Raw genomic sequence first — 57,211 nt, 5'->3', positions numbered from 1 at the left:
GCCGGCGCTGTCGCGCTGGAAGATGGTCGACAATCTGCGCCGGTCGCTGACGCCGATCTTCTGGGTGATGGCCGCGATCGCCGGCTGGACGCTGCTGCCCTTCACCCAGGCCGCGCAATGGCAGGCGCTGCTGATCCTCACACTTTTCATGGCGCCCACATTCGACATCGTCCACGCCATCCTGCCGAAAAGCGGCGACCAGACGCCGCGCGGTCATTTCTCGGCGCTGGCGCGCGACGTCGTCTTCGGCACCGCCCTGGTGGCTCTGAAGATCGTGCTGATGGCGCATCTGGCCTGGATGATGGGCGATGCCATCATTCGCACGCTCTACCGCCTGTTCGTCAGCCGGAAGAACCTGCTCGAATGGCGCACTGCCTCGCAGGCTCACAAGATCGGCGACAACGATCTCGGCTCCTATTACGGCATGATGTACGGTGCAGTGATCGTCGGCGCCGTCGGCCTCGCCATCCCTGTTGTGGCCGATTCCACCGGAGCTTTCGTCGCCTTCTTCTTCGCGCTGTTCTGGATCGGCTCGCCGGCCTTCGCCTACTTTATCAGCCGCTCGGCCGAAACCGAGGACCGTTTGCGCATATCGGCGGCGGACATCCATGTGCTGCGCACGATTGCGCGGCGCACATGGCATTATTTCGAGACCTTCGTGACGGCCGAGCATCACAATCTGCCGCCCGACAATTTCCAGGAAAGCCCGGCGCCTGTCGTGGCCCCCCGCACCTCGCCGACCAATATCGGCGTCTATCTCCTGTCAGTTGTTTCGGCGCGCGATTTCGGCTGGATCAGCCTGTCCGACGCCACCACCCGCATCGACGCGACGATGTCGACTATCGAGAGCATGCCGCGTGAGCGCGGCCATCTCTTCAACTGGTATGACACGACGACCCTGAAGCCACTCTATCCGCTGTACATTTCCGCCGTCGATAGCGGCAATCTCGCCGGCCATCTGGTGGCGGTGGCGGCAGCCTGTGCCGAATGGGCGGAAGCGCCTGCAGTCCACCTTCAGGGCGACTTCGAGGGTATCCTCGATACGGTGACGATTCTCGACGAAAGCCTGGCGGAGTTGCCTGACGACCGCCGTCAGTTGCGGCCGTTGCGCCAGCGACTTGCCGATCGCCTCGATGGCATGCGACGCGCGGTCGAATCGATCAAGGCACAGCCCGAGATGGCGTCGATCCGCACCATCAACCTGGCCGTTCTGGCCGGCGAGATCCGCAAGCTCGCCATCGCCATCCATACTGAGGCCGCATCGACGCAGAGCGACACCATCGCCGACTGGTCGGCGAGACTGGAAGCCACCTGCGAAGCGCATGTCCATGACGCGCATAGCGACGACACTGCCGTCGAGGCGCTGCGGGCCAAGCTTCTGTCGTTGCGCGAGCGTACGCGCCGCTTTGCCTTCGAGATGGATTTCTCCTTCCTCATGCGCAAGGAACGCAAGCTTCTGTCGATCGGCTACCGGGTCGAGGAGCATCAGCTCGACGAAAGCTGCTACGACCTGCTGGCTTCCGAGGCGCGGCTGACCAGCCTGTTCGCCATAGCCAAGGGCGATCTGCCGACGGAGCACTGGTTCCACCTCGGCCGGCCGATCGTCGAGATCGGGTTCAAGGGCGCGCTGATGTCCTGGTCCGGCTCGATGTTCGAGTATTTGATGCCGCCGCTGGTGATGAAGGAGCCGCAAGGCAGCATCCTCAACCAGACCAGCAAGCTCATCATCAAGCGCCAGATCCAGTACGGCCGCTCGAAGGACGTGCCCTGGGGGATTTCGGAAGCGGCCTACAACGCCCGCGATCGCGAATTGACCTACCAGTACACCAACTTCGGCGTGCCCGGGCTGGGCCTGAAGCGAGGTCTCGGCCAGAACACGGTGATTGCCCCTTATGCGACCGTGCTGGCGGCGCAGTTCACCCCGCGTGAATCGGTGCAGAACCTGGCCAGGCTGCGGCGGCTCGGCGCCCTTGGCCGGCACGGCTTCTACGATGCGGTCGATTTCACGCCGCAACGCGTGCCGGAGGGCACCGACCATGTCGTCGTGCTGAACTACATGGCCCACCATTCCGGCATGTCGATCGCCGCCGTCGCCGACGCCATCTTCGAAGGACGCCTGCGCGACCGCTTCCACAGCGATCCGGTGATCGAGTCGGCCGAGTTGCTGCTGCAGGAAAGAGCGCCGCGCGACATCCCGACCGCCACCGTCAGGACCGAGGCCGACGAACGGTCGAAGGACGAAACGGAAGCCGAGAGCCCCGATACGCGCATCGTGCTCAACCCGCTCAAGGCGCTGCGTTCGACCAGCGTCATGTCCAATGGCCGCTACTCGGTCATGGTTACCGCGACCGGCTCCGGCTATAGTCGCTGGGGCGAGCTTGCCGTCACGCGCTGGCAGCCGGACCCGACCGAGGATCGGCTTGGCTCCTACATCTTCCTGCGCGACTCCGGCACCGGCGACTGGTGGTCGGCCACCGCCGAGCCGAAGCGTGCCACCCACGAAGAGGTGCGGACGCTGTTCTCCGACGACAAGGCGAGCTTCGTCAAGTCAGTGGGATCACTGCGTTCGGAGGTCGAATGCATCGTCATTTCGGAAGGAAATGGCGAAGGCCGGCGGGTGACGCTCTACAATGACGGCCCGGTCGACCGGCATATCGAAGTGACCTCGTTCGCTGAACTGGTGCTGGGCTCCGAAGCATCCGACAACGCGCATCCGGCGTTCTCGAAAATGTTCGTGGAAACCGAAATCGCTGCGAATAACGCAGCGATCTTCGCCACCAGACGTAAGCGGGAAACGGACGAGCCTGATGTCGCCATGGTGCATTTCGTCACCGACCCGTCTGGGTCGACGCGCGACGCCGAGGCCGAAACCGACCGGCGCGCCTTCATAGGCCGCGGCCGCACCATTACCGAGGCCGCCGCATTCGATCCCGGCGCCAAGCTTGGCGGCCATTCCGGCTTCACGCTGGATCCGGTCGCGGCACTTCGCCGACAGGTGCGCGTGCCGGCCAACAAGAAGATAGCGCTGACCTTCTGGACTGCCGTCGGCGCCAACCGTGCCGAACTCGAAGAAGCCATTGCGCGGCTTGATCATCCGGAAGCCTTCGCGCGCCAGGCGATGCTCGCCTGGACCCGCTCACAGGTGCAGACCCGGCATCTCGGTCTCAGCCTTGCCGATGCCGCCAATGTGCAGAATCTGGCGCGCTACCTGATCTATCCGGATCCGTTCCTGCGGCTTCCGGCCGAATCGATCGCTTCCGGGCTCGGTAGGCAATCGGGCCTATGGCCGACCAGCATATCCGGCGACTTTCCGATTTTCCTGGTCAGGATCGGCGATGTCGCCGATCTCGAAATCGTTGCCCAGGCGCTCCGCTTCCAGGAATACATGCGCGCCCGAGGCATGATGATCGACTTTGTCGTCATCAACGAGCAGGCTTCGTCCTACGTGCAGGACCTGCAACGGGCGGTCGAGACGCTGTGCGAAAACAGCCGCCTGCGCGGCAAGGAGCTAGGACCCCGCCAGCACATCTTCGCGGTGCGCCGCGACCTCATGGACGAGGCGACCTACAAGACGCTGCTGGCCACTGCTCGCGTCGTTCTGCACACGCGCAACGGCACTATCTTCGATCAGATCGAGCGCGCCGAGGCCGCTGCGCTGCAAGCGCGGGACGCCTTGCAGCCGGCGGGTGCAGCAGCGCTTCGTGAACCGTCTCCGCCGGCGCCACAGACGTGGGCCCAAGCCTCGTTCGACGGCAGTGCCGACGGCAGCGGGCTCAACCAGTGGAACGGTTTTGGCGGTTTCGAGGGCGACGGACGCCACTATGTCGTGCGCCTTGCTGGCCGCCGCATGACGCCGCAGCCCTGGATCAACGTCGTCTCCAACGCCTCGTTCGGTTTCCACGTTTCGGCTGAAGGCGCTGCCTTCACCTGGAGCCGAAACAGCCGCGACTATCAACTGACGCCGTGGGCGAACGACCCGGTCACCAACCGGCCAGGCGAGGGCATCTATATCTACGACCATGCCAGCGGCCGGGCGTTCTCGCCGCTGGCCGCCGTCGTCCGCGATCCCGCCATGACCTACGAAACATGGCACGGGCAGGGGTTTTCGACCTTCCGTTCGAAGCGCGGGCCGCTGTCGATGGACCTTACCCATGTGGTGGATTCCGTCGATCCGGTGAAAATCTCCAGGTTGCGCATCCAGAATTCCGGCTCGGCGCCGGCGCGACTGCGCGTCTATGCCTATGCGGAATGGGTTCTTGGCAGCCATCGTTCGCGCACGGCGGCGACCATCGTTCCGTCCAGGGATGCCGCGACGGGCGCGTTGCTGGCGCAAAATCCCTACGGGCTCGATTTCAGCGAGCGGGTCGCCTTCCTGGCCGCCGACGGCGCGGCACACTCGGTGACGGCCGACCGCGGCGAGTTCATTGGCCGCCACGGCACCAGCGAACTCCCGCAAGCCGTGCTCAGCGGCGCAAGCCTGTCGGGCCGCGTCGAGGCGGGCGACGATCCTTGTGCGGCAATTGCACGCGACGTCGAGATCCCTGCCGGCGGCGACGTGACGCTGCTCTGGCTGCTCGGCGATGCAGCCTCTGCCGAGGAAGCCAGCGCGCTGGTACGGCACCACTGCAGCAAGGATTTCGATCAGCGGCTGACTGACAATGAACGCACCTGGCGAGGGTTTCTCGACACCATCCAGGTCGAGACGCCGGACAGGGCGCTCAACGCGATGGTCAACCACTGGCTGCCCTATCAGAGCCTTGCCTGCCGCATCCGCGCCCGCTCGGCGTTTTACCAGGCGAGCGGCGCCTTTGGCTTCCGCGACCAGTTGCAGGACACGCTGGCCCTGCTTCTCCATGATCCGAAACTGGCGCGCGACCAGATCCTCAACGCGGCGCGGCGGCAATTCCCCGAAGGCGACGTGCAGCATTGGTGGCTGCCGCGAACCGAGGCAGGCGTCCGCACCATGATTTCCGACGACGTGGTCTGGCTCGCCCACGCCACGGCACACTACTTGCTGGTGACCGGCGATACCGCGATCCTCAGGGAACAACTGCCCTTCATCGAAGGGCCGCCGCTGGAAGAAGGCGAGCACGACGCCTTTTTCACCCCGGAGATATCGAAGAAGTCCGCTTCACTCTACGATCATTGCGCGCGCGCACTTGACCTTGCCATCAAGCGCAGCAGCCCCGCCGGACTGCCGCTGATCCTCGGCGGTGACTGGAACGACGGCATGAACCGTGTCGGCGAGCAGGGCAAGGGCGAGAGCGTCTGGCTGGGTTGGTTCCTGCTGAAGACGCTGGGCGACTTTGCAGCTGTCGCCAAGGCAGAAGGCGACGCCAAGCGCGCGCAAGCCTGGACAAAACATGCGGGCGTGCTGAAGCGGGCGCTGGAAAGTACGGCCTGGGACGGTGAATGGTATCGTCGCGGCAGCTTCGACGACGGCACGCCGCTGGGGTCGCGCAGTTCGCAGGAATGCAAGATCGACTCGATTGCCCAGTCGTGGAGCGTGCTGTCGGGCGAGGGCGATCCGGCGCGATCGACGACGGCGATGCAGCAGGCGATGAAAATGCTCGTCGACGACGAGCTCAACATCGTAAAGCTTTTCACCCCTCCCTTTTCCAGGACGGAACAGAACCCAGGCTACATCAAGAGCTACCCGCCGGGTGTCCGTGAAAACGGCGGCCAGTACACCCACGCAGCGACATGGTTCGTCATTGCGCTCGCCGAAATGGGGCGCGTCGACGACGCCTACCGCTGCTTCTCGATGCTCAACCCGGTCAACCATGCGCTCGACGAGGCCGCTGCCGAGCACTACCGCGTCGAGCCTTACGTCGTCGCGGCGGACGTCTACGCCGGGCAAGGCAAGGGCGGCCGCGGCGGCTGGACCTGGTATACCGGCTCGGCCGGCTGGCTTTATCGCGCGGCGGTCGAAGGCATCCTCGGCATCGAGCGCAGGGGCGAGCGCATCCAGTTCAGGCCGAAACTGCCCAGCCATTGGGATGGCTATGCGGCAACGCTCAAGGTGCTGGGGGCCGAGCTCAGGGTTCAGGTTGTCCGCGACAAGAAGGCCAAAGCCGTCTCGCTCGAGGTAAATGGTAAAAAGACGAAGGCTTCGTCTTTCGAACCGAAAGCCGGCGACAAGGCCGATCTGGTCGTCAGGATACCGGCGTAGCTTCAAGGATTTGGAGCGTCTTTGTACATCTTGAGGATGTGCGTTATTTAAAGTTGCTCGAGCAATTCTATTGCGCATGAGATATCCCAAAAGCCGATGCAGGCTTTTGGGATTCGTACATGCCAAGTTGCTGATTAAAATTTCGGCAGTGCTTCCGGCCTGCCACGATTTTGCCGCAAGGCTGACATTTTACCTTTCTTCTCAAACCGTTAGGTGATCACGACAGATTTCGCAGCGTCGCCATCTTTTGTTCGCGAATTGGGAACTGAAGGGGTACGAGGGCATTGTTTCGCGACACGTCAACGAGTACGAGTCAGAAATGATGCAGTGCACAATAACAATTTGCCGGAGTAGCTGAAGTGTCCCTTCTGCAAATCTACTGGAGAGCGCTCGGTTATCTCGCTGCCGACAGAAAACGCGTCGCGTTTATCTGTGGGGCGAATGTCGCGCTTGCGATTATCGCCATCCTTGAGCCGATCATGTTCGGACGGGTGATCGATGCCATTTCGGATAGCGGCTCGGTCTTTTCGACGCTCGGACTATGGGCCGGTATCGGCGTCTTCAACGTCATCGCCTTCGTTCTGGTGGCGCGCGGCGCGGACCGTTTTGCCCATGCGCGGCGCAGCGAGGTTCTTTGCCAATCATTCGAGCGCGTGATCACCATGCCGCTTGCCTGGCATCATCAGCGCGGCACCTCCAATTCCCTGCATACGCTGCTGCGCGCGGTCGAGACCTTGTTCAGCCTCTGGCTCGAGTTCATGAGGCAGCATTTGTCCACGGTTGTCGCGCTGGTTCTGCTGGTGCCGACGGCGCTCAGCATGGACATTCGCATGTCGATGGTCCTGCTGGCGCTGGGCGCGCTCTACGTCGGAATTGGCCGGCTGGTGATGAGTCGCACCAGGGTAGGCCAGGCGTCCGTGGAGCGGCATTTTCACCAGGTGTTCGCGCATGTGAGCGACTCGGTCAGCAATGTCGCCGTGCTGCAGAGCTACAATCGCATCGGCCACGAGACCGACGCCTTGAAGCGCTATGTCAAGAATCTGCTTGATGCCCAGTATCCGGTGCTCGACTGGTGGGCGTTGGCCAACGCCCTGCACCGTCTGTCGTCGACCATTTCGATGATGGTCGTGCTGTTGATCGGCTCCTATCTGGTCATGCATGGCCAATTGCGTATCGGTGACGTCATCGCGTTTACCGGCTTTGCCACGCTGCTGATCGCCCGGCTCGACCAGATGTCAGCCTTCGCCAACCAGATTTCGGAAGCCAGGGCCAAGCTCGAGGAATTTTATCGCCTTGAGGACTCCGCGGCTGAGGCCGCCGAGCCGGACGGGTTGCGTGACCTGGTCAACGTCACTGGTCATGTGCGTTTCGAAAACGTCAACTTCGAATTCGCCAATTCGGGGCAGGGCGTGAACGACGTGTCGTTCGAGGTCCATGCCGGCCAGACCGTGGCCATCGTCGGCCCGACGGGCGCAGGCAAGACCACGCTGATCAATCTCCTGCAGCGGGTCTTTTCGCCGTCCAGCGGCCGTATCCTGATCGATGGCATCGATACCCGCACGGTGACCCGCAAGTCGCTGCGCCACTCGATCGCCACCGTGTTCCAGGATGCGGGCCTGCTCAACCGCTCGATCGAGGACAATATCCGCGTCGGGCGCGCCGAGGCGACCTATGATGAGGTCCATGCCGCCGCGAACGCCGCTGCCGCGCAGGATTTCATCCTGTCGAAGAGCAACGGCTACGATACGGTCGTCGGCGAACGCGGTGGACAGCTTTCGGGCGGCGAGCGCCAGCGTATCGCAATCGCGCGCGCCGTGCTGAAGGATTCACCCATCCTGGTGCTCGACGAAGCGACCAGCGCGCTTGACGTCGAGACGGAAGACCGCGTCAAGGAAGCGATCGACGAATTGCGGCGCGGCCGCACCACCTTCATCATCGCACACCGCCTGACCACGGTTCGCGATGCCGATCTGGTCGTCTTCATGGACAAGGGCAAGGTGGTCGAAATGGGTGGCTTTGCAGAATTGTCGATGCGCAATGGCCGCTTCGCCAGCCTGCTGCGCGCCGGCGGCCTGCTCAACGACGAGGAAGTCCGCCGCCTCAGCCGCACCATCACGGACGCGGCCGCCTGAGTTCTTGCCTTCTCCCCTTGTGGGAGAACGTGTCGCCGAAGGCGACGGATGAGGGGTGCTCCAGCTTGGCGCCGGCCTCGCTCCGGCCAGCACCCCTCATCCGACCGAGCTTCGCTCGGCTACCTTCTCCCACAGGGGGAGAAGGCAAGACCCCGCCTGCGACACGGTGCTGTAGTTGCCCCAAGCCTGTCACCGGTTTATGTAAAGCTGCATGAGTGACATGACTTCGCGCCTCAGCGGCTGGATGGATTTCGCCAACCCGACGCGGTTTGTCGGGTTGGCCGACAAGGTGGTGCCGTGGCTGGCAACCATCGCCACACTCCTCCTGGCCGCCGGGCTCTACATGAGCTTCACGGCGCCGGAGGATTTCCAGCAAGGCATCACCGTACGTATCATGTACATCCATGTGCCCTTCGCCTGGCTGGCCATGATGTGTTTCACGCTGATGGCGGTTTCCGCGTTGGGCACTCTGGTGTGGCGCCATCCGCTGGCCGATGTCGCGCTCAAATCGGCGGCACCCATCGGCGCCGTCTTTACAGCGCTCGCGCTGATCACCGGTTCGATCTGGGGCAAGCCGATGTGGGGCACCTGGTGGGTGTGGGATGCGCGGCTGACCTCGGTGTTCGTGCTGTTCCTGATGTATCTCGGCATCATTGCGCTGACGCGGGCCCTCGATGATGCCGCGCGCGCCGCCTGGGCCGCTGCAGTCATCACCCTGGTTGGATTCATCAACATCCCGATCATCAAATTCTCCGTCGACTGGTGGAACACGCTGCATCAGCCGGCTTCGGTGATCCGGCTCGGTGGGCCGACCATCGATCCCAGCCTGTTGCGGCCGTTGCTGGTGATGGCTCTGGGCTTTACCGTGCTGTTCTTCGCGCTGCATCTGATGGCGATGCGCACGGAAATCCTGCGTCGCCGGGTCATTGCCATGCGCCGCGTCGCGGCACGGCAGGCCGAACGGCAATCAGCCTGACTCCCTTCAGCTTTGCCCCCTCGCAGGCTCAGGGGGTCAAAGCTCGAAAGCCAAGCAATTGGCTTTCCGTCCGCTCCGCGGACCGCTTCTCACCCCATGCGGCCGCGCGCCGCCACCGGCAGCGTCTCCAGCACCCGTTCTCCGGCGATCAAGTGAACTTCGTCGAACAGATTGGTGACGACGCAGCAATGGTCGGGCACGATGCGCACGCGCTCGCCGATACGCAGCCTGGCGTCGCCGGAAAGCGTGACGTTGCCGTGCTCCTCGCTGAGGCTGGTGACGGTGGCGCCCGGAATACCCAGCAATTCGCCGAAATCGGGCAGCCCCAGCGTGTCGCTGGACAAGGCCTTGCTGCCGGCATCAAGGATGGCCCGTGTCGGCGTCGGATGGCTGACCACCGTCGACAGCACCGTCAGCGCGCAATCGTCGAGGCTTCCGACGCCCTTGGCGACCTGGTAGCGGTCGAGGTAGATGTAGGTGCCGGGGCGGTACTCGGTGACGACGGAAGCCTCGCCTGCGCGCCACATATCCGGCGTGCCGCCGCTGGAGATGCGTTGGCAGGCAAGGCCGGACGCGGCGAGCGCCTGGCGCGCATCGGCGAGCCACGCCTCAGCCTCGGCAGCGCGGCCTGCCGCGGGATAGGTCATCAGCCCGCCGAAGGCGAGCCCCCTGGCCTTGTCGATCTCTCTGGCCAATGCGACCGCCTGGCCGGCCGACTGAACGCCGCAGCGGCCCATGCCGGTATCGCACTCCACCAGTACCTGTAGCGGCTGGCCTGGATCGGTGAATGTGGCGGCGAGACCCGCAAGCGTTTCCATGCTGTCTGACGTCACCGACAGCGTCACGCGGTCGTGCAGCGCCTTGAGGCGCTCCAGCTTGGCCCTGCCCAGAATGTTGTAAGGCAGAAAAATGTCGGTGAGCCCAGCATCGGCCATCACCTCGGCTTCACCGATCTTTTGGCAGGTGATACCGACCGCACCCGCTGCGATCTGCTTCTTTGCCCAGTAAGGCAGTTTGTGGGTCTTGATGTGCGGCCTGAGCTTCAGCCCGTGGTGATCGGCGTGGGCCTGCGCCCGCGCGATGTTGGCTTCGGCGCGGTCGACATCGATCAGGATCGCCGGTGTATCGAGGTCGTCTATGCTCAGCATGGATTTTCACCCTGGGATTTGCCTGGACTTATGGCCTTGATCGGCCCGGATGTCATGAGGCCAGCACGCGGTTTACGTCGACACCGGATCGGTGTTCGGCTATTCGGTTTGGAGATCGCCCAAGCCAATGGGAAGGAACCACAACCATGAAACGCTCCGCTATCAACGAAATCATCCGCGACGCCGATGCCTTCATCCGTTCGTTCGGCTACATCATGCCGCCCTTCGCCTATTGGACCCCGGAACAGATGAAGGCGCGCCGGCAGGATTCGTCGGCCATCTTCTCCTCGCGGCTCGGCTGGGACATCACCGATTACGGCCAGGGCAAGTTCGACGAGCTCGGCCTCTTCCTGTTCACCGTTCGCAACGGTCGCTACGAGGACATGAAGATGGGCATGGGCATGCTCTATGCCGAGAAGATCATGATCTCGCGCAAGGATCAGCTGTCGCCGATGCATCGCCATAACATCAAGGCCGAGGACATCATCAACCGCGGCGGCGGCAAGCTGGTGCTGGAGCTGTTCATGCACGATCGCGATGGCGGCATCGATCCGAAGGCGGAAGTATCGGTGCCGGTCGACGGGACTATCCACCGGCTGCCGGCGGGTGGGCTCTTGAAGCTCGATCCGGGCGAGAGCGTGACGCTGCTGCCGGGCGTCTGGCACGCCTTCTGGGCCGAGGGCAAGGACGTGCTGATCGGCGAGGTTTCGACCGTCAACGACGATCTCACCGACAATGTCTTCCGCGAGCCGATCGGCCGCTTCGCGGACATCGACGAGGACGTCGCGCCGCTGCACCTCCTGGTGTCGGACTACGAGAAGTGGATGGGGTAAGACGGCCTTTCGTTCCTAACGCTGATGCTTGTCTTCCTTTCGCTTGCCCAGCAGCAGCTTTCGCTCGAGATGGGCTCGCAGGTCGCCGTAGTACGCGGTCAGGAACGGGCGGGCATCATGCGCCTGCGGCGTTGAGCCGATCTTGCGTCCGATCGTCCCAGCCACCGCCCGCAGCGCGAAATAGTCGTCGCGGCGCAGCACCTCCTCCAGCTTGTGCAGTTCGGCGATGCCATAGGCATCGAGCTGGGCGTGGCTGAACTGAAAAGTCCTGGCGACCGGATCTTTTCGTGCCGACAGATCCTCCATCAGCGTGCGCTTAGGCGCCTCGACGACCCAGGTTCCCGCCAGGAGGTCGCCAATCCGCAACCGGTCGCGATTGAAGAGCGGGAACAAGGCGAACAGCAGCGCCCATATCAGTCCGAAGACTGTCGTCAGCGTATCGGCGACGCCCATTCCACTCCGTCCGGCGATAATCGACAGCGGCAGAAAGACTTCGATCTCGCGCATCAGATTGCGGGCGATGACCTGATCGACCGACAGGCCGGCTCCGTTGCGTGATGCCACCCTGATGCCGATGATCCGCTTGCCGGGCGTGGACGCACGCCGGCCCGCCTCGAAGGCGATGAAGTAGACGTTTCGCAGAAAAAAGATCACGATGATCCAGACGATGAAAAGCGGCTGCAATTTATCGGTGCCGAAACCTGTTACTCCGAACAGCGCAACTATCGTGACCGCGATTGCAGCCGTGGCGATAAACACGACATCGAGCAGGAAAGCGGCAGCGCGGGTGCCGGCGTCGGCCAGCTTTATCTGGAGATCGACACCTTCAGGCGTGATCAGCGAGCGCATCGTCGCCAGCGCAGCGCGCCTAGCGGTCGCCATTGCGCACCACCTGGAACAGGTAGAAGTAGCCGATCCACAGTGCGAGCATGCCGCTGCCAATGGCATAGCGGGTGACGTCGCTGGTGATCGTCTGCCTGCCGATGCCCTCGAGCAGTCCGGCAAACAGCAGCATGACCGAAACGCCGACCATCGCGGTCGCTGCGATGCGTCCGGCATGGGCGGCTGCCGTCATGCGGGTCAACTCGCCGGGAAAGGCGATGCGCGTGCCGATCCGCATGCCGGCAGCGCCGGCCAGTGCGATGGCGAACAATTCGGTGGTGCCGTGAATGGCCAGCCAGCCGCCAAGCTCCATGCCAAGCCCCTTTGCCCAATAGACCTGGAACAGCGCACCCAGCATGCAGCCGTTGAACAGCATCAGCAGCACCGTCGGCACGGCGAAAGCAAATCCAAGCGCGAAGGCGAGGATTGCGACCTGGACGTTATGGGTGAAAAGATAAGCGGCAAAGCCTGAGAGAAAGCCATTGTCGCCATCATAAAGCATGCTGCGCAGTATCTCGGCCGAAGCGTCGGGACCGCGGCCGGCAGCCAGGCCTGACGGGATGATCGCGTCGAACCAGCCCTTGTCGGACGCTACCAGCCAGGCGCCGGCGCCGATGCCGACAATCATCAGCGCCACCGACACCAGCGTCTCGCGCCACAAATCGCGGATGGTACCCGGCCAGTCGTGCAGGAAAAAATCGGCGATGCGCTGGCGCAGCCCGCGGCGTGCCCCGTAGAGATAAAAATAACCCCGCAGCGACAGGGATTCGAGATAGGCGATCAGTGCGCTGTCGAGGGATGTCGCTCTCGCCACCGAAAGCGAAGATAATGCCGACCGGTAGAGCAGCGGCAGCGACAGCAGCTCTTCTTCCGACAGTGTTCGCGGCGCGCGTTTCTCGACGCGGGCGAGTAGCGCCTCGAACGCCTTCCAGTCGGCCTCGCGCTCCCGACGGAAGCTGGCCAGCGACTGGCGTACGGCATCACCGCGTCCAGCATCGCCGGGAACTGGCGCAGTCACAACAAATCCTCGCGCTTGAACTGCAGGTAGCGCTCGACCAGCGCCGGCCCCAGCCTGTGATGGTCGGCTTCGATCACATGCGCGCCGAGCAGCCGCAACCGGCCGATGACGACCTGCCTTTCGCGCAAAAGCCCGCCGGCGACGACGGCGCGGGCGACATCCTCGCCTGATGAAGGCGGCATGTCGGCCAAGCTCTCCAATTCGACATCTCTGATCATCATGAACAACACCAGATGCCGCTCGGTGAGCCGGCCGACGGTACGCAGCATCAATTCCGCGCTGATCGGATCGACGAAGTCGGTGAAGATGATCACCAGAGAGCGCCGGTCGAGCCGTGCCGCAAGCGTGGTCAGCGCCAGGGTGAAATTGGTCTCCTCGTTGGAATAGTCGATCTCAACCGCCCGCTTCTGGATCATTGCAAAGCTGGCCGAGCCGCGCACCGCGCCGCTGGCGACGCGCGGCCGCGCATCGAAGCTGAACAGGCTGACCATGTCGCCGCCCTTGAGCGCAATGAACGCCGACAGCAAGGCGGCAGCCACCGCCCGGTCCACCTTCGGGAGGCCGTCGACCGGCTCGCACATCAGGCGTCCGCTGTCGATGGCCAGCACGATGTTGTTGTTCTCCTCGATACGGAACTCGCGCGCCAGAAGCCTGCCGTGGCGGGCGCTGCGCTTCCAGTCGATCATCCGCCGGCCCATGCCGGGCTGATAATCCTTGAGCGCCTCGAATTCCCGGCCGTGGCCGGCCCGGCGCTGCGCATGCCCGTCGGGCAGGGCGTTGCGCTGCAGCAGCGTGATCGCCTGGTCGCGGGCGCTGCGGACGTCGGGCAACACTGCCACCTTGCTTTCCATCGGCAGGACGACCTGGTTCCAGACCAATCCGAACGGCCCGCGCCAGCGCAGCCACAGACGATCGAAGCTGGCGATGCCGCGCCGCAGCGCCTGGAACCGCAGGTCGAGAGATCCGCCATCTCCGGTGGCAGCCAGGGGACCGCCGGTACCGCCGATCGGCGCCAGGCGCGCATCATGACCGACGCGCGCCTCCAGGGTTGGCATCCGGCCTGAAAAACGGGCGGCGACGTGGACGGTGAACTGGCCGCCGACGCCGACCTGCGGCGGCGCGTGGAGGCTGGCGGCCAGCGATTTCCGCCCGCGTCCCGCCGCGGTGTCCACCGCCAGGAAGGCCAGCAGCAGGCAGATCCACAGCAATCCGAGATACCACAGCGACGGCAGCGCCAGCGCGACCAGGAAGGCCGGCACCGCGCCCGCCGCTGCCGCCCACACCGCTCGGCCGCTGGGATAGATCAACGCGGCGCTTCCGTCTGGTCGACCAGGTCGGAGACGATCTGCTCGACCAGCCGGCCATCGATCTGCGCGGCCGGCGACAGGATGACGCGATGGCGCAGCGCCGGCACCGCCAGCGCCTTGACGTCGTCTGGGATCACATAGGCGCGCCCGTCGAGCGCTGCCCGCGCCCGCGCCGCCCTGGCCAGCATGGCGCCCGCGCGTGGACTGGCGCCAACCTCCAAATCGGCGGTGTCGCGTGTGGCGCGCACCAGCGCCGCGATGTAGCCGACGACGTCGTCGACGAGGGTGACGGAGCCGACGGTTTCGAGTGCCTTCTCCAGCGTCTTGCGATCCGTCTGGGCCTTGATGCCGTATTGCGCGATGTCGTGCGAGGCGGAGCCGCCGCCGTGATGGATGATGATGGCCCGTTCCTCCTCGGGACCGGGATAGCTGACCCGATGCTTGAACAGGAAGCGGTCGAGCTGTGCTTCGGGCAGGGGATAGACACCCTGATGCTCGATCGGGTTCTGGGTCGCGACCACCATGAAGTTGCGGCCCAGCGAATGCGTGGTGCCGTCGAAAGTGACCGCATGCTCCTGCATCGCCTCCAGAAGTGCTGCCTGTGTCTTTGGCGGCGTGCGGTTGATCTCGTCGGCAAGCAAAAGATCGCAGAAGATCGGACCGCGCGTCAGCGTGAACTGTCCAGTCTGGAAATTGTAGATGTTCGATCCGACGATATCGCCAGGCATCAGGTCCGGCGTGAACTGGATGCGCCCGTAGGCGACACCCAGAGCCTGCGCGAAGCAGCGAGCGGTCATTGTCTTGGCCGTGCCCGGAGGGCCTTCCAGCAGGATATGCCCGCCGGCGAACAGGGCGGTCAGCATCAGGTCGACCGTGTCGTGCTGTCCGGTGATCGCCTTGGCCACTTCTTCCCTGATCCGTGTCGCCAGGGCCTTCACATCACCGACGTTCACCGAGCCTCCTTGCCGTCCAATCGTGCAGCCGCTCGGCTGCCTCGTGCATTTGTGTCAGGTTTTTCGCCTCGCCGGCGGCTTGCGCCCGCGCGGTGAATCCGCTGACTTCGTCCTTATCGCGAGAATCGAGCCAGCGGTCGAGCGCTTCGCCTTGCAGCCCCTGCGGCGCTCCCAGCAGTGCGCCGGCGCGCACCCGCATCAAGGCCGCGTAACGGCCTCCCAGTTCCTCGAGCCGCCCGGCGCGCCGCAACAGCATGGCCGTCGTATCCACCAGCGCACGCTTGCCGAAGGCAATGGCGCGCTGCTCGGCGCGCGGCGGGCCGAAACGGCCGAGGCCGCGCAGGAAAGCCAGCGCCGCCGCGGCCAGGATCGTCAGCGTCAGCGCCAGAAACGGCGGTTCGACCAGGAGCTTGGCAAGGTCGTATTTTCGCCCCGCGCCATGCAGCGTGAGATCGAACATGACCTGGCCCTTCTCGGGTTGCAGCAATGCAATCAGGTCGAGCGCGGCTGCCGCCTTGTCGGGATTCCCAATCGCGGCGTTGTTGATCAGGTCGGGGTCAGTCAGGACATAAAAGGGCTTGCCGTCCACTTCGGTGAGCACAGCCTTGTTGTTGCCGGCTGCTATGATTGGATGCTCGTCCGCCACCCACTGCAATTCATCGGGGGCGGCAACAAGCTGGCCCTCGATGTCGAGTTGCTGCACCGTGCTTTGGCCGACGCCGATCTTTGCATTGGCGATCCGGCCGAGCCATTGGTTCACCACGGGATCGGGCAATCGCCCGAATTTCATCTTCCAACCTTCGTGCTCTTCCAGCGGCAGGGTTTGCCATTTCGGCAGCACGAAGAGGGTATTCAGGTCCTGCCGAAGTTCGAGGATGTGGTCGAGCGCGGCGGGATCGCTCTCTGGCGAAATGGTGACGATCAGCAGCATGTCGGTGCCGAGATCCTGATCGGTCCGCGCCATGGCTGGCGTCTCGCCGGTGAGCCGCAACCATTCCGCCAGGCCGGCATAGCCGACGCCGCTTTTCGACAGCGGCGTGGCGCTGCCATTGCCGGGTTGCCGGAAGTCGGGCGCATAGGTGGACAGCAGGAAGAAACCCGCTGCCGCAAGCAGGCTGGCGAAAATGCCCCAAAACAGCGTTCTTCGATTGAACGGTTCCTGTGCCGCTGGTTCGACCCTCGCAGCGCTCATATCCAGGCATCCCGGAAGACGAACCGCTCATAGGCGCCGCGTGCTTGCCGCCAGCCTTCGGCGCCGACCGGCCGGCGCGCGAACAATGCGGCTTCAACGATGCGTGCGATCTCGGCAAACGCCGCGCGGGCCTTGGCGGGAACCGAAGCAGCAGCGGCGATGTCGCGCGCCGTGAGCGACGGGCGCAAAAAATCCGGCAGCCGGCCGGCAATATCGGCGACACTGCGGCGAAGCAGGAGATGAACCGCTTCGTCATAGTCGCCTCGCGCGGCCAGCGCGTCGGCTTCCGACAGCAGGATCTGCGCGGCGCCGGCGTCGGGACGCCATGCTTCCTCCGCGTCGGTTTCGCGCCGTGCGCGCTGCCAAGGCAGGCGCCAGGCGATACCTTTCATCTCGAGGAAGACCAGGAGCAGGATAATCGCGACACCTGATAGCACCGCGCCCCAGAACAGATAGATCATATAGGGACCGAGCGACGACAACAGGTCCAGCAGCGGCTTCAGCCAGTCAGGCGGCTGAGGCGATACATAGGCCGGCAGGTCGAACTGGATCGACTTATCCGAGATCAACTGCTCATGCGCTCTTGCCAGCCATTCGGCTTCCGCTGTGCCTGGCTGTGCCACTGCCAACTGTCCCCTGCAACCTGTGGTCCCCAGTCGACACTGGCAATGCACAACGGCAATTGCAAGTGGGCTAGACGTCGATCTCCAATGTTGGCACATTTGATGCGGGGATCACCAGCCGATATGCGGTGATTAAGCGGGGGACGCATCATGGTTTCAACGACATTGGAACGGCCGGACAAGTTTCGCATCGGCAGGGTTTTCAACGACAGCTTTGCTGTCATCAGCCGCAATATCGGTCTGTACCTTGGACTCGCGCTGCTGTTCTCAGGTCTGCCGGCGACAGTTCTCCGACTCTGGACCGAATCGACCTTGAGCGGGACTGCACTGGGCGACCCGACCGCGGTGGCCGATCCTAGTATGATGTTTTGGAATTCTTCCGTCGGCATTGCCGCCGGATTAGTATCCTTTATCCTGTCGCTGCTGCTCCAGTCGGCACTCGTGCGGGCGACGATCGAGGATTTGAACGGCAAACGGCCGTCCTTTGGCGACTGCATCCAGATAGCCATCCGCTATTTGCTCCCAACCCTGGGGATCGGCCTGCTCGTAGTGCTGGGGGCGGGCCTTGCTTCATTAGCTCTGCTGGTCCCCGGAATCATATTGTGGCTTGGTTGGTCGGTGGCTATTCCAGTTCTGATACAGGAGCGCCTAGGTGTGCTCGGCAGCATGTCGCGCAGCCGCGTCCTGACCAAGGGCAGCCGCTGGGCGCTATTTGGTCTTTTCCTTATCCTTATGATCATCACGATGGTCATTCAGTCGGTGATGGCGGCTATCGTTCTCCTGCTAGACGGAATTGTCGCCGATGTGGCGGCAACCATGCTGTCGACCGTGGTTTCTATGGTGCTGTCGGTAGCCACGGCGGTCAGCTATGTCGAACTGCGTCAGGTCCAGGAAGGCACCAGCGTCGACGAACTGGCGGAAATCTTCTCATAGCGGCAAGGCCGCGTTCATCGCATCAGGATCCGCCTGGACTGGACGGGTTACATCATGTCTTCAACGACAACGGAACGACCGGACAAGTTTCGCATCGGCAGGGTTTTCAACGACAGCTTGCCGTCATCGGCCGTAACGCCGTTCAGGCGTCACTGGTGCGCGCCACCATCGAGGACCTGAACGGCAAGCAGCCTTCGTTCGGTGACTGCATCGCGAGAGCAGTCTCCTTCCTCCTGCCGACGTTCGCCATTGCCCTGTTGGTTGGTTTAGGCGTGGGCCTCGGTTTTATCCTGCTGATTGTGCCTGGCATCATGTTGGCGCTCCGTTGGTCGGTCGCGGTGCCGGCACTGGTGCAAGAGCGGCTCGGCGTATTCGGCTCGATGGGCCGCAGCCACGATCTGACCAAGGGAAGCCGCTGGGCGCTGTTCGGCCTGTTCATTATCCTGATCATTATCGCCATTGCCATCGAGTTGGCGCTCGGCACTGCAACCGCGCTGTTTGGAGGGGGGATAGTGGGTGCGGTGGTGGATGCATTGGTGACGAGTGTAACGTCTATGGTGATGTCGATCGCCACCGCAGTCAGCTATGTCGAGCTGCGGCAGGTTAGGGAAGGCACCAGCGTCGACGAACTGGCGGAGATCTTCTCCTGACGCGAGAGGTCGCCTACCACATCATGAACGAACCGATCCGCGTCGGAGACCTTGCCGGCGCTCACGTCGGCGATTGCCTGATCGACGATGGCCGCGCCCTCTCTCCCGGATGTCCACAACGATTACCCGGTGCTGCTGTCGGAAATGACCCCGACGAGCCGAGCGACCTGTTCGGGATGCTGCTCAGGGCGGCATCGGCGAAGACTGCGCAGCCGGCGTTGTAGTGCCGGCGGGTAGCATTCCCGGCGGCAGGGGTGACAGCAGCAGACAAATCCCGTATACTCACATAAAGATGTCTTTATGTCGCTTAAGCGCGACCGTCGCCCTGAGGACGAAATATGTCGCAAAACCCATCGTCGTTGGACGACCTGTTCGGCCCCGTCGCGGCCAAGCCCGACGGTTCGGAAGTGCTTGCTGCGCTGACGGCGGCGGCGCGCGAACGCATCCTCATCCTCGATGGCGCCATGGGCACGCAGATCCAGGGCCTGGGCTTCGACGAGAACCATTTCCGTGGCGACAAATTCGCCGAGTGCGCCTGCCACCAGCAGGGCAACAACGACCTGCTGATCCTGACGCAGCCCAAGGCGATCGAGGAGATTCACTATCAATACGCCATCGCCGGGGCGGACATTCTTGAAACCAACACCTTCTCCTCGACCTCCATCGCCCAGGCGGATTATGGCATGGAGGACGCGGTCTACGCTCTGAACCGCGACGGTGCACGGCTGGTGCGCAGGGCAGCGGCAAGGGCCGAGCAGGAGGACGGCAAGCGTCGTTTCGTCGCCGGTGCGCTGGGACCGACCAACCGCACCGCCTCGATGTCGCCCGACGTCAACAATCCCGGCTACCGCGCCGTGACATTCGACGACTTGCGCCTTGCCTATGGCGAGCAGCTGCGCGGTCTCATTGACGGCGGTGCCGACATCATTCTGATCGAGACCATTTTTGATACGCTGAATGCCAAGGCGGCAATCTTCGCCTGCAACGAGATCTTCATCGAGAAGGGCGTGCATCTGCCGGTGATGATTTCCGGCACGATCACCGACCTGTCCGGCCGCACGCTGTCGGGCCAGACGCCGACGGCTTTCTGGCATTCGGTCCGCCACGCCAACCCGTTCACGATAGGCCTCAATTGCGCGCTGGGCGCCAAAGCCATGCGCGCGCATCTGGACGAAATATCCGGCGTCGCCGACACCTTTGTTTGCGCCTATCCGAATGCCGGCCTGCCCAACGAATTCGGCCAATATGACGAAAGCCCGGAGTTCATGGCTGCGCAGATCGAGGATTTCGCGTGCGACGGCTTGGTCAATATCGTCGGTGGCTGCTGCGGCTCGACGCCCGACCACATCCGCGCCATCGCACAGGCCGTGAAGAAATATCCGCCGCGCGCTGTTCCCGACATCGAGCCGCAGATGCGCCTTTCGGGGCTCGAGCCGTTCACGCTGACCGACGAGATTCCGTTCGTCAATGTCGGCGAGCGCACCAATGTCACCGGCTCGGCGAAATTCAGGAAGCTGATCACCGCGGGCGACTATGCCGCGGCGCTCGAAATCGCCCGCGACCAGGTCGCCAACGGCGCGCAGATCATCGACATCAACATGGACGAAGGCCTGATCGATTCGAAGCAGGCAATGGTCTGTTATCTCAACCTGATCGCCGCCGAGCCGGACATCGCCCGCGTTCCCGTAATGATCGACAGTTCCAAATGGGAGATCATCGAAGCCGGCCTGAAATGCGTGCAGGGCAAGCCGCTGGTCAATTCCATCTCGATGAAGGAGGGCGAGGAGGCTTTTCTGCATCATGCGAAGCTCGTCCGCGCGTATGGCGCGGCGGTGGTCGTCATGGCCTTCGATGAGGACGGCCAGGCCGACACCCAGGCGCGCAAGGTCGAAATCTGCACCCGCGCCTACAGACTTTTGACCGAGCAGGCCGGATTCCCGCCCGAGGACATCGTTTTCGACCCGAACATCTTTGCCATCGCCACCGGCATCGATGAGCACAACAATTACGGCGTCGACTTCATCGAAGCCGCCACGCAGATCACCGCGACGCTTCCCCATGTCCACATATCGGGCGGCGTGTCGAACCTCTCCTTCTCGTTTCGTGGCAACGAGCCGGTGCGCGAGGCCATGCATGCCGTGTTCCTCTACCATGCCATCCAGGCCGGCATGGACATGGGCATCGTCAACGCCGGACAGCTTGCCGTCTATGACACCATCGATCCGGAACTGCGCGAAGCCTGCGAGGACGTCGTCAACAACCGCCAGCCGAAGGGCGGCGGCAGCGCGACCGAACGCCTGCTGGAACTCGCCGAACGTTTTAGGGGCACGGCGGGCAAGGAAGCGCAGGAACGCGATCTCGCCTGGCGCGACTGGCCGGTCGAGCAGCGCATTTCGCACGCACTGGTCAACGGCATCACCGAATTCATCGACCAGGACACGGACGAGGCGCGGCGCGCCGCCGAGCGTCCGCTGCACGTCATCGAAGGTCCGCTGATGGCAGGCATGAATGTCGTCGGCGACCTGTTCGGCGCGGGAAAGATGTTCCTGCCGCAAGTGGTGAAATCCGCCCGCGTCATGAAACAGGCCGTCGCCGGCCTGCTGCCGCACATGGAGGCGGAGAAGCTGGCGAATGCCGCCAAAGGCGTCGACACCGGCGAGCGCCAGACCGCCGGCAAGATCCTGATGGCGACGGTGAAGGGCGATGTCCACGACATCGGCAAGAACATCGTCGGCGTGGTTCTGGCCTGCAACAATTACGAGATCGTCGACCTCGGCGTCATGGTGCCGGCGGCAAAGATCCTGCAGACGGCGCGCGAGCTAAAGGTCGACATCATCGGCCTGTCCGGCCTGATCACGCCCTCGCTCGACGAGATGGCGCACATGGCCGCCGAGATGGAGCGCGGGGGTTTTGACATTCCGCTGTTGATCGGCGGTGCTACGACCAGCCGCGTGCATACCGCAGTAAAGATCCATCCGCGCTATATCAGTGGCCAGACCGTCTATGTCGCCGATGCCAGCCGCGCGGTCGGCGTGGTGTCGGCGCTTTTGTCGAACGAGACCAGGGGCGGTTATGTCGACAACGTTCGCGCCGAATACAAGAAGGTCGCCGATGCGCATGCGCGCAGCGAAGCCGACAAGCAGCGCCTGCCGCTGGCCAAGGCGCGGGCCAACGCCCACCGGATCGACTGGTCGGCCTACGCGCCGCCAAAACCGTCCTTCCTCGGCCTGAAAACCTTCGAAGCCTGGGATTTGGCGGAGCTCGCGCGCTATATCGACTGGACGCCGTTCTTCCAGACCTGGGAGCTGAAGGGTCGCTATCCCAAAATCCTAGACGACGAGGCGCAAGGGCCGGCGGCACGCCAGCTCTTCGACGACGCCCAGGCGATGCTGGCCAAGATCATTGCGGAAAAATGGTTCGCGCCAAAGGGCGTCATCGGCTTCTGGCCGGCGAATACCGTCGGCGACGACATCAGGCTGTTCACCGATGATGCCAGGTCACAGGAACTGGCGACCTTCTTCACGCTGCGCCAGCAGCTGACCAAGCGCGACGGCAAGGCGAACGTCGCGCTGTCGGATTTCGTCGCGCCGTTGGACAGCGGCAAGGCCGACTATCTCGGCGGCTTCATCGTCACCGCCGGCATCGAGGAAGCGGCGATCGCCGAGCGCTTCGAACGTGCCAATGACGACTACTCGTCGATCATGGTCAAGGCGCTGGCCGACCGTTTCGCCGAAGCCTTCGCCGAACGCCTGCACGAGAAGGTGCGCAAGGAGTTCTGGGCCTATGCGCCGGATGAGGATCTGGCGCCGGACGAGCTGATCGGCGAACCCTATCGCGGTATTCGCCCGGCGCCCGGCTATCCGGCGCAGCCCGACCACACCGAGAAAGCGACGCTTTTTCGCCTGCTCGACGGCGAGCGCAACGCCGGCGTCAGCCTGACCGAAAGCTTTGCGATGTGGCCGGGCTCCTCCGTGTCCGGCATCTACCTGTCGCATCCCGAAAGCTATTATTTCGGCGTGGCCAAGGTCGAGCGCGACCAGGTCGAGGACTATGCGCGCCGCAAGGCCATGCCGCTCGCCGAGGTCGAGCGCTGGCTCGGCCCTATACTCAACTATGTGCCGACCCCCTTCGCCGAAGCCGCGCAGTAAGGCAGAAGCTTTGACCTGGCATCGCGGTCGATGACCAGGTGCATCGCTTCGAGAGCACCGGCCTGGCCCACTCATCATGCGATGAAAGGAGAGCCCTATGCAGACCCGACTGCAGAAGAAATGGAAATCCGCAAAGGCCTGGATGACCTGGTGCAGGCATTGCGGGCCAAGGACATAGAAGCCCTGATGGCACACTATGCCGCGGCTACTGTCGTATTCGGCATCAGGCCGCCGCTGCGGATCGAGAGCGCCGATGCCTACCGAAAGAATTTCGAGGCGTGGTTTGCCTTGGTTGACGGCCCGATTGATTATGAGGTGCACGAACTGCTCGTCACAGTCAGAGATGACGTGGCGTTCTGCTATGGTCTGTGCCACGTCAGAAGCAAAAGAACCAACGGCGAGAAGGCCGACTATTGGGTGCGGGTGACGTCGGGTTTGCAGTTGATGAGCGACCGCTGGATGATCACGCACGAACACATATCCATGCCGATCGATCTCCGGACAATGCAGGCACAGCCGGAGTTTCAGTCGTAGCTCCGCGGACGTTTCGCACGACAACAAATTTCTTCCGGCGCTGCCCGTCGACCGACCTCGCCAAGAGGCTCGCCGAATTCGCTGACCAATCGATCAGCCCCGGTGGTGCACCGTACCGCCACGGATTGACGCGCGACACTTTAGCTGCAAGGTATATTAACGTTCTGTTTACCATATATATTGGTCTCGGCAGGGACTTGAGGGGGCAATTTGGAACCGTTTCTGGGCGCGAACCGCCTTAATTGGGATGATCGAGCCGAGCTGCATTCGACCGACACAACGGGCAGCTACCACATAGAAAATGTACTGGCTGGCGGATCCAATCTCTATGAGCTGGAAACGCGCGAGGTCGGTGACATTGTCGGCAAGGATATCGTCCATCTGCAATGCCATATCGGGCTCGACACAATCAGCTTGAAGAATCTGGGCGCGGGCAGCGTGACCGGCCTCGACTTTTCACCGACGGCGATCGCAGCGGCGCGGGATTTCGCTGCAAAGGCAGGCACTGACGTGCGCTTCGTGGAGGCGCCACTGTTCGAGGCAGTCGAAGCGCTTGGCCGGACCTTTGACATCGCTTACGTTACCTGGGGTTCGGTAAACTGGCTTGACGACGTGTTCCGCTGGGCGCGGGTGGTTGCCGATCTCCTGCGGCCCGGCGGCCGGCTCTATCTCGCCGAGGGCCATCCGTTGATGTTCCAGTGTGACCGCAAGGCTGCGGCGCTGGAGTTCAAGCATGACTGGCGAACGCCAATAGCTCGACCACTCGCATGGAACGAAGAACTCACCTATACCGGCGACGACCGCATCTTGAAACATCCGCGCTACTATGAGTGGATTCATCCGGTCAGCGACGTGGTGAACGCGCTGATTTCAGCTGGGCTGACGCTGGATTTTCTCAATGAGCATGACACGGTTTCGTGGCAGCACTTTTCATTTGCCGTGAGGGCCGGCAAGGATATGTACGGCCTGCCGGAGAACTCTCCCAAGATCCCAATGGCCTATTCCATCGGCGCGACGAAACGTAGCGTCGGCAAGATACCCTACCTGGTTACCGCCAAGGCGATTGAGGGCCACTAATGCATGTCGCGCAAAAGCATGCCCTCGGGCTTGAACCGAGGGTGTGCAGCGGTTTTGCGATAACGACATGCATCAAACAAAACCTGAAGCGCGTTGCATGATTCCATTCAGCCGCGACGCGCTTTAAGTCGTCAGCCGGAGCCGCAGGTCCGTGTCAGCCACTCCGGCCACCTCTGGCGGTTGGAGGGTGCAAAATTTTTAGGACCCGTGAAGGTCAAAATTAAACATTGATAGCTAATATACCTTGGTCGGGTTGGCCCAGAACCTGAATAGTATCTGAGGAATCGCCTATTGGCTCCTTTCCGCGCTAGGTTCGGCGGTATCAAGAAGGCCGTTTTCTCGTCGGCAAATATCCCGGCGGCAATGGCGGTGATCGTTATTGCCATTGGCGCAGCGTTCGCGGACCACCAGAACAAAATCGTCTCGGATCAAGCCGCCCGAGCCGATGTCCTGGCCAAGGTCAATCTTATCCGCGCCAAGCTTGAAGGCAATATCAACGGAAACCTTCAACTGGTGCAGGGACTGGTCGCGGCGGTCGTGACTGAGCCCTATATGGGACAGCAACGCTTCGCCTCGCTGGCGAGCAACCTGTTTGGCAGGGGCTCGCAATTGAAGAATATTGCCGGCGCGCCCGATCTGGTCATTTCTCTGATGTACCCGATGAATGGCAACGCCAAGGCGATAGGCCTCGATTACCGCAAGGACGAGCGGCAGCGTGTGGCCGCGCTGAGGGCGCGAGACAAGCGCGAGCTAATTCTTGCCGGTCCCGTCGACTTGAGGCAGGGAGGGCAAGGCTTCGTCGGTCGTATTCCGGTCTTTGTACGCAGTGCGGGCAACACCGAAAGGTTCTGGGGCATCATTTCGGCCGTTGTAGACGTTCAGCGCCTTTATAAGGCGAGCGGCCTGCTTGACGACGATCTCGGGATTGACATAGCGCTGATCGGTAAGGACGCTCTCGGTCCAACCGGAGAGCAATTCTTCGGCAATGAGCGCGTCGCCAAGAGCAATCCGGTGACAGCCGACGTCCTGCTCCCGTCCGGTTCGTGGCGGATCGCAGCCATTCCCAAAAACGGCTGGCCTTCGACGCCCGACAACGCGTGGTTCTTGCGCGCCATCATGGCGGTGGCCGGGGCGTTGGTTGTGATCCCATTCCTGGTGACCGGTCGCCTGATTGGCGAGAGACAGCGCAACTATGCGGAACTGAGTCGATTGTCGAGACGCCTGGAACTCGCTCTGGAAGCGTCGGCTATTGGCGTGTGGGAACACGATCTCGCGACCAACGAACTGACGTGGGACGACCGCGTCAATGAAATATACGGCAAACCAGCTGGGGAGGGCCGCGGCTACCTGGACTGGGCGGGAGCAATCCACCCGGAAGATTTGGCTGGCGCCAACGCCGATTTCGACCGCGCGACGGCCGGCGGCGGGCCATATTTGTCGGAGTACCGGATTATTCGGCCGGATGGCGAGATTCGCCATGTCCGATCCAAGGCGATAATTTACCGGCACGCAAACGACACCCCAAAAATGATTGGCGCCGAATGGGATGTGACAGCCGACGTCCTGCTGAACAAGGACCTGGTTCGCGCAAAACAGCTTTCCGAGTCGAAAAATGCAGAACTCGAATCGGCCAAGGCGCGCATAGAGCACATTGCGCTCCACGATTCGCTGACCGGTTTGCCCAACCGGCGTTACCTCGACCAAGTGCTGGAAGATTACGCGGCAAACGCCAGGCGGACCGGCGGGTATGCGGCACTGCTTCACATTGATCTCGATCGGTTCAAGCACATCAACGACACGCTTGGCCACGCCGCAGGCGACGCAATGCTTGTTCACGCCTCGACCGTCCTCCGATCCAAGGTCGATGGTGAGGGATTCGTCGCTCGGATCGGAGGAGACGAATTCATCGTCCTGTGCGTGGTGCATGACGACGTCGAGCAACTGGCGCTGCTCGCTGACCGCGTCATCTGCCAGATGCGAGAACCGGTCTACTATCAGGGCCATCGATGCCGTTTTGGCGTGAGCGTGGGAATTGCAGTCGATAACGGAAAAGATATCGAAGCCAAACACCTGCTGGTCAACGCTGACATCGCGCTTTACCGAGCAAAGAGTCGTGGGCGCAATCGATACGAGTTCTTCACCGAGGCGATGCAAAGCGAGATCGTCGAGACAAAACGGATTGCCGACGACATTCTCGGCGGCCTTGAGCGCAACGAGTTCATTCCCTTCTACCAGCCGCAATTTGACGCAAAAACCCTTGAAATTGTTGGGGTTGAGGCGCTGGCGCGATGGCGACATCCGGAGAAGGGCATTTTGGCGCCCGACGTCTTCCTAAGGATTGCGGAAGAATTGAATGTCGTCTCGATCATCGATCGAAACATATTGGAGCAATCGCTTTTGGATCTCGAAGGGTGGTCTGCTGCGAATCTCCACATTCCGCGGGTGTCGGTCAACGTTTCGGCACGCCGCCTTCAGGATGAGGAACTCATAAAGAGTCTTAGGGAACTAAATATCAAGAAGGGAACAGTTGCCTTCGAGCTCGTTGAGTCAATTTTCCTTGACGAAAATGATGATTTTGTCACCTGGAATCTTGAGCAGATAAAAGAGCTCGGCATTGACATAGAAATAGACGATTTTGGCACGGGCTACGCCTCTATAGTCAGCTTGCTCAAGCTGCAGCCTCGCCGGTTGAAGATAGATCGCCAATTGGTCATTCCTATTGTCAAATCGCCGCAACGAAGGCAGGTCGTCTCATCGATCATTGAAATCGGCAAATCCCTGGGTATCGAGGTCGTAGCCGAGGGTGTCGAGACGATGGAGCACGCACAGACACTCAAGAGCTTGGGCTGCGACATACTGCAGGGTTATGCCTTCGGGCATGCGTTGGATGCCGACGGACTAAAGGCATTTGTTCGATCTCGGCGTCTGCGCCCGGAACGGGTTTTGGATGAACCGCTCCGGTTGGGTAGAGTATAAGCGCATAAGCCTCACGCCACAGAGTAGCGCTTCGCTTGAGTCTTAGGATTTGGAGATTGGCCGATCACGGCAGCGAAGTTCTGGGGGCCTATGCACCCGATGAGACCTGGCCCCGGACAAGCTGATCGGCGACCCCTATCTCGGCATCGGCCCAGCGCCGGCTATCGACGCAGCCTGATCATACCGAGAAGGGACGGACGGTTTTGAATGCGGCGCCCAGTTGAGGTTTAACTTTTTGCAGCTACGGTCAAGCTTCACACATCCTCAAGGTCCGCATGGCCGACGAAGTAGAAAAGTCCGAAGTCCTATACATATCTTGGAGGGATACCGATGCGCGGGCTGAGCCCTCATGCTATCGGCGATGCGGTGTGCACCGTTCTGCCTTTTCCGACCGTTCGACGCGTCGGGAAGATCCGTCGGACCGTCGAAGTGTTGTCTGATCGAACCGGAAAGGGCGGAAACCAATATTGGAAACAAGTCATCGCGGGCATGCGGACGCAAATGGTGTCCGCTGGCCTGGCCGACGAGGTCATTGACCAGGAACTTCGGGCGTTTGCCGACGAGGTTTTCGGCCGAATCCGGAATTACCGTCAACCCGAAACCAATGGTGCAGCATGAAATCGATTGGCCTTCCGATGCCGCGAATTGCATTCGTGAAATATTGGCGGCCTAATCCATGACGGCAAAAACAAAAGTCCTCGCCGCGCCCGATCACGCGCACCAATCGAACCCGTCGCGCCTCTTAAAGATCGACGGAAGCACCGTCACTATCGACCATACGGCAGCCCAGAAAGCCTTCGGATCATCGGACGAAGATTTCATCAATGGCCTCCTGCTCCAGCTGGTGAATGTCGGCAGCCACGGCAAAACGCTAGACGATAAGGGCACGGCCTTTGTCGCCTCGATCGTGAAAGGCATTGAACCGCAGGATCAGATCGAAGCTATGCTGGCATCCCAGATGGCTGCGGTGCACATGGCGACATGACGTTCGCCCGCCGCCTTGCTCACTGCGAAACTATCCCGCAGCAAGACAGCGCCGAACGTGCTTTCAACAAGCTCACCAGGACGTTCGCGGCCCAGGTGGAAGCCCTAAAGAAACACCGCACGGGCGGCCAGCAGCACGTCACGGTGAAGCACGTCACGGTGAACGAAGGCGGCCAAGCTATTGTCGGCAACGTCTCGCATGGGGGGCAGGGTGACGGAAAAAAAATAACGTCAACCTCATGAACCTAGCGCCTCGGTGTCATGCTCGGTCGAAGCGGACGGGATGCCAGTGTCGATCGCCAGCGGTGAGGGGCAGCGCAGTCTGTCGCATGCACGGTGCGGGCGGGGGCGCACCTGAAGGCAAGCGGAACGGCAACTATCGCAACGGAGGCAGGACCAAACGCACAATGGCAGCCTTGGCGGTTGTCCAGGCAATGGCGCGGATATGTCGGCAGACGATCGATCATCTACCGGATTAACTGGGAACTAGTCGCGATGCTGCTCGCCGGTTGCGAAGGGGCGCTGTCCCAACATTAGGGGGAATGTGAAATGTCCGGCTCTTCTGCAGGACGTCGTTGCCGATCGCACCGCAATCGGCAGCGGCCGGCGAAGCAGGCCGAAGTGCACTTGTCACTGACCAGGGAACGATATCGGCCCCCATGTGTTAGAAATCCATGGACACTTTGGAACCCCAGGGCCACGGGACGGTGGCCGACATTTTGACATCGGAAGTTGCCAATGCCAGGCAGCGCATCCACCGGACCGAGCTCGCGCTTCAACGTACTGAAGAAATGCTGGCCGAGAACCTCGCGCTGCGCAACAGGATACGAACTGCGGTCGAGGCCGCAGACCGCTTGGTGAAGATCGATCCCCCCAGCTTTGAAGGACGTCGCGCGGGTTGAACTGGGCCGGCGTTTCATTCGTCGCGCCCTTCAGGCCACCGGCGCCACCACTCTCACTCCAGAACTTTGCCAACCACATCTACGTCTGGGCTGCACGCTCGCGAACAGCCGGAACCAACGGCGACCACAAGCGGTTTACCAATCAAGGGACCGCAATGGATTCGGAATAATGGAACTTTTAGATATGGAACTGGCGCGAGCCCGACAGCGGCTTAATCGGGCCGAGCGCTCCCTTGAGCGTGCGAACGAGATGCTGGATGATGACTGCGGTGTCGGCATCAATATCGCGCTGTGCAGCAGGATACGGGCTGCGCAACAGCGCGTAATTGAGGCCAGATCGCGGTTGATGAAGATCGATCCCACCAGAGCTGACGGAGTTCGCACGGGTTGATCCGGCCCGTCGACGTGCCGCCTCGGGCATATAGGACGATCGGTTCGGCACTCCGGCGGTCGCGCACCAAGCAAGCCAACGCACTGCTTGAGGCGGCGCGTTCGGTCCTAAGGCCAACCATTTTGCTTGGCGATCTCAACGAATGGCGGGTGCACAGCAGATCCTCGTTGCTGGCGCTACTGCCGCATTTTGGTCCAATTCACACCGTGCTGTCCAGTTTCCCTTCGCGATTCCCTTTGCTTGCGCTCGATCGGATCCTGGCCAAACCACCAAGTCTGATTTCCAGCCTCGAAGTGCACCATACATCGCTATCTCGGATCGCCTCCGATCATCTACCGATCATGGCTCGATTAATTCTCTAGGGGATTCGACAGCTACATTTGCAACCAGATTACCTTTGAAGGGTTCTTGCTACGATTTTGAGCGAGGCCGGGTTTCTATCGCTGAAGGGTAGAAAATTTTATGGAAGTATCCATTACGCGGATTGCACACGACAACATCAAAGCAGGCAAGAGCGGCTTGCTGCTGGTCCCGGACAATTATGACGCCTTCGCCGGGCGCGTTCTGGCGGCAAGGAGTGCCGTTCGCAGTCTCGATCTCATGTACTACCTTTGGCACGATGACCACACTGGCCGCTTGCTCTTGCAGGAAGTTTTCCGGGCCGCTGAGCGCGGCGTGCGAGTTCGCATGCTCCTTGATGACGCCAATCCGCGAAAGAACGATGCGGCCTATCTGGCCTTGAGCAATCATCCAAACATCGAGTTGAAGTTGTTTAATCCGAGCGGCGTCAGGCAACGCAGCGTCATGCGCGCTGTGGAAATTGTATTGCGACTATTTGCGTTGACCCGGAGGATGCACAACAAGGCATGGATCGCTGACGACAACGTTGCTATCGTAGGCGGGCGCAACGTTGGCGATGCCTATTTCGACGCAGCAGAAACCAATTTTCGCGACTTAGACGTGCTGCTCCTCGGTCCTGCCGTGCAGCAAACCGCCGAAATATTTGAGGCATTCTGGGCTTGCGAGGACGCGAAATCAATCAGTGTCCTGGGTCCAGCCGCGGGGAACGAGCATTCCGATTTGTTTTCGGGAAGCGATCTCGAAACCGAATCGATGCTTTTGAACGGGATCGGTGACCGAGGGTCCATCGCAGAGTTCATCGCGGCCAGCAACGAGGTGCATTGGGTGGATCGAGTTCGGGTGATTTCCGATCCTCCAGAGAAGGTGAGAGGTTGGAGACGTCGCAGCTGGCTTACCAAGGAGTTGCTTCCCCTCATAAAGTCGGCGCGCAACAATCTGGAAATTGTATCTCCCTATTTCATCCCTGGCAAAAGGGGCTCCGCGGTCCTGATGGACCTCGTCAGCAATGGGGTTGACGTTTCCGTTTTGACCAATTCCTTGGCCGCTACAGACGTCGCCGCGGTTCATGGGGCTTATGCAAACTATCGCAAGCGATTGCTGAGGAATGGCGTAAGACTGTTCGAGCTCCAGCCCTTCACTCGCGGTCAGGGAATTTCGGTGTTTGGCTCCAAGGGTGCCAGTCTGCACACCAAATCGTTCACGGTTGACGACAGGGCTGGGTTCGTTGGTTCCTTCAATTTTGATCCCCGGTCAGTGTCTTTGAACTCGGAGATGGGCGTGCTCTTTGAGGATGCCGAATTAGTCGGTGAACTTCGGCGCTTTTTTCAAGCGGAGATATCACTAGAAACCAGCTATCGGCTGGAACTAAAGAACAATGTGCTGCACTGGCATGGATGCGAAGAAGGCAAACTCCAAGAATACACACACGAACCAGAGGCCGGAATTTTTCGCCGGGTTCTGGCGGCCTTGGTCCGCCACCTTCCGGTTGAGTCTCAGCTTTAGCCAGACCCACTAAGATAGCATAGGTGCTAACGGCGGGATCGACGCGGCGTTCTTGCCGCGCCGGGTACGGCATACCTGAAGAACGGCGACGTGAATGTGCCAAGCACAGCGCCCCGGGGCCGCGGTGGAAAGGCCGGGAGCATGAAGCATCCGCCCTCTGGCAATTGTCAGCTTGCTGCCGCCGATCGCGTGAAGACGATGGTGACCTTCGTCCCTTCGCTGGCGCTCGAGGCGACGTTGAACTTTGCCTTGGCGTTCTCTGTCAGCGAGCGCGCGATCAGCGCGCCGAGCTTGCCGGGCTTGGGCCATATCTCCCCTTCCGGCAGGCCGATACCGTCGTCCGCAACTATCACCAGGCAGCCGTCGCCATCGGCGATGCTGTGCAGCTTTATCGTCCCGCCTTCACGCCCTTGGAATGCATGCTTGAGTGCATTTGTGAGCAATTCGTTCACGACCAGTCCCGTTGGCATGGCGACGTTGATCGATACCGGATAGGTATCCACCTTCATGTCGAGGCGGATCCCCTCAACTGCATGCGACCCCATCACCGCGGAGGCGATCTGGCTAAGATAAACGCCGAGATCGACCTCATCCTTCTGCTCGTCTGCCGATAGCGTCTGGTAGAGGATCGCCAGAGCGTCGACGCGGCCGGCGAGCCTCTCAAATCTTTTCTGGTCGGGCTCGGTCGCGTTACGGGTTTCTAAACGGATCAATGCGGTGATCATCTGTAAGTTGTTCTTCACCCGGTGCTGCAGTTCGCGCAACAGGGTGTCCTTCTCACGGACGCGCTCCTCCACCAAGCGCGCTTCTTCAGATTCGCCATGGGATGAGACGTCGACCAGAGCCACCAGTCGGAAGCAGTTCGTGCCGTTATCGTCCACGATGATGTTTGAATAAACGTCGACAAGAGCCGGGTTGGCCCCGACGGGCTCCAGCCGGAAAGTGCCGACGAAATCGGTTTCCTCGACCAAGGCCTCGGGCAGAGGCCGGCCCTTCTGCTGGTGGATGCCAATGCCGGAAAGTGCTCCCCAGTTTTGCCGGGTAAGCTCGGCTGCCTTCAGGCCTGACACTTTTTCGAATTCTGGATTAGCATAGACGACGCGCTCCTTCGCGCCTAAGTCCGACACGGCGATAGCGATCGGCACCTGGTCAAGAAATTTTTTGAACTGCTCGCTTTCCAGCGCGGTGGCAAGGTCCGGTGTATCGAGCAATTGCTCAACTGCCTCAGCCTTGTCTGAATCTGATGTCATCTTGGTCGCCTGTGCTTTGCGTGGGAGCCTCAGTCTCAGTCATGCACTTTGCTCGACACCGACAACGCTGGAAGCGGCTGCGCGATGTCAGGAGTAGGACGAGCCCGCGTCACGGAGCGGCAGAGCCATGGGCAACACAGGCCGTCTTGCTGAGAGTTCAGTCAACCTTGCGTCACTTTGCACGGCCATGACCTTTTTTCCAACAGCGTTGTGCCAAAATCCCGTCTCTGCCAATCGAAATTGACGATCTGCACGTCGCCGGAACTGCCGACAGAATATTTCCGCCATTTGCAATGGGCTCACCTGGCAGCGGCGGCGCCGGTGGCGGCATGCGGTGGCCAAACCGCACCCCGCATGTGCTCATCCAGGTCTGGCTGCTTCGCCGCGACACGATCGGGCGAAACGGTATGCTGCCGGTTCCGGCCGCCTTGGAGTTGCCCGGGTTGGCTCGCGGGACCTATCGGGTCATCGCCTAGGATACCGCGGCCGGCAGGCAAACGGGGGAATGGCAAGCGAATTCCGACATGGCTGAAACTTGATGTGCCGCCGTTCTCTGCCACTGTCGCGCTTGCCATTCGCCGAACCTGAGCAGGATGGAGACTGCGCCTGAAGGTATTCATTTGCTCGCTGATCTGACTTGTCATTGCCCAAGGTCTTTGCAACTTCGTCGCCAATGCCGATGTCAGTGATCTGCGCCAAGCGAAGTTGCGCGGAGATCTCACGAGATCTGCGCATTAGGTGTTGTGCTCGCCCGAACGCGACTGCTGGTTGGTGGCATCGGCCGATCCGCCCAGCGTGTCGGCGACCGTGGCACCTCGCGCACCCATCGGCTGCTGCGCACCTGTGGTNGCATCGGCCGATCCGCCCAGCGTGTCGGCGACCGTGGCACCTCGCGCACCCATCGGCTGCTGCGCACCTGTGGTGGTGTCCTTGGCTGTCTGGTGCTCCATCTCGGCATTCAGCTCCGCCCCCACAATCAGGACAATCACAGAGATCCAGGTCCACATCATCAAGCCGATGACTGCCCCCAGGGCTCCATACGTCGCGTTGTAGTCGGCGAAGTTCTCAAGATAATAGGAAAACCCTATCGAGACTGCGATCCACACCCCAGCCGCGAGGAAGGCGCCCCATGTCGCCCATTGCCACTTTGCCCTTTCGCGGCTGGGGCCGTAGCGGTAGATCAGCGTGATCCCGAGGCCGACCATGATCAGCATCATCGGCCACCGAAAGATCCGCACAAGGGCTTCGGTCCAACCGCCGAGGTTCAGCAGCGCAAGCATGGCCGGCACGATCCCCACCGAGACGATAAAGCCGATACCGATGAGGATGGCGCCAAGTGTGAAGCCCAAGGCCAGAAGATTCAGATGGATAAAACCGCGCTTTTCACTCTCCTCGTAGGCGATGTTCATGGCTTCGAATAGCGTCTTGATGCCGTTACTGGCGCTCCACAATGCGACGGCAAGGCCGAACATGAAGCCGAAGCTGAGCGCGCCAGTCTTCTGAGCGGCCAAGGACGCAAGCTGAGATCTGATAATATCCAGACCGCTCGAAGGCAGTACGCCGCCAAGGAACGCAATGTGCTCAGCGATGGTCTGAGGATCGGCGACAAAACCGTAGATGGACACGAACGCGGCAAGCGCTGGAAAGAGGGCAAGGAGCAGATAGAATGCGGCCCCGGCCGCGATCAGCATAACACGGTCCTCGTTTACTTCAGCAAAGACCCGCCACAGCACGTCTTTCCAGCCACGGCTGGGGATCTCTGACGGCCATTCGGCATTGCGTCCGCGGCCCTGCCGTCTGGCCCGCCGCTCAAGCTGCACTTGATCTTCGTAAGCGTCGTCGGTTGTTTTTTTCGACATGGCTGCCGGCCCGGAGCATCTTCTTCGCGGGCAAACGTATGAAAGCGCCAAAGGATGCAGGTGCAGACCTGCGCCCGCAAACAAACATCCGCCGTCTGCAGAAATACTGCGCCACCCCATGCGACGAGTTCATGTGATAGCGATACTGCCCTGCCCAGGACCTCAGTGGCTTGTTCGAGCGACCAATCAGAATAACCAGCTTTCTACCATCTCAGCCAATCGTGGTGGTCGGCTGATTGCGTTTTAACTTTGGCGCGGCCGGCCGGCGGGGATTCTGGGCGTGGGCGGTCGGGAGCTGGTGCCTCTTGGCGTCCAGCCGCTCCAGCATGCAACCGACGATAGCCTGAAAGCCGGGCTCCATGGCCTCTTGGCAATCGATCTCCCGATCCGCGTATTCGCCCTGTCGTCTTGGCGGTCTGATCATCCAGGCTTCCTCATAGATATCCCTCGCCGTCGGACTCGCGTCGCCGGATCAAGCCAGGCGATGCGCCCTCACTATCCAAAGCGAAGCCCATTCGCCTCCTGTGTCTTTCAACCAGCTCGCGGTCGCATTCGGGCACGCAGCGGTCGCTGCAACCGACATTCACAACTACCTGTGCGAAAGCGACGGCGAGCGCCCACCACGCCACCGCTGGACGTTGTTCCTCGGTCTTCCCCAGCGCGCCAATTCGAAAAACGACCGGACGTCTATTTCGCCGTGGGCATTGTTGGCCGCCAGGAGCAACCGGATCGGAGGCCAGGCGGTGTCACGATTGGCGGGAGGCATCGTTCTCGCAGAGAATTCTTTTAGGTGGAAGGGCTGGTCTCGCCGCCGGCGACTTTGGCGAGCAGCATCCCCAAGGTCAGGCGCGCTCGTTCATGGCTGCGCCGACAAAAATATTCTCAAGAAGCTCGACAGATAGAGACGCCAAGTATCAGAGCAGGATGCGATCCTCGATAGCGAAATGCCTGGCGGAGCGGGAAGTGAATTGAACCAGGGGTTGACCCCACGAAGTCACAGTGACGTGCAGCGAAACGTCTCAAGGGAACCTTTCCGGCGTTGTGCGCTTTGAGCATGCGTTTCACAACCCCGTGAGCGACAACAAAAAACGCTGGAACCAAAAGGAAATCCGCCATGGCGAAAGAAAAGACATTGGATGATCTCTTCCTCGATACGCTCAAAGATATCTATTACGCGGAAAAGAAGATCCTGAAGGCGCTTCCCAAGATGGCGCGCGCCCCCTCATCGGCCGATCTGAAGGCAGCCTTCGAGAAGCACAAGGACGAAACCGACGGTCATGTCGAGCGCCTGCAGCAGGTTTTCGAGCTCCTTGGCAAGCGGGCACAGGGCAAGACGTGTCCCGCGATCGACGGCATCATCGAGGAGGGCGAGGAGATTATGGAGGAGTTCAAGGGAACTCCCGCACTGGACGCCGGTCTGATCTCCGCTGCCCAGGCTGTCGAGCACTACGAGATCACCCGCTATGGCACGCTGAAGCGCTGGGCCGAGGTTTTGGGCGTGAGCGACGCCGCCAAGCTGATCGAACAGACGCTCGGCGAAGAGTCTATGACAGAGGCGCTCACCGGATTGGCGGACGCCTCGGCCAACGAAATGGCCAAGGCCGCCTGATCACACACCAGCCACCCCAACTGTGTTGGGGTGGCTATTTTAGTTCCAACATCCGTCTTTCGATAGGAGGCAATCATGGGTCGTGGAATTCTACTCTGGCTGCTCGGAGTTCCTATTCCGATCATCATCCTTCTCGCGCTGTTCATGCGGTAGGAGGAATCCATGGCATCAACCATCCTGGCGACCGACGGCGCCGCGCCGGTCGAGTCCTGGTCATCCGGAGTCAACTGGGGACCGATCATCGCCGGCGCCTTCGCTGCCTCGACCCTGACGTTCATCCTGATGCTTCTCGGGTCCGGCCTCGGGCTCACGATGGTGTCTCCATGGTCCAACGAAAGCGCCAGCGTCACCACCTTCGCTGTGTCCACTGCGATCTGGCTGGTCATCGTGCAATGGTTGTCATCCGGGCTCGGGGGTTACCTGACCGGGCGCCTTCGCACCAAATGGGTCGGCATTCATACGGACGAGACGTTCTTCCGGGATACCGCGCACGGATTCATGGCCTGGGCGCTGGCGACGCTTCTGGTCGTGTTCGTGCTCGGTTCGGCGCTGTCCGCGGCAATCGGCACCGGCGTCAAGGCGGCCTCGACAGTGGCCTCGGGAGCAGCAATGGGTGCCTCGGCAGGGGCGACCGCAAACGCCGGGAAAGACGGAGGCAGCGGCGCGGCGTCGTATTTCGTCGATGCGCTGTTCCGCCCGAACGATCCTTCCAGGCTGGCGGCGCCGGGCGCGGAGGGCGATGCGACAGCAGCCGCACAAGCCTCCCGCATCCTCATTACGAAAGCGGCGGCCGGCGAAGTCTCGGCCGACGACAAGACTTATCTGGGCCAACTCGTGGCCGCTCGGACTGCTTGTCGCAAGCGGATGCTACTGCCCGGGTTGATGCGGTGCTTGCTCAGGTCGAGGCGGCCAAAGTCCAAGCACAGGAAGCAGCCGACACAGCTAGAAAAGCCGGCGCCAGCTTCGCGCTGGTTGGCGCGCTTTCTCTCATGATCGGTGCGTTCATCGCCAGCGCAGCGGCAGCGTTAGGCGGCAAGCAGCGCGACGACGAAGAAGACGCGCTCCATCTCACAGCCAGTCGAAGCTGAAGACGTCTACTCCAGGCCGACCGAGAGGATCGGCCGAACTCCATTCTCCCGCCGCGCTCCCTTGTTTTTGTGCAACGCAGCAACGATATTGCTGCACGTGCGTTGCACGGATGGCCGTCCATTCCGGGCGTCACAACAGGGACGGCTCCATTGCGAAAAATCTCTGACACCATCGCCCGCCTTGCCGCGCTGCAGGCGCGACATGCCGCACATCCCGCCGACCTCGGTGCGTCAGACCACCTCCGGACGCTGGCCGACTTCGGTATCAATCCTGGCGGGTTGGAAGCGAAGTTCTACATTCCCAATGACCTATCCAAGGGCACCCCGCTCGTCGTCGTGCTGCATGGCTGCACCCAGAACGCGGCCGGCTATGACCATCATTCCGGCTGGTCCCAACTCGCCGACGAGGCTGGCTTCGCGCTGCTCTTTCCCGAACAGCAACGCGGCAACAATCCGAACCTCTGTTTCAACTGGTTCCAGCCTGGCGACACCAAGCGTGGTTCGGGCGAGGCGCTTTCGATTCGCCAGATGATCGAGACGATGGTCGTCACCCACGGTCTCGACCGAAGGCGAATCTTCATCACCGGCCTCTCGGCCGGAGGCGCAATGGCAGCGGCCATGCTGGCGACCTATCCGGAAGTGTTTGCCGGCGGTGCGTTAATTGCCGGCCTGCCCTACGGCAGCGCAACGACAATCCCGGAGGCCTTCGATCGCATGCGCGGCCACGGCGGTCCTTCGGAACAGGATCTGCAACGGGCCCTCCGCGGCGCATCGGATCATCGGGGACCGTGGCCGAGGATTTCGATTTGGCACGGTGCCGCTGACCACACGGTTTCGCCTTCCAACGCGGAAGCGATCGCAGGCCAGTGGCGGGGAGTCCACCGGCTTGAGAAAGCGCCGACGCGTCGGGAAGCTGCCGGACCGCACGCAAAGCAGGTCTGGCGTAACGGGGCGGGAGATGCCTTGATCGAAATCAACATGATCGCCGGGATGGGCCACGGCACGCCGCTCGGCAACGGCCTCGGCGCTCCGGGACCTTATATGCTTGATGTCGGCATCGCCTCCACACGCGAGATCGCGCAGTTTTGGGAGATCGCGGCAACCGAGGATAGCGCCTCCCGGAAATCGAGGCCGCAATTGCCCGCCAGCCAACGGCAACTACCCCAGTCACCGGCGCCAAGTATACAAAATGCGAAGACGAAGCCCCCGCAGCCGACTGCCATCCATCAATCGCGCCAGCCCGGCGTGAAGAAGATCATTGAAGATGCCCTGCGGGCGGCGGGCCTGATGCGCTAGGCGGACGGCGCGAATCGCTCGCCGACTGTCTCGCCGGCCCGCGAAGGTCAAGCGGCTCCGACCAGGCAAGGGAACGCGTCGTTCTTTGGAATCGGTGACCGCTTTTCATTGAGCGGTCGCCATGCACCTCGTCCAGATCCTGCTTCCCCGCGCGGACAACACCGGTCGCCCATTTGGCCGGGAAGATTTCGACCGTGTGAAGGAAGACCTGGCCAGCCGTTTCGACGGCGTCACAGCCTACCTGCAGGCGCCCGCGGAAGGTCAGTGGCAGGATGGCGAGCAGTCCAGCACAGATGAAATCGTCATCTTCGAAGTGATGGTGGATGATGTCGATCTGCCGGACTGGCGCAAACGGCGCGCCGAGCTAGAACGGCGGTTCCGGCAGGACACGGTGATCGCCCGCTACATGCCAATGGCGCTCCTATAGAGCGCCGATATCATGCCATCAACGTTAATCCGCAAGACCGAGTACGATCCGGAGACAAGGGTTCTCTCGGTGTGGTTCGTCGCGAGCGGCACGCGTTATGACTACGAGGCTGTGCCGCCGGAGACCTATGCGGCGTTCCGAAACGCCTTCATAAAGGGCCGGTTCTTCAACGACCACTTTCGCGACCGTTGCCGGCACCCCCCCATTGCCGAAGCATAGCGAGCGTTGCCTGCACGCGGAGACTCATGCGCCGGTTTCGGAGTTTGACGCGCCGGCTGGCTTTGATTCCGGGGAGCCCTTGTGGCGTAGGAAAATCGACAGCAGGACCAGGACGGCCGTCGACATGAATTCCGACTGCCAGTTCTGAAAGGACTCGAACCATAGCTGGGCGTCGAGAAGATAGTCTCCCAGGGATTGAACCTCGCCGCCGTGCCGAAGCGCCTCCTCGTTCGCGGCCGCCAGGCTCGCCCACCAATGCAAGGCAAATGAGATGATGAACAGCAGGGCCAGCGCCAAGCCCAGCGAGTATGAATAGAGCCACGACAGGATCGGGTTGCGCCTGCGGGTGGCGGTCGGAAGTTCGTCCTCGGGCCGGTTGGGATCATCGGGATCACGAGACTCGGCGGAACCGCGCTGGAACAGCATTGCAGTCAGCATGACATAGGCCGACATCTGCAGGAATTCGCTTTCCCAGTTCTCGAACAGCGCCGAGAGGAAGTCGCCGCTCGCAAGATAGGAGAGCAGCCCAATCGATGCCGAACCGTGGTTCTGAAGCTCTTCATTGTAGGCCGTATGACCCGACCAGATCATGCCAATTACACTGAACAAGAACATCGCCAGCAGGGCGATCGTCAGTCCATTGTCCCGGAAAAAACTTTTCATGGTCGTCTCCCTCGGCAGCTCCGGCTAACGCCAGTTCTCCAGAACCTCTTCGATCATCACCGCCTCGACTTGCTCGCTGAAGCGAGAGCGGTAGAGCTCCAACAGTGCCTCATGCGTCTGGTCAACCGAACTGCAGATGGCATCGGTCGCAAGGACGACACGAAAACCACGGTCGATGGCGCCGAGGACCGTGGCAAGCACGCAGACGTCGGTTTCGCCGCCGGTGATGACCAGCGTGTCGATCCCTGACCCATTGAGCATCGCGTCGAGCCGGCCTTCAGTCCACGGCGAATAGACATGCTTGTCGAGCGTTTTTGCCGGCGGCACGAACCGCGCCAGAGAAGGCATCAGATCGACGAGGCCGGCATCGATGTTGGCAAGGGTGACCTCGGCCCAACGCTGATAATACCGCGCCCACATGCCCGGTCCTTCGCCAGGCCGAGCGGCCGGAACAAAACGTGTGAACAGCGTTTGCTGCGGATGTCTTGCGGTCAATTCCTCGATGACCGGCAGCACGTTTTGCGCCCACGGCACGGCCCAAGGCCCGCCCGGCGCGAACAGGCGCTGCATGTCAACGCAAAGATGTAGGGAATTCTCACCAAGCGGACCGTGTACCAGGCCTAGGGCGGCCATGATCAGCCGCGGCCGCGGTGGGGTGATGCATAGTCTCTATCTGAGCGCGGGCGTAGCCCGGGAGGTCCCGCCGTAGCCTCGCATCTCTGCCAATCCGCCTTTAGCCGTTGCCGGTTCATGGTCTTGTCAGGCGGGCCGCTTGCGCCTCCTGCACGTCGATGGCGTACAGCAGTTCGCCGTTCTCGTCGCGCAGGCGCACGAGCCAACCTGAAGATCGTCCGTGCCCGGCTGAAGGTCGACACCAGAAGATCGATAGCGCATCGAACCGCTTCCTCCCGCGCAGCCTCTAAACTTGGCATCCTGGAGGGAAGAACCTGACGGCCGCGTCCGCCGATACTCGAAGATATGGAGCCCGCCGTTTTCGTCATTCGCCGCTGTGACGGCGACTTCGTCAAAATTGCCATTGCTTCGGGCATCATAGTCGTTCACAGCCAAATCGAAGGTCGCGATCTGGACCAGGACCGCCTTCGCTCGATTGATAGCGGCCTCGTTGTTTCCGCCGACAACGCGTGCCAGGTCGACGGCAACGCAGTCACCGCCTTCGCCGCAGAAGATCACGCGCAGGATGGGCTGTCCGGTCGGGGCGGTTGCCTGGGTAACTTCGGTTCGAATGATCTGCATGAGAAACTCCGTCACCATCGCTAGAGTTTGACGGCCATTTCCCGCCTCCAGAGACGCAGCTTGCGGCAGCCCTCGATAAAACCGGTAATCGCCTTGGGATCATCGAGACCAATCATGCCTTCATCGGCTTCCGGATCGACGCCGGCCTTCTGCAGCAGCGGGACGGCGCCCGACGTGAAGCCGATGAATTTGCAATGAGCAAAAGCGTCGGCAACGAAATCGCGCGCGGCGGCCTCGCCCGTCAGGCGCTCCGCTCCTTCCTCGGAGAGGATCAGCGCTACTGCGTCGAACAGGACCGATGGCCCGCCGTCGATCATGTGCTTTGCAGCGATGAGACTTCCATCCGCCGCCTCGACGCCGCCCACCTTGGGCGCTATGACCTCCATCACTGCGCCTTCCTTCTCGATCGCTGCCTGGAGGTTCTTCAGCAGCGCTGCATCGGCGCCGGGACTGACAAGCACACCGACCTTGCGGCCAGCAAAACTGTGAGGCCCGTTCCGGATGATGCTGAGCGCCGGCGATGGTTCGAGATCGTCCCTCGGCGCGACCGCCGCATCCGCGGGCTTGGGCAATTGCTTCATGCCAAGCTTGTCAGCGACAGTTTCTGCCAAGCCTTCATCAATGTTGAGGAGATGCGACACCATGCGCTCGCGGATAACCGTTGTCTCGACCTTGGAGAGCTCGAAGGACAGCGCCATGGCGATATGCTTCTGCTCAGGCGCGGTCTGACTGTTGAAGAACTGTCGCGCCTGGCTGTAGTGGTCGGCGAAGCTCTCTGCGCGCAGACGGACTTTCTGGCATTCCTCGGCCTCGGCGAACGACCGGAAACCGTGCTGCGGCGATTCCCGCGGGCCTTCGCCGAATGAATTCGGCTGGTAGTTCACGCGGCCGACCGGATTGCGCATCGCCATGAGGCCATCCTGCTGGAAGTGGTGGAACGGGCATTTGGGTGCGTTGATCGGGATATGGGTGAAATTGGGGCTGCCGAGACGCTTCAGTTGCGTGTCCAGGTAGGAGAAGTTTCGACCCTGCAGCAGGGGATCGTTGGAAAAGTCGACGCCGGGCGGTACGTTCTGCGTCATGAACGCGACCTGCTCGGTTTCGGCGAAGAAATTGTCGGGCATACGATCGAGCACCAAGCGGCCGACCGGGACCGGCGCGAGGATTTCTTCCGGAATGATCTTGGTCGGATCCAGAACGTCGAAGTCAAAACTGTCCGCGAAGTCCTGATCGAAGAGCTGGAGGTTGAGCTCCCATTCCGGGAAATCACCAGACTGGATGGCATTCCAAAGGTCGCGTCGATGAAAATCGGGGTCAGCGCCGTTGATCTTGACCGCTTCGTTCCAAACGACCGACTGCATGCCGAGCTTCGGTTTCCAGATGAATTTGACGAAGGTAGATTCGTCCTTCGCATTGACCAGCCGGAACGTGTGAACGCCGAAGCCCTGCATGAACCGGAAGGACCGAGGTATCGCCCGATCCGACATGACCCACATGACCATATGCATCGATTCGGGCGTCAGGCTGATGAAGTCCCAGAAATTGTCGTGTGCCGATTGCGCCTGCGGGAAGGCACGATCAGGCTCCGGCTTCACTGAATGAATGACGTCGGGAAACTTGATTGCGTCCTGAATAAAGAAAACTGGGATGCTGTTGCCGACGAGATCCCAATTGCCTTCGTTGGTGTAGAATTTGACGGCGAACCCACGCACGTCCCGCGCCAGGTCGAACGAGCCCTTCGAACCGGCCACCGTGGAGAACCGCACGAAGGCCGGCGTCTTCTCGCCGGCACGCTGGAAGATATCCGCGCGGGTGTAAGCCGCTAGCGATTCATAGGTCTCGAAGAAGCCGTGCGCGCCATAGCCGCGTGCATGCACGACGCGCTCGGGAATGCGCTCGTGATCGAAATGAAAAATCTTCTCACGGAAGTGGAAGTCTTCGATTAGTGACGGTCCGCGCTGGCCAATCCTTAAAGTATTCTGGTCATCGGCCACTGGGCCGCCTTGGGCGGTCGTCAGGATCTCGCTGTCGCCTTCGGCGATCTGGTGAAGCTCGCCTCCGTTCCCCCGCACGAGCTTTTGATCATGGATCGTCGCGGGCTTGCCCGACGACTGTCTGGTTGTCTTGGCCATGCTTGAATTCCTTGAAAAGGAGGGGGCGGCTTCAGGTCTCCCTCAATGCTGGGACACCCACTTAAGTTCCTGGTGGGTGTCACGTGGCCCGCATTTCGAAGAATAGCACTCGGCTGCCGGAACATCGGGCCCGCGCTCCGCCAGAGGCGCGGGCTTTTTCGTTGTCTGGGGGAACACGATCTCGCGACGATCGTTCGGGTCGCCAACAGAGCGCATACCTCAGATCGAGGACAGGAAATGCGGGAAAGACAAGGGCTTAACCCATCAAGAAAAATACAATAGGCAGGAGCGCACGTCGGATGCTGCAAGGGCATTAACAGACATTGAGCGCGCAGCACGAGATGCAAAGACTGCTCGGCTGCGAGAGCAACGACTTAAGGCTGAAACCGCTCCTCCTGCTGCATTGGTAGCGAAACCGAAGAAAAACCGACAAGGCAACAACTAAGTAGTCACCCGGGATGCGGCGGATTTCGTGTTCCGTTGTGAGCGTCCTTTTTAAGCGTTCTCCGACATTGTCAAAGGTAAGCAGGTGGCCGTCGAGCGCAGGAAGGTGCGGGCATGAAGGTCTGCGCCGTTTCCTAAGCCGCCGAAGCCAGAACCCGCTCCAGGGGCCACGCCTGAGATTTGCAACGGTGGTGAAGCTGGTGACGGCTCGGCATGTCATCGACCTCGTGGCCCGCATGCATGGCTGCACGTATGCCATGCACGGCTGCACGTATGCCGAGGTGAGAGGACCGTCGCGTCAGTATAGTATCGTGGCAACGCGAGACGCGGCCATGTGCGCCGTGATGGTGCTGAAGCCTAGCTTGCCTAGGGGGCAGATAGGGTTGCTGTTCAATCGTGATCCGTCGACGGTGCAACATGCGCTCAGGAAGCGGGGATGCTTTGACCGACCCGCGCGTCCAAGCCCTATGTGATGAGCTCGGCATCAAGATTGTCGACCGGCATCGCTATCCGGAGCCGGGAGAGGCGCGCGCGGTCAAGACGCTGGCTCGCATCATACGTCGGCACGGGGAAGGGCACTTGCGCCTGGTGCTTTCGACCTTGGCCGAGACCGACAACAACAAGGGCCAACTAGACGAGGTTCTATTTTGGGCCGCATCCGACATGGTGCGGGCGTGCCCTGAGATACTCGAGCGCCGCGCCGGCGACTGGCTGACGATGTGGGATGTTTGCCCGCTCGGCGAGCTGCAGTTCATTGCCCAGGATCTGCGCGGCCTCGTGCCACTAATATTTGCATTTGTCGGTATGCTATACGAGCGGGTGGTCAAGGCATTTGGCCCGCGAGCATCCAGCCGGATTTGTTCGATGACCGCAGGAGAAATTCGGCATGAGTAACGTCGTATCGCTTCATGGCGACAAGCGCTGGAAAGCTGTTCTCGTCTACGACCACCAGAACGGCCCCATCACGATCGAGCACTTTTTGGAAGAAATTTCCGAGCTCCATAACGTCATTGAACACGGCCCGGACTGGAACACCCTGATTACGTGCACGGTGACAATCAACCGGACGGACGGCGGCGAGGAGCAGAACAGCCAGGAAAAAGAGGCGCGCCATGAACATCGGTGAAATCGCGGAGCGCTTCATCCGCGCGGCCGAGATCGAGCGCGCCAGCCATGAACATGTCCGGCCGGCCGGCCCAGCAGCTGCCCTATGTTCACACATACACCGATAAGCTGCAAAGAGGTGGGCGACAAGCTCGACCCTAAGGCAGACCCGCTAGCGTAGGAGCGAAGGGCGTTCTGGAACCGGATCGGCACCCTGCCGTCGGGACAAGAGATCAGCGAACTCGAGGCGCTGCAACGAATGGCTGCTCGCCGTTGGCAATGAGAAGGAACGCCGAGCGTCCTCGCCCGGGCCAGATCCAAGGTCGGCGGCAAGTCATTCCGCAGCTGGTGCTTCAAGGTGGAGGGCATCCACCCGAACACCGGACGGGATAGAAAAAACCGGGCTTTGCAGCAAATCGCGATCATTCTCGCCCGCAGGGCCTCAATAGCGAAAGCGCCGAAATCAGGCTGTTGCATCATGAAATCAGGGGTGTTTCGGCTACGATCACGGAAGATGCAGGCGAACGGGACAGCTGAATTCGTGGATCGCCGACGGGGCGTTCGCCAAGATCCTTTCATCGGAACATGACGACTTCTCTTGGGCTGCCAAGCGCAATGAGCGCCGATGCCAGCAAGAGGCGAGGCGGCGCAATGAAGCTGTGTGATTTGCGCCATTGACGAGCACCCGAAATGCCGCCCCAATCGGGATTACGTGGTTTATTGGGGATTCGCATGAACCGATTTCTCTTTGTGATCGCCGACTTTCTGTCCCGTCCGCCCGGCTTCTATGTGCTGCTCGCCGCGATGATAGCCTGCACTGCGATGGTTCCGTTTGGGCTAACAAACGTAATCACCTATGCGCTTTCTGTAGCTGCGATAGTGATTACCGGGGTCGTACTGATCCAGGGTTACCGCGACACCGCTGCCATCCATGCGAAGCTCGACGAGATCATCGTTGCATTGAAGGAAACGAGGAACAATGTCGTCGGGCTGGAGCACGCCGAGCCTGAGGAGATCAAAGCCCATTTGGCGCGGCTTGAATTGGAAGCAGCGGCGGCTGATCAAGAAGCTAAGCACGAGGGAGTCCCTGGCGCCTAATTACGCCAGCGGCTGCCAAGCACTGGCCGCGGGAAGCGCAGAAGCGGAAGGCCGCATGACCCGAGCTGAGATTAAAGCCGAAGTAGAATGGCTGCTGGAGTACGAAAGCCTTAGCGCGTCAGAGTCCGCAAACACACCGCTTCGACTCTGAAGGTATTGAGGGCATCGAGCGGGAGTTCTTTGACCCCGGCGACAGCGGCAACATTTTTGCCCCGGATGCGTCTCGACCATCATAGACGGGCTGTTGGCGCCGCTGATCGGCGCGATGTATGGCCTGCCCGATATTCTGGTCGTCTGATGGCCCGGTTTTTATGACGAGATGCATCAGGAGTTCGCGAGCGAGATGCTCGGCGAGTTCAAGCAGGGCGTTGTCATGCTAACCCGCACGGTCACAGCGCCGCCAGATCCGTCGACGCCATGGATACCGGGCGAGCCAGTGACGACGGTATATCCACTCGATGCGGTGATGCGCCGCGTTTCTCAGAAATACGTCGACGGCACCCTCACTGTGGCGACCGACAACCAGATCACTTTCGCAGTACCCTCGATCGTCTCCGCCATGACGGACACACTCGTCATCGACCGCGTCGAGTTGGTCATGAAGGACCTACGGCCGATCCCGCCGGCCGGCCCGCCGGTCGCGTATATCGCTTTCGTGGCAGGTTAGCCGCGGAGCGATATCCCAGAAAAGAGCGACGCCAGCGACGACCGCATGTGAGACTTGGCAACAGCGATGTCCCCTTCGAAACCGGAAAAATCGATCTCCATATGATCGAACGTGGACAGTGCCCGCTCTTCCATGTCAGCCAATGCCCGATCTGGGTCATCCGATTGCTCAGCAACCATTGATGCAATTGCCATGAGTGCGATGCGAAGCACCACAAGCTCCGTCGAATGATGGGCCAAGACATCCATACCAGTCTCCTTTTAAGGTCCGGAACGAATGCTCAAACGCCTATCCCCCCGTGATCGTTTCGAACAGCTTGTCTCGACCTATGAGCCGATGCTGCGGACCGCGTTTTTCGAGGCGATCGACGACATCCGCTCCAACATCGTTCTGCGCCGTGTGGTGGAGAGCTTGGAGCGCGGCGACGTCAAGGACGCCATTGCAGCCATGAACCTCGACGAGGCCGCGTTTCGGCCGCTGGAAGAAGCCATCCGGCAGGCCTACAACGGCGGCGGTGTCGCCACGGTCGAACAGATGCCGGCGCTGCGCGATCCGAGCGGCCTTCAGGTCGTTCTTCGTTGGGATGCGCGCAATCTTACGGCTGAGACCTGGTTGCGCGAGCACTCGGCGCAACTGGTCACCAACGAGGGCCGCATTGGAGGTAGTAGGCCGCGTCAACAGGGTGACTGGCCGCGGAGGAGGTAGGGTGATCGGGCTCACCACAGTTCAGAGCGACTATGTTGCCCGAGCCCGCGATGAACTGCTTTCCGGCGAGCCCGACCAGTTGCGGGCCTATCTGAATCGGAAGCGACGCGACAAACGTTTCGACCGCACGATCACAACTGCGATCCGAGATGGTAAACCAATCCCTACCAACCTGGTGGCGCGGATCATTGGCCGATATTCCGACAGCCTTTTGAAGCTCCGCGCCGACACGATTGGACTGCACGAGACGTTTGCCGCGCTTGGAGCTTCGAAAGACATCGCATTTCAGCAGGCGATCGCCAAGGGCGCGGTGAGGGCGGAATCCATCACGAAGGGCTGGAAACACACGCCGCAGGATCATCCTCGCGTTCAGAGGGTGGTCGATGCCGATAATTCTCGCTTGGACCGGTTCATAGTCATCGTCTTCGTCCGCCATCGTCCCTCCGTATCGGACAGCGGCGCTCGGAATTCACAACGATGCAACCACTGCCTTGTCTTCGCGTTTAGCCGCCTTCAATCCTGGCGAGCGACAAAGATGCCGGCGTTTATTCCGATTACAATCTACCTGAATGACAGATCGATGCTGATTGCGTCGATCCCCGATGCTGAGACGGCGCTTCAGCAACCATGGCCATTCATGGACAAGCCATCCCGACTTGAAGCAATTCGAATGATCGAGGAATGCCTGGCTGGACACTGCACCCAACAAGCCGCGTTCGATGCCTTCAGGGCGGCCGCAAGTGAACAGGGGCTTCTTAAGCGAAAGCCTCCAAGCATAGGCCTCAGGAAATTCGACGGGGTTGCCGAAGACCTGCTGTGAGGTGATGCTGCCTCGCGACCTTAAACCGCTGACAGGCCTCCTGAGCGGACTTGGTCAGCCGCACGGACCACCCGCCAAATCGAGGAATGGCGGGTGGTCCTTTATCAGCGCAGGAAGGGGACTTAACTTAGCTGCGCAGATATCAGTTCGTCGCTCCGTCCAATCGTCAAGTCCGGTCTTTCCTAGAACGATCCCTAACTAACGATTATTCCAATCGCAAGGAATGTGCTGTGAAGACTGGAGCGAGTAACCAGCGAGCTTGGTGGACACTATTTTCCATGGGCTCCTTCCCGTGAACTTGCAGGGATCAACGACTATGCGCAGCGGCGGTTCCGGGTGGCGCTATGTCCGGCCTATTATGCCAAAACAGGCGAGACCTAGGTCCTGTCGCGCATCAGCCTTGAGGGACTTTTGGGGAACAAATGCAGCTGGCTGGGGTTTGTTAAGTCTGGCGCGAAGACGCGTTCAGCGGAACAGAGCTACACAAAGGAGGCACTTATGAGAATGCATCTTTCCACTGCAGCCGCGGGATTTCTGCTGCTGGCGGGCCTCGGTGCCGCTGCCGCTCAGGACGTAGTCATCGAGCCTGAACAGGAGACGGTCATTAGGGAATACGTCAAAAAGCAGCCGCTCGCATCGGTGAAAATCCCTGGAGTGGAGCTCAATATCGGCTCAACCCTGCCCGAGACTGTCGAACTTCATGAAGTCCCCAACACCAAATACCGCACCGTTGTCGTCGACAACCGGACCGTTGTCGTTGACCCAGGCACACGCAAGATCATCAAGATCATCGAATGACGTAAGCGACTGGGAAGACCGCCCGCCGTGCCGAAAGGGTGCGGCGGGCTTTTCTCTTTTCTGGAGGAACGCGATCTGGGGACAATGGTTCGGGTTGCCAACAAGGCGCCGTATCGCCGGATGAGGACAAGCCCGTGCCTTCGTTGTTGGTCCGATTGCCCCAGCGCTACGACACAGAGAAGACACCTTTAGATAAGACTAAGCCAGCAGGCCATTATTGAGGATGCTCTTATGAACCCGACCGAATTGCAGGCGATTAGCGATACGCTGATGCGGGTAGTGACGCCAGAGATGACACCAAAACAGCTCCTAAAGGCTGCAAAAAAGGAGCATCCGGACGCGTCAAAAAAGGACATCGCTCGCGCTGCGTTCTTCTCGATCATTGCGAACGCTGACCAAGCCATTGGCAAATCGAGGAACTTGCAGGCTTTTGCGTTGGCAGAGCGGACACAACAATCTGATTAAGATTGATGGTCGACATGCGTGGCCCTGTTGGTCAAAATTTAACGCTTGGTACCCGGAGTGCTTTCGTCCGAAAGCGACCAGAAGCCGACATTTACTGTTCTGCCTCCTATAACCCTGCGAGGGCATGGGCAGAAGCCGAGACGGCGAAGACTGTCGAGATCAGCTTGGATTGCCAATGCCGCATATCGAACAGCGCGAACTGTGCAGCCAAGCGAATGGCCCAGAAAGCGGCTCCGAAAAACAGAAGTGGCGGCCAAATTAGCCCCCGGTACCAAAGCCAAAGCAATGTTGCGCCGTAAGACACAAAGGTGAACGTCAGCATGACATTCAGAGTTTGAGTGATTGCTGCGTTTAGGTTGCCCGAACCCTTCAGCCGGGCCGGCCATCCGAAAAGCCGCCAAAATCCTAGATGGAAGGCGGCGAAGGCAAGATCGAGCACAGCAGCGAGCATCAGCATGCGGAAACAATACCGCTAGAAACGTCCGCTCTCCACCCCGACACAGGGACACTCTGGCAATCGCCGGTATGGGTACCAAGCGTTGGATTTTGACCACTAGGTCCCAAACATTCCCCCTAACGGAACCATTCCGTGACCTGCGAGTTGCGGCTCGGGCGGGGTTGGGACATGCAGACATGGCAAAGCGTGACGCAGCGGGCCATAAGACCCTTGCCGATGCCGTTCGCGAATTGATCGGCACCGAAGACAATCGTCGTAACGTACATAAGCTGCTTGGGCTGGAGGTCGAACCAGAACTGCCGCCAACTCTAGCTTCATTGCTTGAGGCGATTGGTAAGGCTGGTCGGGACGAAACCCCCTAGCTGCATGGGTCATCTGGCCGACCTTTAAAATTGCCGTGCTGGGAACCAACGGGGCCACAATTCCGCGCCGAACCAAGGCGTGAACGTCATGCCGTCCACCTCGATAAGCAAAACGGAATACGATCCGGATCGTAGGACCCTCTCGGTGTGGTTCGTGGCCAGCGGCAAATGCTACCAGTTTGAGGATGTGCCGCCGGAGACCTTCGCCGAGTTCCGAGCCGCATTCGCCAAGGGCCGCTTCTTCAACGAGCGCATCCGCAATCGATTCCGGTACCGCCTGGTCGGGACCGCCAACAATTCTGGATGACCCAGCCGTATGCGAAAGCCAACTCACCTATCTATCGAGCTTCAACGGCTCATGGTCGGGGAGATAATGATGCAGCACCTCGCCAAGGTTTCGCTTGTCGAACGTTTGGCCACACACGGGGCAGAACTCGAAATGCTCTGCTTCGTCCTTCGCAGGCGGCCCGTGGCGCTTGCCCTTGATCCGGTTGCGGGGTTGTTGGTTCTATCTCGGCCCACGTTGATTGTCCCGAACTGTGATAGGGACGGCCCGACAGCCGCTGCGGGGTAGGCAACCGACCGTCGGGCCTAACCGGCGGGGGTATGGGCCGTGTCCGCCGGCTGGGACGAATAATATGCCGTTTCATGCATCATTACTAATTTAGTAAAATGGTCACGTTCCGTTCCCCTAGCCGCCAGATCGGACGGACCTAAACTCGAATTCGTGCGTAAACCAGTGAGTGCCGGGCCCGGCCGGCTAGAGTTCATTCCTCCGATGATGCCTACCTTGGTCGCCAAGCCGCCCCAAGGCGACGACTGGATGCATGAAGCCAAATTCGATGGCTACCGCTCCCAAATCATCATCGACGCCGGCGGCGCTCGGATCTTCACCCGCCGCGGCCTAGACTGGACATCGAAGTACCGCGACCTGGTCGAGGCAGCCAAAGGTCTCAACGTACAGAACGCCATCATCGACGGCGAAGTCGTCGTCTTAAATGACGCTGGCCTTTCGGATTTTGCCGCGCTGCGCAAGGCAATCACGAGGCGCCAGCACGACCTCTATTTCGTCGCGTTCGATCTGCTGCATCTTAACGGCCACGACTTGCGCGACATGGCACTTGAGGATCGGCGGGAAATCCTGGCCGGCCTTATAGGGTCTGATAGTCGAATCCGGTTCAGCGAGACGATGCCAGGCGAGGCTAATGCGATCTATCATCTGATCGACGCGGCCGGCCTGGAGGGGATGGTATCGAAGCGCCGAGACAGCAAATATCGCAGCGGCCCGACCACCAATTGGCTGAAGACAAAATCCTTCACCGAAAGCGAGTTTGAACTTCTCGGCGTCGAACGCGAGAGGGGCAAGCCGGCGTTTGCTCTGATGGCTGAGCCAGGCACCCGGAAATATGTCGGCAGTGCGTTCGTGAGCGTCAACCGCGAGATGCGGGAGCGGTTGTGGAAGCGCGTGCAGGAACATGCCGGGCCACCGCCCAAGGATATGCCAAAGCGGCCGGCAACGCACTGGGTCAAGCCGGGGCATCAAGGCCCGCGTGAAGCATCTAAGGTGCGAGGAGGATCTTCGGCACGCATCGCTGCAGGATTTCCGGGAAGAGGATTGAAGGCCGCGCCAGATTGAGCGAGGCCGGACTCGCGAAATTCGCAATAAAGCGTACAATCCCAACGTCGTCCGTACCGAATAGAGGCACCGCGGACGCTTGGGAGATGGCAGTGCTTCCGCCCTAGAGGCAGGAGGGCTGAGATGGCGAAAGCCCAGGCAGGCGCCCAGGTATCGGTTTTTGACTGCGATATCCTGCGCAGCGCCTTCATAAAAACCGTGATCGAAGAGAATATCCCCGAAGACAAATGGCGGTCGGTTGCCGCGCTTTTGATCAGCGACTTTACCGGGAGCGATGACGTCGATCCTGACTTGCTGGAATGGATCGTGCGCAAGTAGCCAGAGCTACCCAGCCGTTAGTCTTTCGTCGCCTGCCACGCTCATTGCTATGCCTTTTTCGGTACTAGAAAGCCAAAGGCAAAGTGAGACGCCTCTACCTGGATTTCGCGAGGTCGCTAGCAGCCGCCCGAATTACATCGGCAGTCACCTCAAAGAATTGGTGTGTTGCATTTTGCCGGTTGACTGAGAGTTTCTGCCAAGCCTTCTTTTCTCCGAGGTATACGCTCCACGGACCGTGAACGACACGATTGCGAAACGTGTTGAGTTCGCGCATCTGCTGGACGAGGCGATCGCGCTCGGCAAGGTCATTCGGTTCGGTGGTGTGTTGGTCGATGATCTGACCATACAGAGTGATTTTGTTATTCAAGTTGTTCGCTTTCCGCAGCTTCGGTTGGTCGGCGCCAAGCGCGGACAGCCAATGATCGATATGGATGCTTCAAGACGCCGCGCCGTTGCCGCACACGATAGCGAGAAGGTTGCAAAGAGTCCGGCCGAAAGAAATGAGGCCCCTGAGCTAATATCAACCCAATGTCAAAGAGTTGGCGTCCCCTATTGCCGACGCCCTCGTTTTCAGGATTATATTCCTCCCCGTTGCGGCGAGCCCTCAACGGAGATCGCCATGCCCAAAAAGGCCCTCGCCGACACCCTGGCCGCCCGCGAGACCATCTATGTCAATTGTGCGCACCCGATGTGTTGCAAATCGACGAAGCTCGACATCCAGGCGCTGATTGACAGGCTCGGCCGTGACCACGGCCCGATGCATGACGACCTGGTCGGGCTCTTTATCTGCTCAAACTGCAAGGCTGCCGGTGGTGATCGACGGCAGGTGTTCTTCTACGAAGGCCAGCAGCGGGCGCGCAATCGCGACTGGAAGCCAACTTTCGAACGAGGGGGCTGAAAGTGGCCGGCGCCACTTGGGGGGCGTTGGGGTAGATTGCCTTGTCGGGCGCCGGCCTAGCGGATTGGCGTCCGCCGCCTTGATACTACCGAGCTTGGAGAGATCCGAGTAATCCCGTGATCGCGGAAGTCATTGTGGAGGAACTCAGTCCAAATGGTCGCGTTATGCTACCTAAGGATTTTTTCCGATGGCTGACGATAGGGACAGAACACCCAGCGGGGCCCCTGACGACTCTGTCGTTCAGCGCTTGGTTAAAGAGGCGAATATAACCGAAGAGCAGGCTCGCGAGCTTATCGCTCTTCTGGGGTCCGACTGGCCGTCACTTATGCGGGAAGCCCGATTTCTAACTCGAAAACGCTAGTCGCCTCGAAAACGCTAGTCGCAGTGAGTTACGGCAATGGACCCGTGGCAAATCGATAACGTGTACGTAGAGAGGTCGCGGTTGCAGGTTGATGCCACGCGGGCCACGATTGCGGAGATGCGATCCGTCATGGAGGAGAGCCGGCGCATTCTCGCTCGATCCCAAAATCTTTTGCGCCGCCTGGTCTTCATTTCCGCAACCTCACACCGGCGCCGCCGCCGTTCTCGGGGATGAACTCGACGCCGGCCCATTCGAGCGCTGCCTGAAGGTCAAGCAGAGTGCGGTCATACGGCGCCCGCTTCCCAGCTTCAAAATTGTCAAGATCGCCGCCCGCCATTCTTCGCGGATGCAATGCGCGGTCAATGCCGATCGACAAGGTGGTTGAGAACTTCATGGAGTTTCTCGAAGCACCGGCAGAGCGTCACTGACGGGCGGCAAACTCTGCCGCTGCTAGCCCGCTGCCTTCAAGGTGGCGGGCTTTTTGTCGCTGAGGAACCATACGCGGCGGCGGCCGTTGAGCCCCCACCCAAAACGGAGATCATCACAATGGCCGACGACCCAAACGAAGACGCAAAGCCGACGGAGACGCAGCGCGAAGCGCAGGAGGCCTTGGAGAAGCAAGTTGCGCAACTGAAACGCGAGATCAACAAGATCAATCGGACGCTCGCGGAGCACGCTGAAGAGGTGGTCGAGGAAGCTACTGGTTGGTATGAGGGCGCGGCCGATAGCGTGTCTCGGACAACGCAAGCACTTCGCAAAAGGGCGTCTACTGCTTCCGGTGTCGTTCAAGAAAATCCTGGCACGCTATCGTCCGCCTTCATGCTGGGCGCGGCTGTAGGCTTGCTGTTGGGCCTTGTTCTTGTGGCCGGCGACCAGCGCCGGGAGCGCTGGTTCTAACACGCCCAACTGAGCCCAGAGACTCCGCTGCCCTCACGGTGGCGGTCTATGGGCGGGATCAAATTCCGAATATTGCAGCTAGATAGTCCCCATGCAGGATCAAAGCCGCGCCCGCCGCAATGGATAGGGCAGAAAGCAAACCGCAAGCGATGCTGCCCCAGTTCGTGATGTCCAACGCCCTTTGGAAGGGTGGAGGATCGATCCACTTCTCAGCGTCCATAGCATATCGTATCGTGCCGAGGACGCGTAATTGAACGAGTGCATCGACCAGTTGATCCAAGCGAAGAAACCCTATGCCAGCGCCAGCAGAAGGCCAGCCACGAAGCACCAGACCGGGGCTTTGAGTGCTTCCAGCGTCGCAGGTTGGCTGGCTGGATTGTTCAGCAACGAAAACATGCCGAACAGCGCACCAGAATGGACTAGCACCAGCGACGCGGTCAACCAACGACCTCACTCGGCGGCAACCTGGAAAGTCGCGCGCTGAGACGTTTTGAGATCGTGGTAAACTAATGCAGCCGCGCTATCGCTGTCCATCATCGGCGTTTGAGAGTGCTCAGTTTCGTCATGTATGAAATCCCGCGTTGATTCCCCGGCGGGATTGTCGCACGGACCTGCCGACAGTCGCAGGAAAAGAATTGGCACCGCAATTGGCACCGGCGAAGGCGCGCTCTCTAGGAACATGGCGGGAACAAATTGGCTGATCCGTGTTGCAATCGTGTTGCATGGACAGAAAGGGACGGGGCGGGACATGCCCGGAATGCAAAGGTTTGCGCGCTACAGGGCAGGAAAACCCATGAGACACGTTTCGGTCGCGATTGTTCTGCATAAGGGGCTGATTTAATTGCGGAAACTGTTGGCTGGGGAACCTGGATTCGAACCAGGACTAACGGAGTCAGAGTCCGTGGGTCTACCGTTAACCTATTCCCCAGCAGGCGCGGCTGTTGAAAACCACGCGGCAGGGCGACGATGGCGCCGCGCGTGCCTTGTAGCCGCCGTCGGAAAATAGTCAAGCCTGCCGAAGGCATTTCAATCGGCACATTTCATAAGGGCGTGGTTCAAAGCCGCCCCTCAATTCTCCCTTCGCCCGAGCTGCGAGTGCTCGAAATACAGCACGACGCCGAGCGCCATCACCAGCGGGATGATCAGGTAGAACAGCCGGAACACCAGCAGTGCTGCCAGCACGCCGACCGGGTCCATATGCGACAGGCCGGCCAGGAAGACGACCTCGAACACGCCGAGCCCGCCCGGCGCATGCGAGATCTGGGCGACCGAGAACGACATCAGGAAGACGCCGAGCACGACGAAGTATCCGGGATTGCCAGCTTCGGGCAGGGCGAAGAAGATGATCGCCGCCGCCGCCAGCAGCTCGATCGGGCCGATCAGCAATTGCCGCGCGACGATCGGCAGCGCCGGATAATGGACCTGGAAGCTTCCGATCTTCAATGGCCTGAGATGCAGCCAGCTGCCGAAGACATAGGCCGCCACCACGAGCAGCATCGCGAGCCCCGCCGCCTGCGAAAGCCGATGATGCGGCGTGCCGGAAAAACGGTCGACGATCTCCGGCGCGAGCACCAGCACGATGCCTGAAACCAACACCGTCGACAGCACGAAGGTAATCCAGCAGATCGCCACCAGAATGCCGACGTCCTGTCCGGTCAGCCCTCTGGTTCCGTAAGCGCGGTAGCGGATCACCGCGCCTGAAAATACCGAGCCGCCGATATTGTGCGACAGCGCGTAGGTGGTGAAGGAGCACAGGGTGACGAACAGCCGCGACACTTTCTTGCCGATATGCAGGAGCGCGATGTGATCGTAGCCGGCCAGCGACGCATAGGCGATGACCGAGCTCAGCGCGGCGAGCACCCAGCCGCGGGCAGGGATGGCGACGATGCCGTCCCAGACGTCGTCGAGCGAGATGCCGCGCAGCTCGTGCAGCAGCAGCCATAGCGAGAAGACGACCGCCGCAACGCCGACGACCGGCCAGAAATAACGCCTCCAGTTCATGGCGTGACGATCATGCGTTGCAGCCCCGTTGCCCGTTCGGTTCGCGTCAGGAAAACTGCCCGCGATTTCGAATGTTTCATACCCGCCATTTCAGAAATGCCTTATCGAAGCCGGCTATTCAACCGGCAAGGCGCTGCTGCGGGAGAAGGAAAGGCTGGCGATCCTTCGCGCCCCCCTCTGTCCGGCAGGACAGAGGGGGGCGCTGTCCCGCCATCATCGGGCCGAGCGGAGCGGCGAGACAATGCCGCCGACAAATTCGACCCCTGCGCTCTTGGTGATCCGGCCCGGCGCTGCTAGTCTGGTGGCAACTTGGAACATATGAAAGCGCCTGCTGCGTCCGGTCTCCGGTTCGCGCGGCGCCGGAAGGAACTGAAGTGGAAGACCACGACACCGGCGCCGGCGCGCCGGAAGTGGGCGTGTCCAGGGCTTCGCCGCCGCCTTCGGGCCAGGCAAGCCCAGCCACCGGCCGGCACAATGGCCGCCCGGTGCAGCCTTGGTCCGGTCACGGACAGGCAGGCGACGCGTCCCAGCATCAGAATGGCCAGAAGGCCAAGACCAGGAAGCGGCGCAAACGCCGGCGCGGCCGCAAGGTTTTTGCGCGCGACGACGCTCGCCTCGCTGCGGCCGGAGTGGCGTCTGCTGCTGTCAGCGCTCCGGCCAGCCGCCCGCCCGCGGCGATCGTCGCGGCC

54 protein-coding genes, 1 tRNA gene and 4 pseudogenes (1 of these 59 cut by a window edge) are annotated in these 57,211 nt (G+C 60.9%); 38 read left to right on the top strand and 21 right to left on the bottom strand.

The annotated features are described in order from the left end of the window. From X738_RS76005 to X738_RS75995, 3 genes are all read left to right on the top strand, one after another. A protein-coding gene (locus X738_RS76005) for a GH36-type glycosyl hydrolase domain-containing protein (RefSeq protein ID WP_023803202.1) crosses the window boundary here: on the top strand, nt 1–6,172 show its 3' portion. The gene continues 2,387 nt to the left of window position 1, outside the view; the window shows 6,172 of its 8,559 coding nt (coding positions 2,388–8,559); its start codon lies beyond the left edge, outside the window; its stop codon occupies nt 6,170–6,172. Between the two features lie 359 nt (nt 6,173–6,531). Next, nucleotides 6,532–8,304 carry a glucan ABC transporter ATP-binding protein/ permease gene (locus X738_RS76000; RefSeq protein WP_023803201.1) on the top strand — a complete coding sequence of 591 codons (1,773 nt, stop codon included), beginning with the start codon at nt 6,532–6,534 and terminating at the stop codon, nt 8,302–8,304. A 211-nt stretch (nt 8,305–8,515) separates the two neighbouring features. Next, nucleotides 8,516–9,280 carry a heme ABC transporter permease gene (locus X738_RS75995; RefSeq protein ID WP_023803199.1) on the top strand — a complete coding sequence of 255 codons (765 nt, stop codon included), beginning with the start codon at nt 8,516–8,518 and terminating at the stop codon, nt 9,278–9,280. A gap of 89 nt (nt 9,281–9,369) precedes the next feature. Here the strand turns inward: X738_RS75995 and X738_RS75990 are convergent, their stop codons facing one another. Further along, entirely contained in the window at nt 9,370–10,428 is a 1,059-nt protein-coding gene (locus tag X738_RS75990) for a D-TA family PLP-dependent enzyme (RefSeq protein ID WP_023803198.1), read from the bottom strand. A gap of 146 nt (nt 10,429–10,574) precedes the next feature. Here X738_RS75990 and X738_RS75985 point away from each other — a divergent pair, with 146 nt between their 5' ends. Then, a complete protein-coding gene (locus X738_RS75985) occupies nt 10,575–11,261 on the top strand; it encodes a D-lyxose/D-mannose family sugar isomerase (RefSeq protein ID WP_023803197.1) in 687 nt (228 codons plus the stop codon). Nucleotides 11,262–11,276: 15 nt separating this feature from the next. Here X738_RS75985 and X738_RS75980 read toward each other — a convergent pair whose 3' ends face one another. The 6 genes from X738_RS75980 to X738_RS75955 are packed head-to-tail and all read right to left on the bottom strand — an operon-like array spanning nt 11,277 to nt 17,236. Beyond that, complete coding sequence (locus X738_RS75980) at nt 11,277–12,143, bottom strand: RDD family protein (protein WP_023803196.1); 867 nt, start codon at nt 12,141–12,143, stop codon at nt 11,277–11,279. Then, nucleotides 12,130–13,161 carry a stage II sporulation protein M gene (locus tag X738_RS75975; RefSeq protein WP_023803195.1) on the bottom strand — a complete coding sequence of 344 codons (1,032 nt, stop codon included), beginning with the start codon at nt 13,159–13,161 and terminating at the stop codon, nt 12,130–12,132. Before X738_RS75975 ends, X738_RS75980 begins: the two co-directional genes overlap by 14 nt. After that, nucleotides 13,158–14,468, bottom strand: coding sequence for a DUF58 domain-containing protein (locus tag X738_RS75970; RefSeq protein WP_023803194.1), 1,311 nt, complete (start codon nt 14,466–14,468; stop codon nt 13,158–13,160). Before X738_RS75970 ends, X738_RS75975 begins: the two co-directional genes overlap by 4 nt. Continuing rightward, nucleotides 14,465–15,421, bottom strand: a complete 957-nt coding sequence (locus X738_RS75965) for an AAA family ATPase (protein ID WP_023803193.1) — start codon at nt 15,419–15,421, stop codon at nt 14,465–14,467. Before X738_RS75965 ends, X738_RS75970 begins: the two co-directional genes overlap by 4 nt. Beyond that, entirely contained in the window at nt 15,408–16,613 is a 1,206-nt protein-coding gene (locus tag X738_RS75960) for a DUF4350 domain-containing protein (protein ID WP_023803192.1), read from the bottom strand. The genes X738_RS75965 and X738_RS75960 overlap by 14 nt, the downstream gene beginning before the upstream one ends. After that, nucleotides 16,610–17,236 carry a DUF4129 domain-containing protein gene (locus X738_RS75955; protein ID WP_245277832.1) on the bottom strand — a complete coding sequence of 209 codons (627 nt, stop codon included), beginning with the start codon at nt 17,234–17,236 and terminating at the stop codon, nt 16,610–16,612. The genes X738_RS75960 and X738_RS75955 overlap by 4 nt, the downstream gene beginning before the upstream one ends. A 150-nt stretch (nt 17,237–17,386) precedes the next feature. On the opposite strand from X738_RS75955, the gene X738_RS75950 reads away from it, so the two are divergent. From X738_RS75950 to X738_RS75915, 11 genes are all read left to right on the top strand, one after another. Then, nucleotides 17,387–18,169, top strand: a complete 783-nt coding sequence (locus X738_RS75950) for a hypothetical protein (RefSeq protein WP_023803190.1) — start codon at nt 17,387–17,389, stop codon at nt 18,167–18,169. Nucleotides 18,170–18,324: 155 nt separating this feature from the next. After that, complete coding sequence (locus X738_RS0144110) at nt 18,325–18,819, top strand: glycerophosphoryl diester phosphodiesterase membrane domain-containing protein (RefSeq protein ID WP_051407975.1); 495 nt, start codon at nt 18,325–18,327, stop codon at nt 18,817–18,819. Between the two features lie 23 nt (nt 18,820–18,842). After that, a complete protein-coding gene (locus tag X738_RS86425) occupies nt 18,843–19,043 on the top strand; it encodes a hypothetical protein (protein WP_023803189.1) in 201 nt (66 codons plus the stop codon). A gap of 114 nt (nt 19,044–19,157) precedes the next feature. Next, a complete protein-coding gene (gene metH / locus X738_RS75945) occupies nt 19,158–22,967 on the top strand; it encodes a methionine synthase (protein ID WP_023803188.1) in 3,810 nt (1,269 codons plus the stop codon). 120 nt (nt 22,968–23,087) lie between these two features. Continuing rightward, nucleotides 23,088–23,501 carry a YybH family protein gene (locus X738_RS75940; RefSeq protein WP_023803187.1) on the top strand — a complete coding sequence of 138 codons (414 nt, stop codon included), beginning with the start codon at nt 23,088–23,090 and terminating at the stop codon, nt 23,499–23,501. A 210-nt stretch (nt 23,502–23,711) separates the two neighbouring features. After that, the gene (locus tag X738_RS75935; protein WP_023803186.1) at nt 23,712–24,578 is read left to right on the top strand and encodes a class I SAM-dependent methyltransferase; all 867 of its coding nucleotides are present in this window, start codon (nt 23,712–23,714) and stop codon (nt 24,576–24,578) included. Between the two features lie 363 nt (nt 24,579–24,941). Beyond that, nucleotides 24,942–27,554, top strand: coding sequence for a bifunctional diguanylate cyclase/phosphodiesterase (locus X738_RS75930; protein ID WP_051407973.1), 2,613 nt, complete (start codon nt 24,942–24,944; stop codon nt 27,552–27,554). 330 nt (nt 27,555–27,884) lie between these two features. Further along, complete coding sequence (locus X738_RS75925; RefSeq protein ID WP_023803184.1) at nt 27,885–28,172, top strand: DUF6074 family protein; 288 nt, start codon at nt 27,885–27,887, stop codon at nt 28,170–28,172. Between the two features lie 58 nt (nt 28,173–28,230). Next, a complete protein-coding gene (locus tag X738_RS81330; RefSeq protein WP_023803183.1) occupies nt 28,231–28,539 on the top strand; it encodes a hypothetical protein in 309 nt (102 codons plus the stop codon). Further along, nucleotides 28,536–28,781, top strand: coding sequence for a hypothetical protein (locus X738_RS81325; protein WP_023803182.1), 246 nt, complete (start codon nt 28,536–28,538; stop codon nt 28,779–28,781). Before X738_RS81330 ends, X738_RS81325 begins: the two co-directional genes overlap by 4 nt. Before the next feature lie 431 nt (nt 28,782–29,212). Then, entirely contained in the window at nt 29,213–29,440 is a 228-nt protein-coding gene (locus X738_RS75915) for a hypothetical protein (RefSeq protein ID WP_023803181.1), read from the top strand. Between the two features lie 178 nt (nt 29,441–29,618). Here X738_RS75915 and X738_RS85420 read toward each other — a convergent pair whose 3' ends face one another. Then, nucleotides 29,619–29,861, bottom strand: coding sequence for a hypothetical protein (locus X738_RS85420; RefSeq protein ID WP_156942723.1), 243 nt, complete (start codon nt 29,859–29,861; stop codon nt 29,619–29,621). Here X738_RS85420 and X738_RS89385 point away from each other — a divergent pair. Together X738_RS89385 and X738_RS75910 are read left to right on the top strand one after the other, a co-directional pair. Continuing rightward, nucleotides 29,846–30,193, top strand: coding sequence for an endonuclease/exonuclease/phosphatase family protein (locus X738_RS89385; protein ID WP_373420496.1), 348 nt, complete (start codon nt 29,846–29,848; stop codon nt 30,191–30,193). The genes X738_RS85420 and X738_RS89385 overlap by 16 nt on opposite strands. A gap of 100 nt (nt 30,194–30,293) precedes the next feature. Then, nucleotides 30,294–31,694, top strand: coding sequence for a phospholipase D family protein (locus X738_RS75910; RefSeq protein WP_023803179.1), 1,401 nt, complete (start codon nt 30,294–30,296; stop codon nt 31,692–31,694). 167 nt (nt 31,695–31,861) lie between these two features. Here X738_RS75910 and X738_RS75905 read toward each other — a convergent pair whose 3' ends face one another. Further along, nucleotides 31,862–32,944, bottom strand: coding sequence for a sensor histidine kinase (locus X738_RS75905; protein ID WP_023803178.1), 1,083 nt, complete (start codon nt 32,942–32,944; stop codon nt 31,862–31,864). Nucleotides 32,945–33,273: 329 nt separating this feature from the next. On the opposite strand from X738_RS75905, the gene X738_RS75900 reads away from it, so the two are divergent. Beyond that, nucleotides 33,274–33,420: a hypothetical protein gene (locus tag X738_RS75900; RefSeq protein ID WP_156942722.1), complete on the top strand. Its 147-nt coding sequence runs from the start codon at nt 33,274–33,276 to the stop codon at nt 33,418–33,420. Between the two features lie 258 nt (nt 33,421–33,678). Here X738_RS75900 and X738_RS75895 read toward each other — a convergent pair whose 3' ends face one another. Together X738_RS75895 and X738_RS86420 are read right to left on the bottom strand one after the other, a co-directional pair. After that, on the bottom strand, nt 33,679–34,803 hold the full coding sequence (locus X738_RS75895) for a YihY/virulence factor BrkB family protein (protein ID WP_023803176.1): 1,125 nt from the start codon (nt 34,801–34,803) through the stop codon (nt 33,679–33,681). Nucleotides 34,804–35,014: 211 nt separating this feature from the next. Further along, nucleotides 35,015–35,227: a hypothetical protein gene (locus X738_RS86420; RefSeq protein ID WP_023803175.1), complete on the bottom strand. Its 213-nt coding sequence runs from the start codon at nt 35,225–35,227 to the stop codon at nt 35,015–35,017. Nucleotides 35,228–35,917: 690 nt separating this feature from the next. Here X738_RS86420 and X738_RS75890 point away from each other — a divergent pair. The 5 genes and pseudogenes from X738_RS75890 (at nt 35,918) to X738_RS75870 (ending at nt 39,442) form a co-directional block, all read left to right on the top strand. Beyond that, nucleotides 35,918–36,412: a YciE/YciF ferroxidase family protein gene (locus tag X738_RS75890; protein WP_023803174.1), complete on the top strand. Its 495-nt coding sequence runs from the start codon at nt 35,918–35,920 to the stop codon at nt 36,410–36,412. A gap of 162 nt (nt 36,413–36,574) precedes the next feature. Then, nucleotides 36,575–37,500 (top strand): annotated as a pseudogene (locus X738_RS75885) (hypothetical protein). A 150-nt stretch (nt 37,501–37,650) separates the two neighbouring features. Beyond that, complete coding sequence (locus tag X738_RS75880; RefSeq protein WP_023803173.1) at nt 37,651–38,796, top strand: extracellular catalytic domain type 1 short-chain-length polyhydroxyalkanoate depolymerase; 1,146 nt, start codon at nt 37,651–37,653, stop codon at nt 38,794–38,796. Nucleotides 38,797–38,917: 121 nt separating this feature from the next. Further along, complete coding sequence (locus X738_RS75875) at nt 38,918–39,223, top strand: hypothetical protein (RefSeq protein ID WP_023803172.1); 306 nt, start codon at nt 38,918–38,920, stop codon at nt 39,221–39,223. A gap of 12 nt (nt 39,224–39,235) precedes the next feature. Continuing rightward, nucleotides 39,236–39,442 (top strand): KTSC domain-containing protein, encoded by a 207-nt coding sequence (locus X738_RS75870; protein ID WP_023803171.1) that lies wholly within the window; start codon nt 39,236–39,238, stop codon nt 39,440–39,442. A 24-nt stretch (nt 39,443–39,466) separates the two neighbouring features. On the opposite strand, the gene X738_RS75865 is transcribed toward X738_RS75870, so the two are convergent. The 4 genes from X738_RS75865 to X738_RS75855 form a co-directional block, all read right to left on the bottom strand. Continuing rightward, entirely contained in the window at nt 39,467–40,105 is a 639-nt protein-coding gene (locus X738_RS75865; protein WP_023803170.1) for a DUF6766 family protein, read from the bottom strand. Between the two features lie 24 nt (nt 40,106–40,129). Next, nucleotides 40,130–40,738, bottom strand: a complete 609-nt coding sequence (locus tag X738_RS75860; protein ID WP_023803169.1) for a cysteine hydrolase family protein — start codon at nt 40,736–40,738, stop codon at nt 40,130–40,132. Between the two features lie 126 nt (nt 40,739–40,864). Beyond that, nucleotides 40,865–41,359, bottom strand: a complete 495-nt coding sequence (locus tag X738_RS81320) for a hypothetical protein (RefSeq protein ID WP_023803168.1) — start codon at nt 41,357–41,359, stop codon at nt 40,865–40,867. A 20-nt stretch (nt 41,360–41,379) separates the two neighbouring features. After that, the gene (locus X738_RS75855) at nt 41,380–43,491 is read right to left on the bottom strand and encodes a catalase (protein ID WP_023803167.1); all 2,112 of its coding nucleotides are present in this window, start codon (nt 43,489–43,491) and stop codon (nt 41,380–41,382) included. Nucleotides 43,492–44,376: 885 nt separating this feature from the next. Here X738_RS75855 and X738_RS75850 point away from each other — a divergent pair. The 4 genes from X738_RS75850 (at nt 44,377) to X738_RS75835 (ending at nt 46,804) form a co-directional block, all read left to right on the top strand. Further along, nucleotides 44,377–44,829 (top strand): hypothetical protein, encoded by a 453-nt coding sequence (locus X738_RS75850; protein ID WP_023803166.1) that lies wholly within the window; start codon nt 44,377–44,379, stop codon nt 44,827–44,829. Next, the gene (locus X738_RS75845; RefSeq protein WP_023803165.1) at nt 44,822–45,061 is read left to right on the top strand and encodes a hypothetical protein; all 240 of its coding nucleotides are present in this window, start codon (nt 44,822–44,824) and stop codon (nt 45,059–45,061) included. Before X738_RS75850 ends, X738_RS75845 begins: the two co-directional genes overlap by 8 nt. Before the next feature lie 710 nt (nt 45,062–45,771). After that, entirely contained in the window at nt 45,772–46,137 is a 366-nt protein-coding gene (locus X738_RS75840; RefSeq protein WP_023803164.1) for a low affinity iron permease family protein, read from the top strand. A 319-nt stretch (nt 46,138–46,456) separates the two neighbouring features. Further along, nucleotides 46,457–46,804, top strand: coding sequence for a hypothetical protein (locus X738_RS75835; RefSeq protein ID WP_023803163.1), 348 nt, complete (start codon nt 46,457–46,459; stop codon nt 46,802–46,804). On the opposite strand, the gene X738_RS75830 is transcribed toward X738_RS75835, so the two are convergent. Continuing rightward, nucleotides 46,801–47,052 carry a hypothetical protein gene (locus tag X738_RS75830; RefSeq protein ID WP_023803162.1) on the bottom strand — a complete coding sequence of 84 codons (252 nt, stop codon included), beginning with the start codon at nt 47,050–47,052 and terminating at the stop codon, nt 46,801–46,803. The genes X738_RS75835 and X738_RS75830 overlap by 4 nt on opposite strands. A gap of 28 nt (nt 47,053–47,080) precedes the next feature. Between X738_RS75830 and X738_RS86410 the strand changes: the two genes are divergently transcribed. The 4 genes from X738_RS86410 (at nt 47,081) to X738_RS75815 (ending at nt 49,592) form a co-directional block, all read left to right on the top strand. Further along, nucleotides 47,081–47,509, top strand: a complete 429-nt coding sequence (locus X738_RS86410; protein ID WP_051407970.1) for a hypothetical protein — start codon at nt 47,081–47,083, stop codon at nt 47,507–47,509. Nucleotide 47,510: 1 nt separating this feature from the next. Next, complete coding sequence (locus tag X738_RS86405) at nt 47,511–48,329, top strand: DUF982 domain-containing protein (RefSeq protein ID WP_198032922.1); 819 nt, start codon at nt 47,511–47,513, stop codon at nt 48,327–48,329. Between the two features lie 498 nt (nt 48,330–48,827). After that, complete coding sequence (locus X738_RS75820; protein WP_023803161.1) at nt 48,828–49,127, top strand: DUF1236 domain-containing protein; 300 nt, start codon at nt 48,828–48,830, stop codon at nt 49,125–49,127. Nucleotides 49,128–49,358: 231 nt separating this feature from the next. Beyond that, nucleotides 49,359–49,592 carry a hypothetical protein gene (locus tag X738_RS75815; protein ID WP_023803160.1) on the top strand — a complete coding sequence of 78 codons (234 nt, stop codon included), beginning with the start codon at nt 49,359–49,361 and terminating at the stop codon, nt 49,590–49,592. Nucleotides 49,593–49,698: 106 nt separating this feature from the next. Here the strand turns inward: X738_RS75815 and X738_RS75810 are convergent, their stop codons facing one another. Continuing rightward, nucleotides 49,699–50,049, bottom strand: coding sequence for a hypothetical protein (locus X738_RS75810; protein ID WP_023803159.1), 351 nt, complete (start codon nt 50,047–50,049; stop codon nt 49,699–49,701). Between the two features lie 176 nt (nt 50,050–50,225). Here X738_RS75810 and X738_RS85415 point away from each other — a divergent pair, with 176 nt between their 5' ends. The 5 genes and pseudogenes from X738_RS85415 (at nt 50,226) to X738_RS0144065 (ending at nt 53,263) form a co-directional block, all read left to right on the top strand. Next, nucleotides 50,226–50,411 (top strand): hypothetical protein, encoded by a 186-nt coding sequence (locus X738_RS85415; RefSeq protein WP_128170739.1) that lies wholly within the window; start codon nt 50,226–50,228, stop codon nt 50,409–50,411. A gap of 88 nt (nt 50,412–50,499) precedes the next feature. Continuing rightward, complete coding sequence (locus X738_RS75805) at nt 50,500–50,718, top strand: KTSC domain-containing protein (protein WP_023803157.1); 219 nt, start codon at nt 50,500–50,502, stop codon at nt 50,716–50,718. A 471-nt stretch (nt 50,719–51,189) separates the two neighbouring features. Further along, nucleotides 51,190–52,030 (top strand): annotated as a pseudogene (locus X738_RS75795) (ATP-dependent DNA ligase). A gap of 140 nt (nt 52,031–52,170) precedes the next feature. After that, nucleotides 52,171–52,365 carry a hypothetical protein gene (locus X738_RS75790; protein ID WP_023803155.1) on the top strand — a complete coding sequence of 65 codons (195 nt, stop codon included), beginning with the start codon at nt 52,171–52,173 and terminating at the stop codon, nt 52,363–52,365. 235 nt (nt 52,366–52,600) lie between these two features. Further along, nucleotides 52,601–53,263, top strand: a complete 663-nt coding sequence (locus tag X738_RS0144065; RefSeq protein ID WP_031256712.1) for a hypothetical protein — start codon at nt 52,601–52,603, stop codon at nt 53,261–53,263. 548 nt (nt 53,264–53,811) lie between these two features. Here X738_RS0144065 and X738_RS75785 read toward each other — a convergent pair. Further along, a pseudogene (locus X738_RS75785) lies at nt 53,812–53,943 on the bottom strand (XRE family transcriptional regulator); the annotation flags it as partial. Between the two features lie 227 nt (nt 53,944–54,170). Between X738_RS75785 and X738_RS0144055 the strand changes: the two are divergent. Beyond that, entirely contained in the window at nt 54,171–54,521 is a 351-nt protein-coding gene (locus X738_RS0144055) for a hypothetical protein (RefSeq protein ID WP_023803151.1), read from the top strand. Between the two features lie 291 nt (nt 54,522–54,812). Here the strand turns inward: X738_RS0144055 and X738_RS85410 are convergent, their stop codons facing one another. From X738_RS85410 to X738_RS75770, 3 genes are all read right to left on the bottom strand, one after another. Then, entirely contained in the window at nt 54,813–54,962 is a 150-nt protein-coding gene (locus X738_RS85410; RefSeq protein WP_023803149.1) for a hypothetical protein, read from the bottom strand. Between the two features lie 413 nt (nt 54,963–55,375). Beyond that, a tRNA-Gln gene (locus X738_RS75775) sits at nt 55,376–55,449 on the bottom strand. A gap of 140 nt (nt 55,450–55,589) precedes the next feature. Next, nucleotides 55,590–56,522 (bottom strand): lysylphosphatidylglycerol synthase domain-containing protein, encoded by a 933-nt coding sequence (locus tag X738_RS75770; protein ID WP_023803148.1) that lies wholly within the window; start codon nt 56,520–56,522, stop codon nt 55,590–55,592. A 374-nt stretch (nt 56,523–56,896) separates the two neighbouring features. Between X738_RS75770 and X738_RS0144040 the strand changes: the two are divergent. Then, nucleotides 56,897–57,211 (top strand): annotated as a pseudogene (locus tag X738_RS0144040) (Ppx/GppA family phosphatase); the annotation flags it as partial.

Source organism: Mesorhizobium sp. L48C026A00, from assembly GCF_000502375.1.
In the GTDB taxonomy this organism is placed as follows: domain Bacteria; phylum Pseudomonadota; class Alphaproteobacteria; order Rhizobiales; family Rhizobiaceae; genus Mesorhizobium; species Mesorhizobium muleiense.
This window is presented reverse-complemented; position numbering and strand designations above follow the sequence as displayed.

What these genes read in the sequence shown, in the direction of transcription:
- X738_RS75995 (WP_023803199.1), top strand. Translation starts at nt 8,516, where the DNA reads ATGAGTGACATGACTTCGCGCCTCAGCGGCTGGATGGATTTCGCCAAC.
- X738_RS75990 (WP_023803198.1), bottom strand. Translation starts at nt 10,428, where the DNA reads ATGCTGAGCATAGACGACCTCGATACACCGGCGATCCTGATCGATGTC.
- X738_RS75985 (WP_023803197.1), top strand. Translation starts at nt 10,575, where the DNA reads ATGAAACGCTCCGCTATCAACGAAATCATCCGCGACGCCGATGCCTTC.
- X738_RS75980 (WP_023803196.1), bottom strand. Translation starts at nt 12,143, where the DNA reads ATGGCGACCGCTAGGCGCGCTGCGCTGGCGACGATGCGCTCGCTGATC.
- X738_RS75960 (WP_023803192.1), bottom strand. Translation starts at nt 16,613, where the DNA reads ATGAGCGCTGCGAGGGTCGAACCAGCGGCACAGGAACCGTTCAATCGA.
- X738_RS75950 (WP_023803190.1), top strand. Translation starts at nt 17,387, where the DNA reads ATGGTTTCAACGACATTGGAACGGCCGGACAAGTTTCGCATCGGCAGG.
- X738_RS86425 (WP_023803189.1), top strand. Translation starts at nt 18,843, where the DNA reads ATGAACGAACCGATCCGCGTCGGAGACCTTGCCGGCGCTCACGTCGGC.
- metH (WP_023803188.1), top strand. Translation starts at nt 19,158, where the DNA reads ATGTCGCAAAACCCATCGTCGTTGGACGACCTGTTCGGCCCCGTCGCG.
- X738_RS75940 (WP_023803187.1), top strand. Translation starts at nt 23,088, where the DNA reads ATGGAAATCCGCAAAGGCCTGGATGACCTGGTGCAGGCATTGCGGGCC.
- X738_RS75930 (WP_051407973.1), top strand. Translation starts at nt 24,942, where the DNA reads ATGGCGGTGATCGTTATTGCCATTGGCGCAGCGTTCGCGGACCACCAG.
- X738_RS75925 (WP_023803184.1), top strand. Translation starts at nt 27,885, where the DNA reads ATGCGCGGGCTGAGCCCTCATGCTATCGGCGATGCGGTGTGCACCGTT.
- X738_RS81330 (WP_023803183.1), top strand. Translation starts at nt 28,231, where the DNA reads ATGACGGCAAAAACAAAAGTCCTCGCCGCGCCCGATCACGCGCACCAA.
- X738_RS81325 (WP_023803182.1), top strand. Translation starts at nt 28,536, where the DNA reads ATGACGTTCGCCCGCCGCCTTGCTCACTGCGAAACTATCCCGCAGCAA.
- X738_RS75915 (WP_023803181.1), top strand. Translation starts at nt 29,213, where the DNA reads ATGGACACTTTGGAACCCCAGGGCCACGGGACGGTGGCCGACATTTTG.
- X738_RS85420 (WP_156942723.1), bottom strand. Translation starts at nt 29,861, where the DNA reads ATGCCCGAGGCGGCACGTCGACGGGCCGGATCAACCCGTGCGAACTCC.
- X738_RS75910 (WP_023803179.1), top strand. Translation starts at nt 30,294, where the DNA reads ATGGAAGTATCCATTACGCGGATTGCACACGACAACATCAAAGCAGGC.
- X738_RS75905 (WP_023803178.1), bottom strand. Translation starts at nt 32,944, where the DNA reads ATGACATCAGATTCAGACAAGGCTGAGGCAGTTGAGCAATTGCTCGAT.
- X738_RS75900 (WP_156942722.1), top strand. Translation starts at nt 33,274, where the DNA reads ATGCGGTGGCCAAACCGCACCCCGCATGTGCTCATCCAGGTCTGGCTG.
- X738_RS86420 (WP_023803175.1), bottom strand. Translation starts at nt 35,227, where the DNA reads ATGATCAGACCGCCAAGACGACAGGGCGAATACGCGGATCGGGAGATC.
- X738_RS75890 (WP_023803174.1), top strand. Translation starts at nt 35,918, where the DNA reads ATGGCGAAAGAAAAGACATTGGATGATCTCTTCCTCGATACGCTCAAA.
- X738_RS75875 (WP_023803172.1), top strand. Translation starts at nt 38,918, where the DNA reads ATGCACCTCGTCCAGATCCTGCTTCCCCGCGCGGACAACACCGGTCGC.
- X738_RS75870 (WP_023803171.1), top strand. Translation starts at nt 39,236, where the DNA reads ATGCCATCAACGTTAATCCGCAAGACCGAGTACGATCCGGAGACAAGG.
- X738_RS75865 (WP_023803170.1), bottom strand. Translation starts at nt 40,105, where the DNA reads ATGAAAAGTTTTTTCCGGGACAATGGACTGACGATCGCCCTGCTGGCG.
- X738_RS75860 (WP_023803169.1), bottom strand. Translation starts at nt 40,738, where the DNA reads ATGGCCGCCCTAGGCCTGGTACACGGTCCGCTTGGTGAGAATTCCCTA.
- X738_RS81320 (WP_023803168.1), bottom strand. Translation starts at nt 41,359, where the DNA reads ATGCAGATCATTCGAACCGAAGTTACCCAGGCAACCGCCCCGACCGGA.
- X738_RS75855 (WP_023803167.1), bottom strand. Translation starts at nt 43,491, where the DNA reads ATGGCCAAGACAACCAGACAGTCGTCGGGCAAGCCCGCGACGATCCAT.
- X738_RS75845 (WP_023803165.1), top strand. Translation starts at nt 44,822, where the DNA reads ATGAGTAACGTCGTATCGCTTCATGGCGACAAGCGCTGGAAAGCTGTT.
- X738_RS75840 (WP_023803164.1), top strand. Translation starts at nt 45,772, where the DNA reads ATGAACCGATTTCTCTTTGTGATCGCCGACTTTCTGTCCCGTCCGCCC.
- X738_RS75835 (WP_023803163.1), top strand. Translation starts at nt 46,457, where the DNA reads ATGCATCAGGAGTTCGCGAGCGAGATGCTCGGCGAGTTCAAGCAGGGC.
- X738_RS75830 (WP_023803162.1), bottom strand. Translation starts at nt 47,052, where the DNA reads ATGGATGTCTTGGCCCATCATTCGACGGAGCTTGTGGTGCTTCGCATC.
- X738_RS86410 (WP_051407970.1), top strand. Translation starts at nt 47,081, where the DNA reads ATGCTCAAACGCCTATCCCCCCGTGATCGTTTCGAACAGCTTGTCTCG.
- X738_RS75820 (WP_023803161.1), top strand. Translation starts at nt 48,828, where the DNA reads ATGAGAATGCATCTTTCCACTGCAGCCGCGGGATTTCTGCTGCTGGCG.
- X738_RS75815 (WP_023803160.1), top strand. Translation starts at nt 49,359, where the DNA reads ATGAACCCGACCGAATTGCAGGCGATTAGCGATACGCTGATGCGGGTA.
- X738_RS75810 (WP_023803159.1), bottom strand. Translation starts at nt 50,049, where the DNA reads ATGCTGATGCTCGCTGCTGTGCTCGATCTTGCCTTCGCCGCCTTCCAT.
- X738_RS85415 (WP_128170739.1), top strand. Translation starts at nt 50,226, where the DNA reads ATGGCAAAGCGTGACGCAGCGGGCCATAAGACCCTTGCCGATGCCGTT.
- X738_RS75805 (WP_023803157.1), top strand. Translation starts at nt 50,500, where the DNA reads ATGCCGTCCACCTCGATAAGCAAAACGGAATACGATCCGGATCGTAGG.
- X738_RS75790 (WP_023803155.1), top strand. Translation starts at nt 52,171, where the DNA reads ATGGCGAAAGCCCAGGCAGGCGCCCAGGTATCGGTTTTTGACTGCGAT.
- X738_RS0144055 (WP_023803151.1), top strand. Translation starts at nt 54,171, where the DNA reads ATGGCCGACGACCCAAACGAAGACGCAAAGCCGACGGAGACGCAGCGC.
- X738_RS75770 (WP_023803148.1), bottom strand. Translation starts at nt 56,522, where the DNA reads ATGAACTGGAGGCGTTATTTCTGGCCGGTCGTCGGCGTTGCGGCGGTC.